Raw genomic sequence first — 52,859 nt, 5'->3', positions numbered from 1 at the left:
CTGTATGGCCAGCCTGGCGCTGGTCGCTTGCAGTGGCAATACCGCAACCGAAGCCCCGCAGGCGCTGGATGTCACGCCGGCCGCCTTCGATGCCGGCGAGCTGGCACAGACCCTGGCCGAGGCGATCCGCTTCCGCACCATCTCCGCTCCCGGTTTCGAGGATGAGACCGCGGCCGATTTCGACGCCTTCCGCGAATTTCTCGCCGAGCGATTCCCGCTGGTCCACGCCCGGCTGGAGCGTGCCGAGCTGGGCGGTCATTCGGTCATCTTCACCTGGCGCGGCAGCGATGCCGAACTCGCTCCGGTCATTTTTCTCGCCCACCAGGATGTCGTGCCGGTCGAACCGGGCACGGAAGAGCGCTGGGCCTATCCGGCCTTCGACGGCGTCATCGCCGACGGCCAGGTCTGGGGCCGCGGCACGATGGACATGAAAGGCCACCTGATCACCCTGCTCAGCGCTGTCGAGCGCCATCTCGCCGAAGGCACCGAGCCGGCGCGCACGGTCTATCTCGTGCTCGGCGCCGATGAGGAAGTCGGCGGCGCCGGAGCTCGCGCCGCGGCGGACTACATTGCCCAGACCGGTCAGCGCGCCTGGTTCACCCTCGATGAGGGCGGTTTCACGATCATGGAAAACCCGGTCTCCGGCACGCCCGCGGCCATGATCGCTGTGGCGGAAAAGGGCTATATGACCGTCGAGATCACCGCCCGCGCCCGCGGTGGCCATTCCTCGACGCCGCCGGAACACACCTCTGTCGGGCTGCTGGCCCGGGCCCTGGTGCAGATCGAGGACGCCCCCTTCGATCACGGGCTCGATGGCGGCCCGACGCGCGCCATGATCGCCGCGCTTGCACCACAGGCGAGCGGGATGGCCGGCTTCGCCATGAGCCATTCCGGCCTGTTCGGCCCGCTCCTCACCCAGCGCTTCATGGCCGATGATGCCAGCCGTGCCCTGCTCGGCACGACGATTGCGCCGACCATCGTGCAAGGCGGGATCAAGGATAATGTCCTGCCGCAGGAATCTCGTGCCCTGGTCAATCTGCGCCTGCACCCCCGCGATACGATCGACAGTGCCCTGGCCCATCTGCGCGCCAGCGTCGCGGACCTCGACGGCGTCACGATCGAGCCCTGGGGCGCGATCAATAATGCACCGCCGGTGGCGGCAACCGAGGGGCCGGCCTGGGATCTGATCGCCGGCGCCGCCCTCACCTTCGCGCCAGAGGGCGCGCCCGCGGTGCCGATGATGCTGACGGCGACCACCGATGCGCGCGCCTTCGCGGATGTGTCGGAAAACCTCTACCGCTATGCGCCGGTCCGGGCCGGCATGGACGATGTTGCGCGCATCCATGGCGATGACGAGCGTATCGCCGTCGAGGATCTTGCACGCATGGCGGCTTATTTCCACGCCGTGATCGGGGCCGCCGTGCGCGCTGACGCAGACCAGTAGTCAGCAAACGGGCCGCGCCTCAGCCGCCCGTGTCCGGCGTCAGTTTGGCCGGCCGCGATTGCACCGAGGCGACCAGCACGAAGCTGATGATCATCAGGAGATACCAGGAGCCGAGCTTGGCCAGGGAGACCATGTGCCAGCCGGCCTCCTGGCCCGGATAGGCCCAGGCGCGAGCGAAGGTGCCGAGGTTTTCAGCGAACCAGATAAAGAGCGCCACCAGCAGGAAGCCGACCACAAGCGGCATCGGCCGGTGGGCCGCATCGGGGCGGAACCAGACGACGCATCGGCCATAGACAATCCCCGTGGCGAGGAAGAGGAATATCCGGAAATCGGGGCCGTAGTGATGGGCGAAGAAGTTGGCGTAAACCGCGACGGCCAAAGCGATTTGCCAATGCATCTTCGGAAACCGGTCGAAGCGGAAATCGAAGATGCGCCAGACCCGCGCGATATAGGATCCGACCGCCGCATACATGAAGCCGGAGAAGAGCGGCACGCCGGCAATGCGCAGCAGGCTGGCCTCGGGATATTCCCAGCTGCCGGCATAGGTCTTGAAGATTTCCATCACCGTGCCGACGACATGGAAGGCGGCGATCACCTTCGCCTCCTCCCAGGTCTCCAACCGAGTGGCGATCAGCATGATCTGGATCGAGAGCGCCGCCAGGGTCAGGAAATCAAACCGCGCCAGGGCCCAGCCGGCCGGATACCAGAGATAGGTCCCCAGCAGCAGGGCCAGCATCAATCCGCCGAACAGGCAGGCCCAGGCCTGTTTGATGCCGAAGGCGACGAACTCGAACACGCCCTGGGTCCAGGGTCCGCGCACGAACCAGGCCCGCAACGCCTCACGGCGCGCATGCAGGAATGCGCGCGGATCCGGGATCCGGAACACTGAGCCTCGCAGCCCTATTCAGCCCAGCTCGGCTTGCGGCGCTCGAGGAAGGCGGCGAGGCCTTCGCGGCCCTCTTCGGAGACGCGGCGTTTGGCGATTGCCTTGGCGGTATGGACAGCGAGGCCGTGATCGATCTCGCGGCCGGTGACCTCATCGACCAATTGCTTGGCATCGGCGACGGCGCCCGGCGCCGTTTCAAAGGCCAGCTTGGCGAGGTGTTCCTCCATCGCCGTCATCTCTTCCATATTGGCGACGACGTATTGGGCGAGGCCCATATGGTAGGCGAAATTGCCGTCAAAGCTCTCGCCCGAGGCAAACAGGGCGCGGGTCCATTTCGGGCCGATGGCGCGGATCACATAGGGCGCGATCGTGGCCGGCGTCAGGCCGAGTCTCACTTCGGAGAAGCGGATCTTGGCATCGGCCATCACCACGCCGACATCACAGGCCGCCAGCAGGCCGGCACCGCCGCCCATGGCAGCGCCCTGCACCATCGCAACGGTCATCTGTGGCAGGTCGTAGAGGCGCTTGAGCATGGTGGCGAGGGCCAGGGCATCCTGCTCATTATCGGTCTCGTCGAAATGGGCTGCCGACTGCATCCATTCCAGATCGGCCCCGGCGGAGAAGCTCGGCCCGGCACCGCGCAGCAGGACCATGCGGACATTGCCCGGATTGGCGCGCAGGGTCTCAAAGGTCTCGGACAGCGCCGCAATGACCTCGGCGTTGAAGGCATTGTGCTTTTCGGGCCGGTTGATCGTGACCACGGCCACACCGGCAGGGCTGACATCAAGCAGGACAGGCGCGTCGCTCATCGGATTTCCTCATTGTGAAACTTCTGATCCAGACTTAGCCCCGCGACGCAGCCGGGCCAAGGGGCGGATTGCCGCTGGCTGGAGATTGCAGACAAGACAAGGGCCGCCGGCACGAATGCCGGCGGCCCCAATTCAATCCGTCATGACCGTCACGGCATCAGTCGCCGCGGAAGATCAGACCCTTGAGGATGGACAGCACAATGATGCCGACAAAATAGCCGACAGCCAGCGCGCCAAGATACAGCAGATGATTCTGCGTGACGAAATCGGCCATGAAGGCGTTCATGTCGAAGCCAGCGCCACCGCTGCCACGCACCATCGGCATCACGACATCGACGATGCGATGAATGATCACACCGACGACGGTGAAGATGATGATCCCGCCGATTTCGCGCATCAGCAGCGCCAGAACCAGGGCGATCACGCCGAGCTGAATGCCCAATGGCATCCAGTTGATGGTCGATACGCCATCGCCTGCATAGGCGACGAGCCCCGGCCTGAAGAAATCAAGCCCCTGATTAAAAATGCCGATAACCGGCTCCAAAAATTCCATACTAAAATCCCCTCCCGCCATTAATGACGACGCTTACCTTACCCCAAGACGCGCCCATTAGGCTAACGATGTTTCGTATTGCCAAGTTTGGAAAGCCTGTTCTCCTCTCAGGCGAATTTTATTAAAGATTTGTTACAAACCGTTTTGCTGTGGAGAGAAATGGATCCGGTGCGTCCGGATGGCAAATCACAGCCAGGCCGGGGCCGCCGGGAGGCGATGGACAGGGCGCGCGCCCTAGATCGCCTTTCGCCCCAGCGTCGTCACCCGCTCGAGCATCCGCGCCCGCCCCTTGGCGCCGGCGGCCTCCACCAGACCCAGAATCGTGTGCCGCACCGGGTTGAAGCCGACCATGCGGAAAATATTCTGTTCGACGGCTTTCACGCTGTGCGCCCCGAACACTACCTTGTAGAGCAGGCCGGGCATTCCCATCGTCACGATCAAGCGCACCGACTTGCCCTTCATGCGCCGCACCAGCGCCTTGCCGTCTCCGCCCGATGCATCAATCAGGAAATCGCCGCGACCGATCTGTTCCAGAAATGCCTTGTCGATGGCGGGCATCGACCCCATCCACAAGGGATAGATCATCGCGACATGGTCGGCCGCAGCGATCTTGGCGCGTTCGGCGATGATCGCCTCGCCCGGCGGCTGCTCGAACTCCGCCTGGTTGCGCAGGAACTCGACCGGCAGTTTGGCGACATCGATCCGGCTGACCGTGTGATCGCCCTCACCGGCACCATGGGCATAGGCATCGGCCAGGGCCTCGACGAAATGTCCCTGGGCCGGATCCGGATGGCCATTGATGACACAGACATTTTTCGACATGGACGCATCTCCTTGCCAGCAGTCTAGCAAGGCCGGTCCATTTCTCCGGCGCGGCACGGAGCCGCAGCCAGCATCACCTACATCCGGAACAGGCCGAAGACCGTCTTCTCGATCGGGGCATTGAGCGCCGCCGAAAGCGCCAGACCCAGCACGCGGCGCGTGTCGGACGGGGCGATGATACCGTCATCCCACATCCGGGCGGTGGAGTAATAGGGATTGCCCTCCGCCTCATAGCTTTCGCGAATCGGGGCCTTGAAGGCTGCCTCATCCTCGAGCGGCCACTCCTCGCCGCGATGCTCCATGGCATCGCGCTTGACCGTCGCCAGCACGGCAGCGGCCTGTTCGCCGCCCATCACCGAAATACGGGCATTGGGCCACATGAAGAGGAAGCGCGGACCGAAGGCGCGGCCACACATGCCGTAATTGCCGGCGCCATAGGAGCCGCCAATGATGATGGTGAATTTCGGTCCCTTGAAGGTCGACACGGCGGTGACCAGCTTGGCGCCATCCTTGGCGATACCGCCATGCTCGGCCTTCGAGCCGACCATGAAACCGGTGATATTCTGCAGGAAGACCAGCGGAATGCCGCGCTGGGCGCACAGCTCGATGAAGTGGGCCCCCTTCTGCGCGCTCTCCGAGAACAGGATGCCGTTATTGGCGATAATGCCGACGGGCATGCCGTAGAGCCGGGCAAAGCCTGTCACCAGGGTCTCGCCATAGAGCTTCTTGAATTCGTCGAACACCGAACCATCGACCAGGCGGGCAATCACTTCGCGCACATCATAGGGCGCGCGGATATCAGCCGGCACGACACCGTCGAGCTCGGCCGGGTCCAGCGCCGGCTCGCACGGTTCGGCGAGATCCAGGTCGACTGTCTTGACCGAATTGAGATTGGCGATGATGCGACGGCAGATATGCAACGCATGCTCGTCATTGGCGGCATAGTGGTCGGCAACGCCCGACGTGCGGCAATGGACATCGGCGCCGCCGAGATCTTCTGCCGAAATGACTTCACCCGTCGCGGCCTTCACCAGCGGTGGCCCGGCCAGGAAGATCGTGCCCTGCTCGCGCACAATGATGCTCTCGTCCGACATCGCCGGCACATAGGCACCGCCTGCCGTACACGAGCCCATCACGACCGCGATCTGGGGAATACCCATGGCCGACATATTGGCCTGGTTGTAGAAAATCCGTCCGAAATGCTCGCGATCGGGAAAGACATCGGCCTGGTGCGGCAGGTTGGCGCCGCCGCTATCGACCAGATAGACGCAGGGCAGACGGTTCTGCATCGCGATTTCCTGGGCGCGCAGATGCTTTTTCACCGTCATCGGATAGTAGGCGCCGCCCTTGATGGTCGGGTCATTGCAGACAATCATCACTTCGCGGCCCGAGACACGGCCAATGCCGGCGATCATGCCGGCGCCGTGCACATTGCCCTCATACATGCCATTGGCCGCCAGGGCGCCGATCTCCAGGAGGGGCGAGCCGGGATCAAGCAGACGTTCGACACGTTCGCGAGGCAGCAATTTGCCGCGCGCGACGTGCTTTTCGCGCGAGCGCTCCGAGCCGCCGACGGCAGCTTCGGCCGTCTTCGCCCGCAACTGTTCCAGCAGGCCCTGCATGGCGTCGGCATTGTCGCGATAGGCCTGGGAGCCGGTATCGATGGCGGTCGTCAACTGGGTCATGAAGAGCCTCGGAATGGGGCGGATGGGTGAGGCTGCTTACCTCGCCTGACGCCCTCAAGGCAATCACCCGTGCATCCAAACCACCCCTCCCGGGCATCAAGGATGCGGACAATGTCGAGAGGGGACCAATCCGATGCTCCGCAGAACCGCATTCCTTTTCCTGGCGCTCGCCATGAGTTCCGCTGCCCTGGCGCAGACAGCACCGTCGCAAACGCCGCAGGTCATGATCCTTGGCAGCTTCCACTTCACCGGCGGCGGCAGCGACTATGTCAACGCCGCGGTTGCCGACTATCTCAGCCCGGAACGGCAAGCCGAGATCGCCGACGTCCTCGACCGGCTCGAGGCCTTCGCACCGACACGCATTCTGGTCGAGCTGGAACCGGACGGGGAGATGGCCTTCAACCAGGCCTATGACCAATACCGCGCCGGTGAGCGCGCCCTGACGGTGAATGAACGCCAGCAGCTGGGCATGGCGCTGGCTGCACGGCTGGGCCATGAACGGCTTTACGCCGTCGACTACTCAAACGGGATGGATTTCGACGCCATGCTGGGCGCCGCCCAAGCGGCCGGGCAGACAGACCTGCTCGCCCGATTCGAAGCCTTCATCGCCCCGATCCAGACTCAGATGGCGTCCCCGGAAGAGGCCGCCCTGCCGGTGCTAGACCGGATGATCGCGATAAACAGTGCCGAACAGGTCGCTTATCACGACCTGTATCTCCTGCTGGCCCAGATGGGTTCGGCTGAAAATCCGGCCGGTGCCGAGCAGATGGAACTCTGGTGGGGCCGAAATCTGCACATCTTCGCCAATATCGCGCGCACCACCGGGCCCGGCGACCGTGTGCTGGTGATCTATGGCGGCGGTCACAAATACCTGCTCGACCAGTTTGTCGATTCGGCCCCCAATCTCGAACGGGTCGATCCCCTCGCCTATCTGCAGTGAGCCACAGTCCCTGTTGCCGGTCCCTCCCCAGCGGCCGGCCACAGCGTCCGGCCCTTGCACGCCTTGGCAAGGGCCGGACATGAATATGATAATCATACGGCCTTCCAAGATCAGCCTTGGAGCGCGGGCGAATTCGTCATAGTCTGACAACCATAAGGCGGATTGAAACCGTCAGCCGTGCCGCATTAACTTCTGATTCAGAGGTCGGGCGCAGGCTTTGGTAAGAGGGGCTCCGGTTCACCGGATCGACACAGGGAGGTGTCCATGCGTTCGCGTTTTGCTTTGGCCGCCATCATGTCCGCCCTGGTCTCGCCTGCCGTTTGCGCGCAGGCACTCCAGGACGCACAATCCTGGACGACACGGATCGGCGAACCCGGTGATTCCACCCTGTTGCGCTGGCACTTCTCCAGCGAAGAAGCCGCTCCGGCGGTCGGAGTGATCTCCGGAGAATCAAGCCTCGAGACCGATGTCACCGCCCTCACCGGCCAGGTCGACTTCTTCCCGTTTGGCGATGAATTCTACCTCTCGGCCGGTGCGGTACGCCCGCTGTTCGGCCAGACAACACCGGTCTGGGCCCAACAGCCCAACAATCCCGCCTGGGCCGGCTTTCCCCACGCCGAATTGTCGGAAGACCTGCGCGAAAGCGGGCTGGAAAGACTCACCAGCTATCTCGGTGCCGGCATTACCGTGCGCAATATGGATCAGTGGAGCCTGACCGTTGAAGGCGGGGCCTATTTCCAGGATCGCGGCCGTGACCGCCTGCAGATTCTCGACCAGGACACCGGCGAGACCATGACCCTGCTCGACGATCTCGACACCATGGACAGCCAGGCCGTTGGCGAAACCCAGGCGCGCTCATTCCGTCCGGTCGCCCATCTCGTGATCCGCCGCCGCTTCTGAACCCTTGCCGGCATGAGCGACAAGATCGCGCTTTGCGCTTCGCCCCGGTCCGTGGTTTCCTCCGAATCATCCATTGAGTCAGCCTCCCGGCTGGCCTGAAGATTCGCCCGACGCTCCATGGCACTCAATCTCTCCTTTCTGCCCTTTCTGAAACGAGTCGAGAAATCCGCCCTCAACGCGGTCGAGGCCGAGGTTGAATGGTTCTGCCTGCCCGCCGGACAAGTCCTGTTCCGCGAGGGCGATCCGGCGGATGCCTTCTATCTCGTGCGCTCCGGCGCCCTGGCTGCCTTCCGAGAAGGCGCCCTCGGCCGTCCCGACCTGATCGGCTATATCCGCGCCGGCGAGCCGGTTGGCGAAATGTCACTGCTCGACGAGAGTCCGCACAGCGCCAGCGTCTACGCCCTGCGTGATACGGAACTTGTGCGGCTGCCCAAGGCCAGTTTCGACAAGCTGACCCGCAAACATGCCAGCCTGATGCGCGAACTCGCGCGCATGATGTTGGCGCGGCTGCGCGGCACTGAACGCAATGTCAGCGCCGAGCCGAAAGTGTTTGCGCTGATCGGCACCTCCCCGACCATCGACCTCGCCTTCCGCGCCGATGCGCTCAAGGAGGCCCTCGGCCGTCTGGGCAAGACCTGCGCAATCTGTGACGAGAGCTACGCCGAATGGAGCGGGCGCCAGCTCGATGCGTTCGAGGAGAAGCACGATATCGTCCTGCTTATCGCCCGGCTCGGCGATCCCGTCTGGGCCCGGCGCGCCATGGGCCGCGCCGATCGCATGTGGCTGCTGGCGCGCTCCGATGCCCGGCCCTCAACCCCACTATTGCCCGATGATCCCTCGCCGGCTGCCAAGCTCAAGCTGATCGACGTGGTCATGCTGCATTTCGGCGGCATCACACCGGCCTCGCGGCCACAGGAGTGGGCCAGCGCCGCCGAGGCATCGCGCGTCTTCCACTGGCGCCAGGAGCATAGCCGCGTCGATGCCGACCGGCTGGCCCGGACACTGACGGGCCGCTCGGTGGGCCTGATCGTGTCCGGCGGCGGTGCGCGGGCCTATGCCCATATCGGGGCGATCCGGGCCCTGCGTGAGGCGGGCATGAAATTCGACTTCGTCGGCGGCGCCTCGATGGGCGGCATCATTGCCGCCGGTATCGGGCTCGACTGGAGCGATGACGAGCTGGAAGACCGGATCCGCCGCGCCTTTGTCGATTCCAATCCGCTTGATGACTGGACCCTGCCGGTGATCTCGCTGGCCAAGGGTCGCAAGGTCGATGCGCGTCTGAAGGAGCATTTCGGCGAAGCCGAGATCGCCGATATGGTGCGCCCCTTCTTCTGCCTCTCCTCCAACCTCGCGACCGGGCGCGCCTTCGTGCATCGCAGCGGCCTGGTGCGCGAGGCGCTGCGCGCGACGGTCGCGATTCCCGGCCTGTTGCCACCGGTCGTCCGCGACGGTCAGATCCTGGTCGATGGCGCCGTATTCACCAATTTCCCGGCCCGCGAAATGCGCGCCTTCCATCGCGGCTCCGTCGTCGGCGTTGATGTCAGCCGTGCCCAGGGCCTCGATCCCGATGATTTCATCGATCCACCCAGCTTCTTCGGCTGGGTGCGCCAGCACGGCTTCAAATCCCTGCCACCGATCGCGTCCCTGCTGATGCGCGCCGCCACGGTCGGCGTCGCCGATGACCGCGATACCGGGCGCGAGGCCGCCGACCTGCTGATCCTGCCGGAAACCAGCGTCGATCTGCGGGACTGGGATCGTTATGACGAATCGCTGGAAGCCGGCTTCGAGGCCGCCCAGGGCATGCTCGCAGGATTGAGCGATGACATGCGCGCACGGCTCGGCCTGCCACCCCGCTAGCGGTGGCCGGGTCAGCCTGGCTGATCAATCCAGTCGAGCAGACGCAGGGTGCGCTTGGCCGCGTAATCCATCATGCAACCCGCCTGCACCAGCGGCTGCATGGAACCGCCCTCATAGGCCGAGGCGGCGAAGGCACAATCGGCATCGCGCAACGTCATCCAGGCCCGCTGCGCATCGCGCAGCCGGTCCGTGCGCGGTGTATCCAGCCGCTGCATCAGAGCATCATAGGCGGTGTTGAGACGGGCATCCCAGGCATCGTATTCCTCGACCGTGCAGCGGATCATGCCGGAATTGGTTTCGCCGTCGGGGGTCAGGTTCATGCAGGCGGCGCTGTACTGGCCGACACATTCCGCTTCGCGCGCCGCGATGTCGTGATGGCGCCCAAGGCAGACATCGATCGTGTTGGCGGCCGAGAGCATCGGCATGCGCTGCTCCGATGCCTCACCGGATTTCTGCGCTGCACCGCAGGCGGAAATCCCCAGGGACAGGGTGGCGGCGATCATCAGGATACGCATGGCAAAACTCCGGCGGTGGCGAGGCCCACACCCTAGCGCCCCCGTCCGGGCGGCGTCCAGCGACGCTGCCGTCAGGCGCTTTCGTTGAACAATTCGCGCCCGATCAGCCAGCGGCGGATTTCCGAGGTGCCGGCGCCGATCTCGTAGAGCTTGGCATCGCGCAGCAGACGGCCGGTGGAATACTCATTGATATAGCCATTGCCGCCCAGCAGCTGGATCGCATCCAGCGCCATCCGGGTCGCCGCTTCGGCAGCATAGAGGATGGCACCGGCGGCATCCTTGCGCGTCGTCTGGCCACGATCACAGGCCTTGGCGACGGCATAGACATAGGAGCGCGCGGCATTCATGCCGACATACATGTCGGCCAGCTTGCCCTGGACGAGCTGGAAGGAGCCGATCGAATCGCCGAACTGCTTGCGCTCGCGCACATAGGGCATCACGACATCCATACAGGCCTGCATGATACCGATCGGACCGGCCGAGAGCACGGCGCGCTCGTAATCGAGACCGGACATCAGGATCTTGGCACCGCCATTGAGCGGGCCCATCACATTCTCGGCCGGGATTTCGCAATCCTCGAACACCAGCTCACCGGTTTCCGAGCCGCGCATCCCCAGCTTGTCGAGCTTCTGGGCAACAGAGAAGCCCTTGAAGCCGCGCTCGACCAGGAAGGCGGAGATCCCGCGCGAGCCGGCATTGAGATCGGTCTTGGCATAGACGACCAGCGTATCGGCAGCCGGCGCATTGGTGATCCACATCTTGGTGCCGTTGAGCACATAGCGGTCGCCGCGCTTTTCCGCCTTCAGCCGCATCGAGACAACGTCCGACCCGGCACCCGGTTCCGACATCGCCAGCGCACCGACATGCTGTCCGGAGATCAGCTTGGGCAGATAGCGGGCTTTCTGTTCGGGATTGCCCCAGCGGCGCAGCTGGTTGACGCAGAGATTGGAGTGGGCGCCATAGCTCAGTCCGACCGAAGCCGAGGCGCGGCTGATCTCTTCCATCGCCACGACATGTTCGAGATAGCCCAGACCAGTGCCGCCATCCTCTTCAGGCACCGTCATGCCAAGCAGGCCGAGGGCGCCCATTTTCTCCCACAGATCAGCAGGAAACACGTCGGAGCGATCGATTTCCGCCGCGCGCGGCGCAATCTCGTCAGACGCAAAGGAACGGACGGTGTCGCGGATCATGTCCGCAGTTTCACCGAGGTCGAAGTCGAGGGAAGGATATTGATTGGAGCTCATGCCCAGCGACATATCACTCAGGCCGGAGCGGTCAAGATCGATCCGTGCCATCACGGGCCGGAGTGAGCCAGGCCTAGCCTGCCCGGCGGCGGCGTTTGGCCGCGAGAACCGATGACAGCATCCAGCCGGCCGTGATGACGAGGAAACCGCCGGCAACAACCGCCAGCACACCCCAGGTCGGATCACGTTCAACCCAGACACGCGGCCAGTCGCCATAGACATCGAGCACACCGGCCGCAGTCACGACCACGCCGGCAATCAAGGTCGCCAGGAAGCCCCAGCCATCCTCGTCACCGGCAGCCGTGGCCGGCTTGGCCTCGACGAACATGTCGGCACTACCCACCAGGTCGCTCGGGGAGAAGCTCTCCTCGTCTTCGGTATCATCGGCGATCGCGGCATCTGTGCCGGCCAGCTCGTCATGATGTGCGATCTCATCGCCATCGGACACGCCAGCACCGCCCTCACCGGAAATATCGCCAACAGCCCCCTCGCTGGGCGCCGGGGTCTCGGCGGGATGTGGCGGCGGTGTCCGCTCACCGGAGACGGCCAGGGTCCGCTCCACGATTGCGGCGGCCTCAATGGCGGCATCCGGCTCGACGTCCGCTTCGGCTTCGGCTTCGGCTTCAGCTTCGGCTTCGGCTTCGGCTTCGGCTTCGGCTTCAACCGATTCATTCTCGGCCGGCACAGGCCCGGACGAATCCGGTTCAAGCATGGCTGTGGGATCGATCTCGGGCACCACGGCCTGGACATCCTCGATCTGGGCGTCGAACTCATCAACCGGCTCGATTGGCGCGGCAGCTTCAGCTTCCGGCGCAGCCGGCTCGACCAGGTCTTCCGGATCGAAGCGCGCCGACATCGCGCCGGTGAACACATAGCCCAGGCTGACATCACCCGGCAGTGCGTCATCGCCGACAGGCGTCAGGCGCACGTTTTCCTGCCGGCCGACGACAGCGGTCTGGACCCGGGCGATTTCCCGCGACATGCGGGCAATCACCTGGGCGGAGGCCGGTATGGCGGCGGCGGCCGGTTCCGGGCTTGCTGGCGCCGAATTGTCATCGGCGACAGGTTCGAGCTCGACCTCAGCCTCAACTTCGGCCTCAGCCTCAACTTCAGTTTCAGCCTCAACCTCGGTCTCGGCTTCCGGCTCCACTTCGGTTGTGTCCGAAGCCGCAGCCTCGATTTCCGTTTCAGCATTGACCGGGGCGGCGGCTGCCGCCGTTTCCGGCATCGCGTCTTCAGTCACCGGAGCGGGCATATCGGCCTGTGTTTCCACGTCCGGCGCCGGCTCTTCAACCACATCCACGGTCTCGACCGGGTCCGACTCAACCGGCTCTGGCTCTACCGATTCAGGCTCAACCGGTTCAATGACGGCTTCGCCGACAGGTTCCGTGACCGGCTCGGCCGCTGTTGCGGCGTCGATCTCCGGCTCAGCCGGAGGCGTGTCAGCGTCCTGCGGCATTGCGCCGACCGTGGCGAGAATACGGGCAATTTCACGTTCTGCCTCACGGCGCGCCGCGTTTTGCGCGCTCATCACCGGCGGCGGTGGCGGCATGAGGGAATCCGGCAAGGCCGGACGGACCGGCGCAGCAGCAGCCGGCTCCTGAGCATCGGCAGGATGCTCAACCTTGATCACCACATCGACCATGGCCGGCTTGCGGACGGCAGCGGTTCCGGCCGGGGTCAGACCGGTCAGGATCATCGCGGCTTCGGCTTCACGGCGGGCGGCATCGCCCTCGCCATAACCGGCCAGCGCTTCGGCAGCGGCCTCGACCCGGCCTTCAAACATGTAGCGCGCGACGTCGGAGGTCCGGAAGGCGGCGGCGCCGATGTCATGGACAAAGGATGTCAGCGCATCGCGCTGCGCGTCAGGCAGGCGGTCCGGAAATAACTCGTCGACCACCGCTTCAGCCTGCATCACATCATAGAGCAGCAGGAGCGATGCATCATCGCGCGAAACCCGCACCCCCTCACGCGCCGCAGCCCGGTGACCGAAGCCGACGCGCCAGCGCCCGTCGCTGCCCTGGGCGGCGAGTTCGCGATAAGGCTCGAACCGCTGAATGAGCTCGCGAGCCGCCGGAGAAGATTTCAATTGCGGTTTCATCGTGTTCTGTTTCGAGACCCGTCACTGCATCAGGTCACAGCCACTGCAAGCCCGATGCCGGACGGTTCAGCTCGCCTCGTCGACGAAGACGTCAGTCGCGTCCATCGCGGTGAAGGGCGCGAAAAATCCGCCGCCGCTACCGCCGCCGATCAGATAGATACCGCCCTCAAGCACGGCTGCATCCGCCGCAGTGCGCGGGGTCGGCAGATCGGGCTCAGTGCGCCACGCCGCTTCGCCCGGCTGCCAGGAGGCATGGCGCCGCAGCGTCAGGCGTTGTTCGCCATCGCTGCCCGTGCCGCCGAGAACATGGATACGGCCATGATGCACCACCGCCGCGATCCCCGTGCTGGCTCCCGGCAATTCGGGGCCGGTCGCCCAGGCATCGCCTTCCACGTCATAGATATCGACCTGTGCCGAGAGTTCACCGCCCAGGGAGCCACCAATCACGTACAGCCGCCCCTCGGACGCCACGATGGCAGCGCCGCGCCGGGTTATGTCGTCGGGAATCTCGATGGTTTCCCAGTTACGGGCCTCGGGATCGAATACATAGATGCTGTTATCGTCGCGTGTGCCGCCAATCGCGTACAGGTGCTCACCATAAGCGAGCATCGAGAAATCCGCCTTGGGTCCGGGCATGGCCGCTTCGCTCTGCCAGACCCCGCCCTCGGGCGACCAGGACCACATCGAGGCCGTCGGCTCGACACCCAGTTCACCAGGCGCATAGCCGCCAGCGGCATAGATGCGGCCATTGATCGCCGCCATGCCAAAACGCTCCAGCCCGCGCGGCAGTGCCGTTTCGGGCATCCAGCGATTGAGTTCTGGATCAAAGACCTCGAATTCGGCCCGCGGCGAGGTCAGCCCCGCACCGCCGGCGGCATAGAGGCGTCCGTCGAGCACGGCCACGGCCAGCCCGGCACGGGCAACATCAAGACGGGCCGCCGATTCCCAGCGTCCCTGGGCCTGGGCCGGGACAGCCGGAGCCGCCAACAACACCGCTGCTACAAGCCATTTGATCAAACGCACCATTACTCCACCACTACTCCGCCCGGCACCCGGTGCAATATCATCACAACAAGACCATTGTCGCCAGCCCCAGAAACGCGAGGAAGCCGACCACATCGGTCACCGTCGTGACAAAGACCGACGATGCCACGGCCGGGTCGGCGCCGGCGCGGACCAGGCCGAGCGGGATCAAAATGCCCGACAGGCCTGCCAGGGAAAGATTGACGATCATGGCAATGCCGATCACGGCCGCGATTTCCCAGTCGCGGAACCACAGCAGGGTCACCGTCGAGATCAGGACCGCGAAAATCACGCCATTGATCGTGCCGGTCGCCAGCTCGCGCCAGATCACCCGCATCGAGTTGGCCGCGGTCAGATCGCGTTCGGCGATCGCCCGCACCGCAACGGCCAGCGATTGTGTACCCGCATTGCCGCCCATCGATGCCACGATCGGCATCAACACGGCGAGCGCCACCACCCGCTCCAGGGCGCCCTCGAACATCGCGATCACGCCGGAGGCGAGGATCGCGGTGCCCAGATTGACCAGCAGCCAGGGCGCACGCGAGCGCACCGAACTGAGCACGGTATCGGCCAGACCGGCCTCGTTGACGCCGGCCAGGGCGAGCATGTCTTCCTTGTTCTCGTCCTGGATGACGTCGACCATGTCTTCCAGGGTCAGCATCCCGGTCAGACGGCCGGCGCTGTCGACAACGGGCGCGGAAACCAGATGGTATTTCTGGAACAGGTAGGCGACCTCTTCCTGGTCGGTCTCCGGCTTCACCAGGATACGCGGCGGCTCCATGATGTCGGTGAGATGGACATCGCGCTGGGCGCTCAGCAGGCGGCAGACCGGGATCTCCCCGACAGGGCGAAATCCGGTATCGACGACAAACAGGTCGTGGAACTTGTCCGGCAGGTCGTCGGCCGATTCGCGCATGTGATCGATCGCATGGCCGATGGTCCAGAAATCCGGAGCCGCAACGAATTCGCGCTGCATCAGGCGGCCGGCGGTCTCGTCATCGAAGGCGAGACTTGATTCGACCGCCTCGCGGTTGATGTCGGAAATCTCTGCCAGCACGGCGGCGCGGCGCTCCGGCTCGAGCTCCTCGACCACTTCGGTGGCGTCATCGCTGTCGAGTTCGGCAATCGCGGCGGCCAGATGCGAAGGATGGAGATAATCCATCACGACTTCGCGCGTGCCCGGATCCATTTCGGCCAGCACTTCGCCGGAGAAGATGTCCGGCGTCAGTTCAGCGAGAATACCCTGCTGGCCGGCCGAGAGCTGTTCCAGCACATCGGCGATATCGGCCGCATGCAGTGGTGCGAGCAGACGCCGGATCAGCTCCGAATCAAGGTCGGAGATCGCCTGGCGCAGTTCGGCAACGAATTCGGGATCGGTATCGGCACGGGCCGAACTCTCTCGATGGAGGTCTTCTTCAAAAGCGATGTCGCTCATGGGGGCCTCCCTGTGCTGGCTGATTCAGCGGCACACTAGGACGCAAGCGCCGCAAAGGCGAGAGAGCCCGGGTTTGCGACGCCAAATATTTGCAGGCCATTTCGAGAAAGTATGGTGCGGTCGAGAAGACTCGAACTTCCACGGGTTTTACCCCACAGCGACCTCAACGCTGCGCGTCTACCAATTCCGCCACGACCGCACGTGGAAGAGGCGCGGAGATAGCAACATCCCCTCCCCTTGTGAAGTGCCAAATACTGCGTGAAGTGCCTAATACCGCAGTTTAAGCAGCTGCGAAGAATTCATTGGCATCTGCGACCCCGGTAATCGTGATCGAGATACGATCACCCTGCAAAACCACGTCACCGCGAGCAATGGGGTGATTGTTCGCCAGGATCCACACCTGATCGTCTTCGCCGCTGTCGAGCGGGATGACAGCACCGCGTCCCATCCGCAGAAATTGCTGGATGGGCATTTTCGAGCGCCCAAGCAGGACGGATATCTCGATCTGGACGGCGCCGAGCTGGCTCAACTGCATACTCCCGGACTTGCGATCTCTCGCTGGAATGGTGATGTTTGACCGAACCGGTTTCTGCAGGGTTAAGACGCATGGAGAATACAGTATCGCCCGTCGACTGGGCCGTTTCCGCGCAGCCGGTCGACTATGAGGAGGCCGTTGCGTTCATGGAGGCGCGCGTCGCCGCCATCGCCGGCGGCGAGGCCAATGAGCTGGTCTGGCTGCTCGAGCACCCGCCGCTCTACACCGCCGGGACCTCCGCCAAGCCGGGCGACCTGCTCTCGCCGGACCGGTTTCCGGTCTACACCACGGGGCGCGGCGGCGAATATACCTATCACGGGCCGGGCCAGCGCGTGGCTTATGTCATGCTCGATCTGACCAGGCGCGGCCGCGATGCGCGCAAATTCGTCTGCAATCTGGAACGCTGGCTGATCGAGACCGCCGCCAGCTTCGGCGTCGCTGCCGGCACGCGCGAGGGCCGGGTCGGGGTCTGGGTCGAACGCGGTGATGGCCGCGAGGACAAGATTGCCGCCATCGGCGTGCGTCTGCGCCGCTGGGTGTCCTTCCACGGCATCGCCTTCAATGTCGCGCCCGATCTGACCCATTTCGGCGGCATCACGCCCTGCGGCATCTCAAACCCGCTCTATGGCGTCACCAGCCTGGCCGAGCTGGGTCGGGATGTGTCGATGGCGGATTTCGATTCGGCGCTGCATCTCGCCTTCAACACGATTTTCGGCCCGGCGCGCCAGGTTTCAGCGCCCGGGCTGACCGCCGGCCCCGCGGCCTGATCGTCAGGCCGAGGCCGGCGCTTGCGGCCGGCGCATGCGGGCGAACCAGATCGCGAACAGGGCGATCACCAGCCAGAAACCCAACCAGGATGGCCAGGCCATGCCGGCGACCAGGGTGTCGAGCATTTCCGGTCGCGCCTGGAATTCCGCCTGGAAGGCTTCCTGGAAGCCGGGCTGGTTGATCGCATCCGCGAAGGCCTGCTGGTCGGTCGTATCGACGCCATTGCGTTCGGCAAAATCCGTCATCGCTGCGAACATGCCGGGGAAAAACCCGACCAGGGCGCCAACGCCCTTGCCCAGGATCGCGGCCAGGACAGGCAGAACCGCGAGAACGGGATCCTGGCCGGCATGACGTCGACGGTTGGCATGCAGGCTGAAAACAAAGAACCAGATTGCTGGTAGCGCCAACCAGGACGGAATCACGATCAGGCCAAACTGCATCCGCATCGCATCCAGCAGGGCCAGCGCGACAAGGCCGAGCAGATAGGCCGTCACCGAGGCACGATAGACGGGCAGAAACAGGACGAGCGGATTCATGGGCAGCGCCACCTCTCAGCTGAACACGCGCCACCATTCAGGTTGAACGCGCGTCGCGTCAACCGGAATGGGGCATGGCGGACTGCGGCCGAGACGCCGCGGGCCTGGAATCAGACCAGGGCAGGCTTGAGCTTGAACATGTAATAGCCGACCGCAGCGTTCGCGAGCACGCTGGTGATCATGTTCTTGACCATCAGGCCGGTACCCATCGCCTTCAGGCTGTCCATATCGGTAAAGTCGACACCGCCGAAGACTGGGGACAGGATCGCGCTGATCACAACCGACACCACAATGACCGCCACGATTGCCGCAATCGTCATCCAGCCCGACTGGCCGGCATCATGAAAGCGCTTGGAAAAGATACAGACCCAGGCAAAGGCCAGCACGAGACCGACGACCAGGCCGATCAGGCCGCCGATCACCGGAACCAGCGAAATAATGTTGAGGATCAACGAGACCGCGACGATCGCCACCAGTCCCTTGGCAAAATCCATCGGGCCGAGCTTGCCGCTGGCGCCGAACAGGACGCGTTGGGCGTCCTTGGGATCGAGAATAAAGTCCTGAGCGTTCATGTGGTTCTCCCCGTATGAAGCCCGAAGACTACCCTAAAACGCGAATTTGTGAAGGCAAATTCAGGGATGAGTTGAATCCGCCCCCTCCAGCGCCCTATTCGAACTCGATCATCAGCTCGTCAGCGGCAACGGAGGCCCCCGGCTCGACATTGACGGCCTTGATCACCCCGTCCTTTTCGGCGCGGATGACGTTTTCCATCTTCATCGCCTCCACCACGAGCAGGACCTCGCCGCCCTTGACCGCCTGGCCGGCTTCGACCGCGATCGAGACGACCAGACCCGGCATCGGGCTGAGGACGAGGCGCGAGGTGTCGGCCTTTTCCTTTTCCGGCAGCAGGGTGTGCAATTCAGCCGACCGCGCCGAGCACACCAGCGCCACGGCGGTATAGCCACGATGGCGCATGTGATAGCCCTCGGTACGATCCGAGAATTCCAGTGCGAAAGCCTTGCCGTCGAGCGCGCCCTCGAACATGTGTGCGCCGGGCTGCCAGCTTGTGGTGAGCGCGATCTGCTTTTCCGCCAGCGAAGGCGCCCAGACGCGCGCTTCGCCGGCCTCGCCCAGCTCGATCTCGACCGGGAATCGGCGGCCATCCATCAGCACGACCCATTCGCGCGGCCCCGGTGCCGGTGGCGGCGTGATGCGGCCCTCGATCTGCGCAGCCCGGCGCACGAAGGTCTCGTGCACGAAGGCGGCGGCGCAGACCATCCAGGTCAGCTGGTCCTCGCGCGGCGCGGTGCCGTGGAAACCGTCAGGGAAATGCTGGTCGATATAGCCGGTATGGATACGCCCGGCACGGAAATCCGCCTCGTCGAGCACAGCCGAGAGGAAGGGCGCATTCGATTGCAGCCCCTCGACATGCAGCCGGTCGAGGGCAGCGGCCAGCGTATCGATGGCGATCTCGCGGGTTTTGCCATAGCCGATCACCTTGGCGATCATCGGATCATAGAAGAGCGAGATCTCGTCGCCTTCCCTCACGCCGGCGTCGATACGCAATTCGCCCTCGCCAAGCGGACCGGATTTCGGTTCGATGAAACGTTTGAGCCGCCCGATCGAGGGCAGGAAGCCACGATAGGGATCCTCGGCATAGAGCCGCGCCTCGACGGCCCAGCCCTTGATCTTGACGTCGCGCTGGGTCAGCTCGAGCGGCAGGCCGGCGGCGGAGCGGATCATCTGCTCGACCAGATCGAGCTGCACCGTCATCTCGGTCACCGGATGCTCGACCTGCAGCCGGGTGTTCATTTCGAGGAAGTAGAAATTGCGGTCCTTGTCGACAATGAACTCGACCGTGCCGGCGCTGTCATAATCGACCGCAGCCGAGAGCGCGACGGCCTGCTCGCCCATGGCGGCGCGGGTCTTGGCGTCGAGGAAGGGCGATGGCGCCTCTTCGAGGACTTTCTGGTTGCGGCGCTGGACGGAGCATTCGCGCTCATTGAGATGGATCACATGGCCATGCTTGTCGCCAAGCACCTGGATCTCGATATGGCGCGGTTCCTCGATGAATTTCTCGATCAGGATGCGCTCATCGCCAAAGGCGGTCCTGGCCTCATTGCGCGCGGCCACAAAGCCCTCGCGCGTCTCCTGTTCATTACGGGCAATGCGCATGCCCTTGCCACCACCGCCGGCCGAGGCCTTGAGCATCACCGGATAGCCGATCGCATTGGCGGCCGCGACGGCGGTGTCGGCATCGGCGATCTCGCCATCGGCGCCGGGAATCGTGGAAACACCGGCCTTGGCGGCCAATTGCTTGGAGCGGATCTTGTCGCCCATCGCCTCGATGGCGTGCACATTCGGCCCGATCCAGGCGACACCGATCTTCTCGAGCGCGATCGGAAAAGCGGCATTTTCCGACAGGAAACCGAAACCGGGATGCACGGCATCGGCACCGGTCTGCTTGATCACTTCAAGGATTTTCTCGAGCCGCAAATAGCTCTCGCCCGGCGCCGGCGGGCCGATGAAGACCGCCTCATCAGCCATTTCCACGGCGAGGCTGTCGGCATCGGCTTCCGAATAGACGGCGACAGTGGCAATGCCCAGACGCTTGCAGGTCTTGATGACTCGCACGGCGATCTCGCCGCGATTGGCAATCAGGATTTTCTTGAACATTGCGGCCCCAGGCAAAGCGGGCAGAACGCCCGGACGGTCACCCGGTTTAGCGTGGCTCGCGCCTCTGCGGCAAGCCGGGTTGTGTAACCGGTCAGTCGCCGTCGAGATGATGGTCGAGCCAATCGAACTCGATCGCGCGCAATCGCCCGATCACCGAAACCAGGAATGCCGTCGACCAGCCGATCAGCAGGAAGCCGTTGAAGCCCTCGATCGCGCCGACCAGCCGCCACTTCTCGCCGAGCAGGACATCGCCATAGCCCAGTGTCGTGAAGGTCGAGGTGGCGAAATAGAGCGCCCCCTCAAAGGTCGAGAACTCGCCGAGCATCAGATACAGCAGGGCGTAACTCCATATTTCGACCGCATGAATCGCGAACAGGCCGAACACGACCAGCATGATGAAACCGGTCTGGCGCAAGACATTGTCCTGCGGCCGGATCCGCCCCGAGCGCGCCCGCATGAAGGCCATCAGCAGGACCAGCCCGATCATGTGCATCACCACCGTGACCGAGCAGATCAGAAAGGACACGAACAGGGCGGCAAGCATGAAACCTCATCCATCAGCGATGGTGGCGGGCTGCCACTAGAGGCGGATACCGCATAAATCACAAGACACTTCTACTCCCGCCGCCCGATCTGGGCCATCATCCCCCCTCAGGATTCGCCGGAGCCAGCCATGACCAAGCCGATCTACAGACTCTCCTCGATCGCCCGCCCGCTCGAGCCGCAATACCCGACCAATCGCGCAGTGCTGATCCTGCTGCCGCTGATCGCGCTGGGCACGGGCGGCATCGCCTTCCTCCTGCGCGATGCCGGCCTTGCCGGCGCCGTTTCGGCCGGACTGCAGGGCATGCTGGCCGCCTTCCTCGCCTGGGCGCTGGGCCGCGAGGTCGATCCGGATCGCAACGAGGCGGCCTTCATCGCCATGGCTCTGACCGTGGCTGCGGTCGCCCTGGGTCATGCCCCGGCCCTGTGGGTGCTGGCGCTGGCGCTGATGGGGACACGCGTTGTCGTGCGCACGGTCGGACAGGCCGCCAAGCTGAACGATCTCGCCCTCGTCACCATCCTGGCCGGCCTCGCCGTCTTCGTTGACGGTTACTGGGCGATGGGTCTCGTCGCCGGCTTCGCCATGGCGGTGGACCTGTTCTATGACCACAAGCGGACGCTCAATCTCGTCTTCGCCGCCTTCGCGACCGGCTTTTCGATGTTTGCCCTCGTCCAGAGCGGCGGCGATATCGCGGCGGTGACGCTGCAGCCGCTCGGCCTGGTCGAGCCGGGCTGGAGCCTGGCCGTGCTGGCGCTCACCGCCCTCACCGGCTTTTTCATCCTCACCTGCCCCGCTGTCACCAGCCTGTGCGATGCCAGTGGCGAACCGCTGGAGCGGCGCCGGGTGCGCGGCGGCGGCGTGATTGTGCTCCTGTTCGCCACCGCTGCGATGTTTGAAGGCCAGGCCGGACTGCTGGCGGCGCTGCCCCTCTGGGCCGTGCTGGCAGGACTGGCGGCCGGGCGGCTGGTGCCCAAGCGCAAGCGCGCCTAGCGCTCGACCACGGCCAGCGCGGCCGCCCGGCCCGAGCGCAGGGCGCCATGCACCGTGCCCGGCGCATTGGTCGAGGTCGCCTCGCCGGCGAAGAACACCCGGCCATCGATGGCATCGAGCAGGCGGATCCGGCTGTCGCTGCGGGTCTCGACCGTCGGGAAGGAAATACTGCCGAACGCCTGCTCGTCACTGCCCCAGCGCGTCACCTGCACCCCCGAGGGCTCGGGAAAGCCCGTACCGAACATCGAGCGCAGCGCCTCGAGCGCGAGCTGACCGGTCTGCACATCGCCGACACCCTCCAGCTCACGCGCAAACGTGCCGGCATTGAAGCCCGTGATCATCGGGCCCTGGCCGCTGGCGGCGTGATTGACGAACGCGCTCCATTCACCGCGCTCATCGGCGAGGCGATGGAAGAACTCAATATTGCGCGGCCAGCTGACGGCATCGAATTTGAGCACGCATTTATTGAGCAGGCCCGAGCCAAGCGCGGCAATCGCCGCCGTCTTGGCCGGCGGCAGGCCCGGCTCGAAACGGATATGTCCGGCCTGCAACACGCCCAGCGGCACAGTGACGACGACGACATCGGCCTGCTCGCTGCCACCCGCCGTCGTCACGGAGACACCGCTGCCGTGATAGCTGATCTGTTCGACGCGTTGCCCGAGCCGGATATCGAGCCCGGCGGCGAGTGATTGCGCCAGCCGGTCAAACCCGCCCACCACCAGCGCATCGCCGCCGGGCAAATCCTCGCCCTCGGTCCAGAAACAGCGCGAAAGCTGTTCGAAATCGGTGCCATATTCGTGTTCGACGAGAGAATTGATCGCGAACTGGCGGCGCTGCCGCTTGCTCGCCCCTGTCGCCTCGAGGCCGACCAGGCGCGCCAGCCGGTTGGCCAGCGTGCCGCGCGGGCGAGTGCGGCAGGCGCGCTCGAGCGCGTCGCCGGGCGCATGGGCGGCATAGTCCTGCAGCCTGTTCTCAAGCGTCTCCAGCCGCTCCAGGGCCAGATCCCCGAGCACGCCTTCACCGGCCTCATAGACGGCACGATTGTCATAATCGACGGGATGCAACTCCAGCCCGGCAGCGCGCGCGGCGATCGCCGCCGGATTGCCGCCAACACCATGGATCCAGGACGCGCCCAGCTCGACCGGCAGATCGCCCCATTGCCGGCTCGTGTCGAGACGGCCGCCAATGCGTGTCCGGGCCTCAAGCACGACCACGTCCAGCCCGGCCCGGACCATGTCATGGGCACAGGCCAGACCGGCCGCACCGGCTCCGATGACGATCGCACGGCCTGAACGCCTTTGCGCGGGTGACGGCGATGACATGAGCGCCGTCGCGGTGAGCCCTGCGAGCAGGCGACGCCGATCCACAAACTCAAACGCCATCAATCCATCCCTCGAGAGCGGGTATAATCAGCTTGTTTCAAAAACTTGTCACCCGGCTTTGCGGTCGCATGCGCCGCATCACTGGCTCGGCGGAGAGTCTCTGGCCCCGGATCGCAATCCGGGCAATACTCGCTGTGGAGGATTTCCCATGAGTTCGAGCCTGTCCGATTGCCTGTCGCGCGAGGAATTGCGTGAACTGTCGCGAGCGACCGACTGGCAGGGCGGATTGATGCTGGCCGGGGATTTCGCCCTCGTCATCGCCGCCTATGCGCTGGCCATCACCTGGACCAATCCACTCACAATACTTGTCGCCATCGCCCTGCTGGGCGGGCGTCAGCTGAGCTTTGCCATCGTCATGCATGACTGCGCCCATCGCGCCCTCTTCCACACCCGCGCGCTCAATGAATTCGCCGGCAAGTGGATTGGCGGCGCCGCCATTGATGCGCCCTTCCTCGCCTATCGCAGCTATCATCTCGACCATCACAGATATGCCGGCACCGAAAAGGATCCCGACAAGGGCCTGGTCAAGGACTATCCCGTCACGCCCGCCAGCCTGCGGCGCAAATTCACCCGCGACCTGACCGGCCGGACCGGAATGCGCGAGCTGGCCGGCTCCTGGCAGAACCCGGTACTGGAGGAGAAACTCCCCTTCCTGGTCTTCCAGCTGGTGATGATGACGGCCCTGTACGCCGCCGGAGCCCTGTGGGCGATCCTGTTATGGTGGGCGGCGCGGATCTTCATCTTCCCGGCCGTGATGCGCCTGCGCCATATCGGCGAGCACGGCGTCGCCATCAACCGCCTCGACACCGAACCGCGCAACAATACCCACACCACCCATGCCAACTGGCTCGAGCGCGCCCTGGTGGCGCCGAATTACGTCAACTACCACCTCGAACACCACCTCTTCGCGGCGGTGCCGCCCTATAATCTGCCCCGGCTGCATCGCCTGCTCAGCGCGCGGGGCTATTTCGAGGGTTTCGAGGGATCGAGTGCACCCAGCTATCGGGCGATGCTGAAGAAGGCCGTGCGAACAACCCCGGCACAGCCTGACGCCTGACCCTGGCCGGGCCTAGGAATCGCTGTCCGCGTCGGAACCGGTGAGATGGCGCTGCTCGACCCAGCCGCTCCGGCAAGGACCGGTATAGCCGCGAAGCGTGCGTGGGACAGGATCCAGCCGGCAATATTCGCGCGTGCCACCATAAACGATCCCGGCCCAGACACCTGTCCGGTCCTCGCGTTGCTCACACACCATCACCGCTTCGGCCGGCTGCATCGTGTCGATCGCGACATCAAGGCCGCCCGGCTCGGGATGGACCAGGATGAGGGGCGGGGCATCATGATCGGTGGTCGAATACTTGCCGGGAAAATCGATCTGCCCAGCCAGACAGGACCGGGACGCGCCGTAGGTTACAGGCACGACTTTGACCGTACCCACATTGGTAGCCGGCGGGCGGGTTCGCGGCCCCGCTGTCAGCCATTCACCAAGTGTAAGCACTGAAATCGCAGCCGCGGGTCCAAGGACCAACGCCGCCATCACCCTGAACGCCCCCATATTTCCCCCGGCTTCAGGCTGTCAGATAAAGAGAGGAGTGCGTGCGCGTGCAAGACTCAAAAATATTTACCCCCGCGAGTGGTGCCAATTCGCAACAGTCCGAAAGATGAGGATGACGGCCGCGAGGGGCGCAGAGGGATGTGTACCTCTGGTCCGCGTCCCACGGGAAGAGTGAGTCCGCCCCGGGACAGGCACCAGGGGTGCCAGTCCCTCGACATCGCCCGTCTATCCCCGCCCTCTGCCCATAAATCCCCGTCACCCTGACGAAGGTCAGGGCCCAGTTCACAGAGCGGCAAGGCACGGAAAACTGGTGCCAATTCAATTCACGTCGCGTTTGAAACCGGGTCCTGACCTTCGTCAGGATGACGTTTTTTGGGCGATGTTATCCCCGCCCCCTCAAGCCGCGAGTATGCTCACAGCGTTCCGGTTGCACGGGAGGCGTGAGCTCAGTCACTTGCGGCGGTCGGGAGCGTGGAGCCCATCCGCACGACGGCGTGACAGCCCGAGTTCCGGTGGGGCCATGATCGGGGAAGTGAGGCATTAGGGCTCGACCAATCTTCCACGGTCATTTCGAGGCAGGGCCCGCGAGGGACCTGAGTAAATCTCCACGTGCGGGACGTCTCGAATGTCTCAACTATTTATTGCGCTAACCGGCATTCGCCGGCGTCCCGCACACCTCCCAATCCGGGGAGGACACAGCAAACCTCCAGCGGCGAGCCGCGTGGAGATTTTGGTGCAACCCCCTAAAGCGGAATATTATCGTGCTTTTTCCAGGGATTTTCCGCCTTCTTGTTCTTCAGTGTCCGCAGCGCCGCGATCAGGCGTTTGCGGGTGGAGTGCGGAGAGATCACATCATCGATATAGCCGCGTCCCGCGGCGATGAACGGGTTGGCGAACCGGTCCTCGTATTCCTTGACGTGGCCGGCCATCTTCTCGGCATCATCCAGATCAGCGCGGTGGATGATCTCGGCGGCGCCCTTGGCGCCCATCACGGCGATCTGGGCGGTGGGCCAGGCGTAGTTGACGTCGCCGCGCAGATGCTTCGAACTCATCACGTCATAGGCACCGCCATAGGCCTTGCGGGTGATGACGGTGAGCTTGGGCACCGTCGCCTCGGCATAGGCGAAGAGGAGCTTGGCACCGTGTTTGATCAGGCCGCCATATTCCTGCTTGGTGCCGGGCAGGAAGCCGGGCACGTCGACGAAGGTGATGAGCGGAATGCCGAAGGCATCGCAAAAGCGCACGAAACGGCCGGCCTTGCGGGAGGCATCGCTGTCGAGCACCCCGGCCAGGCTCATCGGCTGATTGGCGACGAAGCCGACCGGCTGGCCGTCGAGGCGGCCGAAACCGGTGACGATATTGGCGGCATAATCCGGCGCGATCTCGAAGAAATCGCCCTCATCGGCAACCTTGTGGATCAATTCCTTGATGTCATAGGGCTTGTTCGGATTGGCCGGCACCAGCGTGTCGAGGCTGGCATCAATACGGCCGGGATCATCGAAGCTCGGGCGGACCGGCGGCTTCTCGCGATTGGACAGCGGCAGAAAATCGATCAGGCGGCGCAATTGCACCAGGGCCTCGAGATCATTCTCGAACGCCCCATCGGCAACACCGGACTTCTTGGCATGGATCGAGGCGCCGCCGAGCTCTTCATGGGTGACGGTCTCGTTGGTCACGGTTTTGACCACGTCCGGCCCGGTGACATACATGTAGGAGGTGTCCTTCACCATGAAGATGAAGTCGGTAATGGCCGGCGAATAAACATCGCCGCCGGCGCAAGGCCCCATGATCATGGAGATTTGCGGCACGACGCCGGAGGCCAGCGTGTTCTGCAGGAAGATATCGGCATAGCCGGCGAGCGAGGCAACGCCCTCCTGGATGCGCGCACCACCGGCATCGAAAATGCCGATGATCGGGGCACCGTTCTGGATTGCGGCCTTCTGGATCTTGACGATTTTCTGGGCATGGGTCTCGGACAGGGATCCGCCGAACACCGTGAAATCCTTGGAGAAGATATAGACCAGGCGGCCATTGATCGTGCCATGGCCCGTGACCACGCCATCGCCGGGAATCTTCTTCTCGGCCATGCCGAAATCGACGCAGCGATGTTCGACGAACATGTCCCATTCCTCGAACGAGCCATCATCGAGCAGCATTTCGACCCGCTCACGGGCGCTCAGCTTGCCCTTGGCATGCTGGGCCGCGACCCGCTTGGGGCCGCCGCCGGCCCAGGCGCCGGCGCGCTTTTCGACGAGTTGTTCGAGCACATCCTTCATGGACGCCAATCCTCCTGCATCAATCAGTTGGGGGATCGATAGCAGACGTCGCGGCGCAAGGGCAATCAATCGAGGATGCTGGCACCGTCATCCGCCCGGCTCCGGCATGGTGCGCTTCTTGCATTTTTCCGGTCTGGACAAGGGAGCATGGCCTTCATGGCGAACCGAGCCATCACGACTCAACTGGTGCCGATCGCGGATCTGGACCGGTCACAACGCGCCAGCTGGCGCGGTTTGCGTGCCGGCAATCCTGCGCTCGCCTCACCCTATTTCTCGCTCGAATTCGCCGACCTGATCTCCGACCGCCGCAACGATACCCAGGCACTTGTCCTGTCACGCAAGGGCTGCACGGTCGGCATACTACCCATGCAGCTCTCGCGCCTCGGCGTCGCCCGCCCGCTCGGCGGGCCGCTCGGCGACCATCACGGCCTCATCAGCGATGATGACAGTCTCGACATCGCGTCAGCCCTGGAGCACAGCCCGATCTCGGTCTTCTGCTTCCACGGTGCCCTGGCCCGGCAAACCGGCTTTGCCGGCCAGGCGTCGCATATTGAACCATCCTGGTCGGTCGATTTGAGCCAGGGCTGCGATGCCTGGCTCGAGGAACGCCGCCGCGCCGACGCGAAAGCGATGCGCAATATCCGCGCCCGGCAGCGCAAACTCACCGAATCGGGCCTCGATATCGTCTACCGGCTCGATGATCGCCGCCCCGAAATGCTGGCACAGACTTTCGCCTGCAAGCGCGAGCAATACCGGCGCACCCATGCCTTCGACGTCTTCATCGCCCGCTGGGCCCGCGAGCTGATCGGCGACCTGTTCGAGCACCAGACCCAGCAATTGCGCGGCTGTCTGTCGACGCTGGAAATCAATGGCCAGCTGGCCGCCGCCCATTTCGGCATGCGTTCGGAAAACGTGCTGCACTACTGGTTCCCGGTCTACTGGCCGGAACACGCCCAGTTCGGTCCGGGCCTGCAGCTGTTCATGGAGATGGCGCGTGCGATGGCCGATGACGGGATCGACACGATTCACCTGGGTCCCGGCGATGCCGAGTTCAAGCAGAAACTGGCCAACGCATCCTTCGATGTCGCCGCCGGCCGTATCGAGCAGCCCTCAATGGCCGCCAGCCTGATGGCCGCGGGCGCGGGCATGGATGCCTTTGCCCGCCGCCTGCCCCTGGGCCGTGTCGCGCGCTGGCCCGGCAAGGCGCTGCACCGCCTCGATACCCTGGCTGCAGCCTACGGCATCTAGTTTCGCGTTCTGATGGAGGACCATTATGGGATTCTTGTCACCTGATGGTGAGATTGGTGCCCCGCTCCAGGCCGCCGGTTTTCTGGCCATGCTGCTCGTTGGCGCCCTCGTCCTCGCCTGCCCGCTCATCTCCCGCGCCCGCCGGGCCGGCCCCGCGGGCCTGACCTCATGCCTGTGGCGATTCGACATCGCGCTCGCGGTCAGCCTCGCGGGCCTGGCCGTGCTCAATCTCGTCGATCACGCCATCACGCCGCTGGCCGGCGTCTATCGCCCTGAGGTCGGTGATGGCGGTCTGGTCGAGAATCTGACCGTGACGCTGATGCTCTTCCCGGTCGCGATCTTTCTCGGCACGCGCCTGACCGGTTCAGGCCAGACCCGGCATTTCGGTCCGGCCTGCATGACCCTGGTGAGCCTGGTGCTGATTGCCGCGTTCGGTGAGGAAGTGAGCTGGGGACAACACTGGTTCGGCCTCGCGGTCCCCGAGGCGATTGCCAGCACCAATCTGCAGTCAGAGATCAATCTGCACAATTATATCCGCCCGGGCGTGATGGAGGCGATCTATTTCGCCGCCGGGCTGGTGCTGATCGTGCTCGCGGCCAATCTGCGGCACGTGCTGCAACCAGCCCCGCAGGCGCCAGGTTTTGTGGCGCTCAAGGCCCTGCTGGTGCTGGCGGCGATCCTGCTCTGCCATCACGTGTTTCAGGAACTCGGCGAGCTGGCCGTCATGGCTGCGGCCTTCCTGGTCTGGAACCGGATCGATGATGGCCGTCTGACGCTGAAGCCACGCTGGCTCCACACACTGACCGGCTACTGAAACGGGTTCAGCTTCTTGAGGAAGTATTGCAGCCCGCCGCGGTTTTCCTTGCGGTCGAGCTCTTCCTGCGACGTCAGGAACGTCGTCTGCACGACATAGCGCTCGCCCTCAAACGGCAGATGGCCGTGCCAGGACTCGTCCGAACGCAGGAATGCGAAGACATAGCCGGCCAGCGGCGGCACTTCCTCGGTGAAGTCCTCGAAATCCTTGGGCCCGTTGAGGACACGGATACAGCCCGCCCCGGTGCCGTCCCACTCGGCATTGAGATAGGTCAGCATGGTGAGGATCTTCGACTTGGAATCGTTATGGATCGGACCGTCGGAGAGCTGCGAGATCTTGCGCACGGTGATCATGCGCGGCTTGTCGGTGAAATCGACGCCGAACTTCTCGGTCATCACCTGCGCCAGTTCCGGCGAATTGAGATCGGCCATCAACTGGTCGAACGTGCCATGGGCCTCGAGCTTGGAGAGCGGCAGATAGCCCGGCTTGTTGATCTCGGGATAGTCCTTGCGGATCTCGGCCGCCTCGGCCTCGCTCAGCGTGCCGGGCGCGACGAAATACTTGTAGGGCTCGGTGCGCAATTGTGCCGCGCGCAGGGCGCCGAAATCGAGAATCCCGCCGGGCCCCGTCTTGCCTGTTGTCGTCGCACTGGTCTCGGCCATGTCGATCTCTTCCGCTTTGCCTTCATCCCACATTAGCGCGGCGTGAGCCGCCATCAAGCCGTCAGGACGCGTCCAATGCACGCAGCAGGCGCTCGGCCGCGATAAGCTCGGCCTTCAAGAGGTCGAGCCGCTGGGCGGCCTCCTCGTCATGACCCCACTGGGCAATCTGATAGGCTTCGTCGATGATGGAGAGCGCAAACACCGCTTCACCGCCACGTTCGCCCTCGAGCAGGGCAAGGCCAAGCACAGCCGAGCTGCACACCGCCGTCGCATGCGCCAGCGCGGTCAGGCGCCAGACATCCAGTGCGGCAGCGCGGGCGTGCACGGCCTGCAGTGCCGCCGCATCCTGTTCGATCGGCAGAATGCCGGTGCCGGAGCGCAATTCAACGCCGAGCTCGCGCCGGGCCCAGTCGAGCATGGGATCCCAGGCCGTGGCCTGCGCCGCGACGAGATCGGCCGGGTCCGGAGCGCGAAAGCACAGCTGGTCATTGGCGGCATAGCGCGTCACCTCCGCGACCGTGGCGCCATGGGCATCGCCCATCAGATCGATGGCGACAAAGCTGAGCCGGTTGGCCGGCATCAAGGGTGCGTCGATACGCTCGCCCTGGGCGTCCCACTCGGCGGCGAGCAATTCAGCCAGCGCTTTGGTCGGGACCTGCAACAGCTTCTTGGCCGGCGTCTTGACCGAACGGCCGTCGAGCAGGACCTGCCAGCCGCCCTCGCCCTCTGCCACGCTGACATCGGTGTAGAAGCGCTTGGGCCGGTTATCTTCCGGCTTGGGCATGCGCACGCCCGGCTTGGTTTCATAGGTCAAGGGTCTGGCCAGTGCTCTCTGTGACGGTCCCGGAACAGGGACACGACGTGCCACTGCCTTGCCGCGCTGTATAGCGCTCCATGGCTCGTGGATCATTTTCGAACTGCAGTCGCCGAATGGCCCGGCCGGGCCGGCTCAGCGCAAACGCACAAGCAGGCCCGTCACCACATCCTCGGGGAGCGCGAACAGGATAAGCGCGGCCCCGGCGATGAGGCCGGTGATCAGGGAAAGCAGGAGCAGGACCCAGAGCGGGAAGGGTTTCGGCCGGCCCGGGCCATCCTTTGCCGAGGCCGGCTCCGCATTGATCTCGGCCGCCAGGGCGGTCACCACATCCTTGCATTCACGATGCTGCGGGATCTGCATCCGCCAGCGGGTGAAGATCAGCTCGGCATAGTCATCGGCCGCCGGCTGGCACCGCTCCAGAATGACGTAATGATGCAGCCGGGCATCATGGAAATTGGCGATGCATTCGGCGGCCAGCCGTTCGAGCGATTTGGGGAGTTGCTCGGAGGCCTTGTAAAAGACCATGCGCTCGATCGCGTAGGGCCCGTTCTGCTTGTGGGCATAACGTTTGCGCACCGCTTCAAGGGCGAGAGGCTCCCGTCGGCGCTGTGGCACCGCCTTGTCGCCCGTGAGCTTTTCCAGCCGCGCGATCTCGCGCCTGAATTCGACGCCGCGCCAATAGTCCAGATCACCCTGCCAGGAGACAGCGAGGAAATCCGGGTGCGCCTCCAGAACGGCCTTGCGGTCCGGATTGTCCTCGGGCGCCCCGGACTGGCCGTCCTTGCTCGCGGCGGGCTTCTTGTTCGGGTAGCAACGAGCCTCCAGGGCCTTTTTCAGGTCAACGAAACTGACTGACTCTGACACTGGCTCGCCCCCGAAACCCCGATTCACCTTGAGCCTAATACACCATCGGTTGATTCTGCGACTGAATTCGCCCTCACCGCGAGTTCAACCCGACACCGGCTGCGCCGGCAACGGGCCTCAACCCCTGGCGGCAAAGGCGTCGAGGGCTGCGCCGAGTGTATCGAAGTCATGGTGCAGCTCGTGGGCACCGCCTTCAGTGATCTCGTCAGGGGTGTGAAAGCCCCAGGAGACGCCGAGCGTATGCACGCCGGCATTTCGGCCCATCGCCATGTCGAAACCGGTATCCCCGATCATCACAGCGCGATGCGCCTCGGCACCGGTCTCCTTCATGGCGTCGAGCACCATGCGTGGATGCGGCTTGCCGGGACCGTGGTCGACGGTCTGGAAGGTATCGAAATAGCGATGCAGGCCATGATGCTCGAACACGCTGTCGAGCCCGCGCCGCGGCTTGCCGGTGGCGACGCCGAGCAACCAGCCCTCATCACGCAGCTTCTCCAGCATCTCCCGGGCACCATCATAGAGCGGCTCGGAAAAGTCCGGCTCGGTACGCATCTCGATGAAGGCCTGTTTGTAGAATGTCGCCAGTTCCGGCATGCGCTCGGCCGGGTAGTCCGCTGGCGCCAGACGCGATACCGCCTCGGTCAGTTCCAGCCCGACAATCGTGCGGGTGCGCTCATAGCTGATCTCGCCCAGCCCGGCGCGCCGGAAGGCGCGCTCCATGGCCTGCTGGATGACGACACGGCTATCGACGAGCGTGCCGTCGATATCCCAGATGGCGAGTTTCAGATCCGGCATCAGGCCAGCTGCGCCTCGATATCGGCCTCGTCGATCTCATGCGGATTGAAGCCGAGCGCGTTGAAGACCTTCGCCAGCGGTTTGGGCAGATCGGCCTCGATGACCAGGGGCGGGCCATTATCGCGCGGGATTTCCAGCCGGCGGGCGTGCAGGCACAACCGCTGGCCGAGATCTTCCGGGGCCGGACGGTGGCAGGTGTATTTGCGGTCACCGAGAATGGCGGTGCCCATGGCAGCGAGGTGGACACGCAGCTGGTGGGTACGGCCGGTGACGGGACGCAGGGCAACCCAGCTGGCCTTCTGGCCAGCATCGGCGACAACCGTGTAGCGGGTCAACGCGTGATGCGAGCCGGGATCGCCGTGCGATGCCCCGACCATCAATTCACGGTCCGGATCACCGCCAGCGCCGGCCGCCTTCTTGAGGAAGCCCTTGATCTCGCCCATGCGCGGCTTGGGCACGCCGATGGCAATCGCCCAATAGGTCTTCTTGGTGCGATGCTGCTGGAAGGCCTTGGCGAGGCGGGCCGCCGCCTTGGGCGTACGGCCGACGACGAGAACGCCCGACGTGTCCTTGTCGAGACGGTGCACCAGGCGCGGCCGCGACATGCCCTCGCCGAAGGCATCGAGCAGGCGGTCGAGATGCTTGGTGGTCTTCGAACCGCCCTGCACGGCGAGGCCGGAGGGCTTGTTGAAGGCGATCAGCTCGTCATCCTCATAGATGACCAGATCACGCACATAGTGAATCTCTTCCGGCGTCAGGACGTCGATCTTCTCGACCTCGCCCGGCTCCGGCAAAGGCGGGACGCGGATTTCCATCCCCATCTCGACGCGCAGATCGGTCTTGGCGCGGCGGCCATCGACGCGGATATCGCCCTTGCGGCAGAGCTTCTGGATCAGGCCCTGGCCGATATGCGGGAAACGGCGCTTGAACCAGCGATCCAGCCGCGAGCCGTCCTCGCCCTGGTCGACCGTCAGTTTTTGAACGCCACTCATGGATAAACTTTCCGCATGATCATCATGCCAATCATCAGCGCCGCCAGCGCCAGAATTACAGAACCCGCCGCATAGGCGAAGGCGTTGAGCCAAGCCTTGCGTTCGATCATCAGGGCGATATCGAGGGAATAGGCCGAGAATGTGGTGAAGCCACCGAGAAAGCCCACCGCCCCGAAGGTTCTCAGCATATGGTGATCACCGCGATCGGTCGCCACCAGCCATCCAACCAGCAGGCCCATCAGCAATGCGCCCGCGATATTGACCGCGAACGTGCCCCAGGGCTGATCCGGGCCGAGCCATTTCAACGCTGCCCGGCCGACCAGATGCCGCGAGATGGCACCCAGTGCCCCGCCCGTGCCAATGAGAAGAATGTTTTGCATCGCGGCTCGATAGGCTGTGCGGGCCGTATTGGCAAGGCCGGGCGGCGTCAGCGCCGGTGCGGCCGCCTATCCCCGCCCGGCTGCGGAGCGGTATAATCGGTCCCGGCACACAGTCCGCGCAGGCCCACTCCCTCACCCGCGCTGGGCGACCTCGCCGGCGCCCGCTTCCAGCTTTCTTCCGGCATCCCCGCTCCCGTCCCGAACGCTTGGCGGATCACCATTGCCGACCCGTAATTTCATGAATAACATGTTAACGTCTGCATTTTTGCATAGCGGCTTTGGCGGAATGACGGTTGTGAAACGTGGCTAACAGCCTATTTACCCCCGTGTGAACCGGGAGGGCCCGGCCTCACCAAGAACAATTGGATTACGACTATGACCCGCATCTCAAATACCCTCAACGCCATCATCAACGTCCTCTTCATCGCCGGCGTCTTCGGCGGCATGGCTGTCGCTCTCGGCGGCACGATCGCTTAGAACGCGCCCCCTATCGGACCGCCTCTGCGGCCCCCGGGACAGATGATCATGCAGACAAAAAGCGGGACCAGGCTCCAACCTGATCCCGCTTTTGTTTTGTCTGCACATAGCGTCTGCCAGCCTTGGCAGAGCGATTTTTCGCCCTACACTGAACCGGTCATCCCTACGCGAGGTTCCGTGCCATGCTCTGCCTGATCGCCGCCACTCTTCTCCTCCAGACGGCCCAGACCGGACCGGCGGAAGATGCCGCACCGGCACCGGCCGATGCCATCGCCGAAACCCCCGCACCACCGCCCACCGATGCCACTACACTGATCGCCCGCTTCGATGAGCAATACGAGGCCTGGGGCGATCTGGTCGCCGAGCTGGCGGGGCGCAAGGCGCGCGAGCGTTATCTCGCCGAATTGCTGTTGCCCGTGATCACCCGCTCCGATCTCGATGACGGCGCGAGCGGCGAGATCCTGCGCGAGACGCGGGACACGATCTCCGATGTCGAGGCGGCCAATACACAATGGGCCCTGGCCCAGCTCGAGCCGGAGCGCTTCGCAGCCTTCGAACTTGAACAGCCCCGCCTCGCCGCTGATCTCCTGCGCTGGGCCGAGCGCGACGAAGCTGGCCACGCCCGCATCGTCGCCGCCCTCGAACCGGTCGCAATGGCTGGCCGCTATGACGCGCAGGCCTTTGCACGAATGGCGGACGCCCTCGCCATGAGCCAGAATGAGCGACAGCTCTACGGCACGGTTACGGCCTGCGTGGACGGCCGGCGCCAACCGGCACGCATTCGCAGACCGGTCGACCTCGCTGCCCGCCGGGCAGCCCTTGGCCTCGCGCCGATGGAGGATGCCTGGGCGGCGTTGATCGCCGCGCAAGGCGAGAGTTGCGAAGCGCCTAGTCCTTCGCCCGAATAACCAGCAGCAGCATCAGCAGAGCCGACAGCATCACGGCAACGCCGCCCAGACCGATGAAGACGCTGACGCTCGCCGGCTCGCCCATGCTGCCATAGAGCATGTAGAGCGCAACAACCATGCACACGCTGCCGAGATGGTGTGCCAGCGTCTGAATCCCCGCGATCAGCCTGGCCGGCAGGTTCAGCACGCGATAGAGCAATCCCCAGGCCAGCGACAACACCCCGCCAACCAGCATGATGTGGGCATGGGTCGGCAATTGGCCGTGATCACCGCTCTCGCCCATGATCTGGCCCAGCGTCATGCCAATCAGCAGCCAGACCAGGCCCAGCACCAGATGGATTCTATAGAGTTTCATGATGTCCTCCCCAGGATGAATGCGCGACGCTAGTCCTGGGAAGTGCAAACTGGCAAGCCGCAATCGTTACGGGCTCGATGGCCCCTTGCCGCGCCGCAGGGCCCGCCAGCGTTGCAGACGCTCGCCAATCGCCGCCTCACGGCCGGCGCCCTTCGGCTCGTAGAAGACGGGCCGTTCGCGCATCTCCTCGGGGAAATAGTCCTGCCCCGACACACCGCCCTCGACGTCGTGATCATATTGATAGCCGGCGCCATAGCCCTGATCCTTCATCATCGAGGTCGGGGCGTTGAGGATATGGGGCGGCGGCATCAGCGAGCCGGTTTCGCGAGCGCTCTTCTGGGCCCGTTTCCAGGCGGTATAGACGGCATTGGATTTGGGCGAACAGGCCAGATGCACCACGGCCTGCGCCAGGGCGAGATCGCCTTCCGGGGAGCCGAGGAATTGATAGGTGTCCTTGGCGGCCAGGGCCGCATGGATGGCGGCACTGTCGGCCAGGCCGATATCCTCGATCGCCATGCGCACAATGCGGCGCGCCAGATAGAGCGGATCCTCGCCGCCCTCGATCATGCGGGCCAGCCAGTAGAGCGCCGCATCGGGGTCGGAGCCGCGCACCGATTTGTGCAGGGCGGAAATGAGATTGAAATGCTCGTCGCGCGACTTGTCATAGACCGGCGCGCGCTTGTTGAGCAGACGCCCGAGCTCGATCCGGTCAATCGGGGTCTCGCGCTCGAAAGTGAAGACTTCCTCGACCAGGTTGAGCAGATAGCGCCCATCGCCATCGGCCATGGTGGCGAGCGCATGGCGGGCATCATCGTCGAGCGGCAGCGGGCGGCCCATTTCCTCCTCGGCGCGGGCGATCAGATCGTCCAGCGCCGCATCATCCAGGCGTTTGAGAACCAGGACCTGGCAGCGCGACAACAGGGCCGCGTTGAGCTCGAAGGACGGGTTTTCCGTCGTCGCCCCGACGAGGGTGACCACCCCCTCCTCTACCACAGGCAGGAAACCGTCCTGCTGGGCGCGGTTGAAACGATGGATCTCGTCGACAAACAGCAAGGTGCCGCGGCCGGCGGCGCGGCGGGCGCGCGCCCGTTCGAAGACTTTCTTGAGATCGGCCACGCCCGAGAAGACCGCCGAGAGCGGCTCGAACTCGAGGCCGCTATCCTCGGCCAGCAGACGCGCGATCGTCGTCTTGCCGACACCGGGCGGTCCCCACAGGACCAGAGAGGCCAGCCGCCCCTGAGCACGCATGCGGGCAATCGGACCATCGCCCCTGAGCAGATGGTCCTGGCCCACGACCTCGTCGAGCACGCGCGGACGCAAACGGTCCGCCAGCGGGCGCGGCGCTTCGGTCTCGAGACCGGCAGCTTCAAACAGACTCGACATGGGTCTAGGCTAGAGCCAGCCAACGCTGTTGCAAGGGGAAGACACGGTATGAGCGAGACCAGAACAGCCATTGCGCCCTATCTGAGCGTCCGGCGCGGCATCGACGCGATCGCCTTCTACAAGGTCGCCTTCGCCGCCGAAGAGCTGGAGCGCTACGAGTATCAGGACAAGATCGGCCACGCGACGCTGCGGATCAATGGCGGCACCATCAATCTGGCCGACGAATTTCCCGAGCATGAGAAGGAGATCGGCACCATTTCACCCGACTCGGTGGCCGGACGCACCACCGTCACGCTGATGCTCTATGTCGATGATGCCGATGCCTGGTTCGACCGCGCCATCGCTGCAGGAGCGGCTGTGGTGCGCCCCTGCAGCGATGAATTCTATGGCCGCCACGGCAGGGTGCGCGACCCGTTCGGGCATGTCTGGGGCCTGGTGACGCTCAAGGCGCCGGCTGCGGCCTAATAGAGCCGCAGGGTCGGCTCATAGCGCTGGCCGCGGCGATCGATCACGATCGGCCATTGGCGTTCACCATCGAAGCGGGACATGATCTCGGCGGCATCCTCCACGGAGGAAACCGGCTGGCCCATCAGCGCGATCAAACGGTCCCCGGGGCGGAAGCCATAGCGCGCTGCCACGGAGCGGCGCTGGACATTCATCACCACGACGCCGTCGAGGAAGGGATCGAGCCCCACGGTCTCGTTGAAGGCCGGCGAAAGTTCGACCAGGCGGACGCCGGAAAGCGGATTGCGCCCTTCAACGGTCAGAGGAGCCGGCTCGGCTGAGCCCGGCGCCGGGCTGACCGGAATATCAAGCTCGATCTGCTCGCCATCCCGCAGGACCTGGAAGCGGGCATTCTCGCCCGCAGCGCGGATCGCCAGGCGGAAACGGGCACCGGCATCATTGCTGATTTCGTGGCCATCCACCGCCAACACGATATCGCCCTGGCGCAACCCGCCCGCATCGCCGGCGGCATCGGGATAGATCTCGCTGACCAAGGCACCTTGCGGCCGGTCCAGATCGAAGGTCGAGGCGATATCACTGGTGACCGGCTGCAGGCGTGCGCCCAGCCAGGGTCGAATCAGCTCGCCTTCGCTCAGGGCCGTATCGACCACGCGCCGCACCATCTCGACCGGGATGGCAAAACCGATCCCGTTCGATCCACCCGAACGCGAGAAGATCATCGAATTGATGCCGATCAGCTGGCCGCGCATATCCACCAGCGCACCGCCGGAATTGCCCGGATTGATCGCCGCATCGGTCTGGATAAAGGACGCAAAATCGGTCTGGCCGACATCCGTGCGAGCGAGGGCCGAGACGATACCGCTGGTGACGGTCTGGCCGACACCGAAGGGATTGCCGATCGCCAGCACGAGATCGCCGACTTCCGGATCATCGGTCATGTTGAAGGGCAGGCTCGGCAGCGGCTCGTCGGTCTCGATCCTGAGCACGGCGAGATCGGTTGCTTCATCGGTCAACAGCACTGTGGCCTCGAACTCGCGGCGGTCAGCGAGCACGACGCGCAATTCGGTGGCGCCGGCGACGACATGGTTATTGGTCACGATGACGCCGGAATGGTCGACTATGACGCCGGAACCCAGCGAGTTCTGTTCACGCGGTTGCGAGCGGAACATGCGCGAGAACACCGGATCATTGGCGAACGGGTTCTGGTTGTTCACGACCCGGCGCGAATACACATTCACCACCGCCGGTGCCACATCGCGCACGATCGGCGCGAAGGAGAGCTGCATCTCCACACGGCTGTCGGGGACAATCCGGTCCTGATTGACCGGGAGCTCGGTTTCCTGGGCCGCAGCGGGAGCCGCGAGCAGGACGATAGCAAGAAACAGGTGTCTGATCATGGCGCACATATTATCCTGATTTTCGGCATGAAAAAGGCGGCTAGCCTGAGCTAACCGCCTTGATCTGATATTTTGATGACGACAAGCTTACTCGTCAGTCATGTCGCTGGCCGCTGCGGCGCGCGCACGGTCGACGGCACCCTTCGCAGCAGTGTCGCGGTCAACCAGCTCGATAACGGCCATTGGCGCGTTGTCGCCATGGCGGAAACCGGCCTTGAGCACGCGGGTGTAACCACCATTGCGCTCGGTGTAACGACCGCCGAGCGTGTCGAACAGCTTCTTGACCTGTTCCTCGTTGCGAACCTTGGACATCGCCTGACGGCGGCCATGGATATCGCCACGTTTCGCCAGGGAGATGAGCTTGTCCATGAACGGAGCCAGCTCCTTCGCCTTGGGAAGGGTCGTGATGATTTGCTCGTGCTCGATCAGCGATGCAGCCATATTGGCGAACAAGGCTTTGCGATGCGAGTGCGTGCGGTTGAGCTTGCGGTGTGCGATGCCGTGACGCATGGCTTGATCTCCTCAGGTCCAGTCGGGAGCCTCTCGGCTGCCTGCTAGACGTGGTCCTCGAAACGTTTGGCGAGATCTTCGATGTTCTCCGGCGGCCAGTTCGGCGCTTCCATGCCAAGATGCAGACCCATCTGGGCGAGAACTTCCTTGATCTCATTAAGCGACTTGCGGCCGAAATTCGGGGTACGGAGCATTTCCGCCTCGGATTTCTGGATCAGGTCGCCGATGTAGACGATGTTGTCGTTCTTCAGGCAGTTCGCCGAACGCACCGACAATTCAAGCTCATCGACCTTGCGCAGCAGCGCCGGGTTGAAGTCGAGCTCAGGCTTGTCGTCTTCCGCCGGACGCGCTTCCACAGCTTCTTCAAAGTTGATGAAGATCTGGAACTGGTCCTGCAGGATGCGCGCCGAGTAGGCGACAGCATCTTCCGGTGACACGGTGCCATCGGTTTCGACTTCAAGAATCAGCTTGTCATAGTCGAGCACCTGGCCTTCACGCGTATTTTCGACGCGATAGGACACCCGCTTGACCGGGCTGAACAGGGCGTCGACGCCGATCAGGCCGATGGGCGCATCTTCCGGACGATTGCGATCGGAAGGCACATAGCCCTTGCCGGTATTGACGGTGAATTCCATGCGGATTTCAGCGCCAACATCGAGCGTGCACAGGACGAGGTCCTTGTTGACGATCTCGATATCAGCCGTCTCTTCGATATCGCCAGCCGTCACCACGCCAGGGCCGGTCTTGCGCAGAACAACGCGCTTCGGGCCCTCGCCATGCATGTGCAAGGCGATTTGCTTGATGTTGAGCACGATATCGGTGACGTCTTCACGCACACCATCGATCGACGAAAACTCGTGCACCACGCCATCGATATGGACGTTGGTGACCGCTGCGCCCTGAAGCGAAGACAGCAGCACACGACGCAGCGAATTGCCCAGCGTCATGCCAAAGCCGCGTTCCAGCGGTTCGGCAATGATCTTGGCATGTCGGGACGGGTTATGACCCGGCTCGATTTCCGGCTTCATCGGGCGGATGAGTTCTTGCCAGTTCTTTTCGATCACGTTCTTACTGCCCCTTCATCAGCCGCGCGGGAGACCCCGACGGCGCGTTCAATATCCGAATTGCACAAACACGTACTAGACGCGGCGGCGTTTCGGCGGACGGCAGCCATTGTGTGGAATCGGCGTGACGTCCTGGATGGTCGTGATGGTGAAACCCACCGACTGCAAGGCACGCAGCGCAGACTCGCGACCCGACCCAGGACCCGAGACTTTCACCTCGATGGTCTTCATGCCGTGTTCCATGGCCTTCTTGCCAGCATCTTCAGCCGCCATCTGAGCCGCATAGGGAGTCGATTTACGCGACCCCTTGAAGCCCATGTGACCAGCCGACGACCAGGAAATAGCATTTCCCTGCGCATCGGTGATGGTCACCATGGTGTTGTTGAAGCTCGCGCTCACATGGGCAACGCCCGATGTGATGTTCTTGCGTTCGCGCCGCTTAACGCGGCCTTGTTCCTTAGCCATAATCTAGGCCCTATTTCTTCTTGCCAGCGATAGGCTTGGCGGGACCCTTGCGCGTACGCGCATTGGTGTGGGTGCGTTGACCACGAACCGGAAGGCCACGACGGTGGCGCAAGCCACGGTAGTTCCCCAGGTCCATGAGACGCTTGATATTCACAGCAACCTCACGGCGCAGGTCCCCCTCCACTTGGTGATCACGATCGATCACTTCGCGGATTTGCAGGACTTCTGCATCCGTCAGCTGATTGACGCGGCGGTCAGACGCAATGGAAACCTGCTCGCAGATCTCCTTCGCCTTGGCCGGGCCAATGCCGTGGATATAGCTCAGCGCGATTTCCACGCGCTTATTCGTCGGAATATTGACGCCGGCAATACGGGCCACAATCCATCTCCCAAAATCAGAACGCCGTGCGCGAGCGAACCAATGGACAACCTTTCGGTCGCCACATGAGCTCGCCCGTCTCGCGAAGGGCGCTATCTACAGTCAGCATTGCCCCCCCGTCAATGGGGTTGCAACAGGGTTGGTTCAGTTCTCTGACAAAGCAGCAGCAATTCCTGCCGCTACCTCATCCACAGGACCCATTCCCGGCACTTCCCGCATCTTGCCTTGATCGGCATAAAACGGAATGAGTTGCGCTGTTTGGTCCTGGTAATTTTTGAGGCGCACTTTAAACGCCTCGATATTGTCGTCTGCACGTCCTTCTTCGGCTGCACGCTTTTGCATGCGAGCCACAAGTTCCTTGTCATCCACCTTCAGGCGGATCACGCAATCCACCTTGCTGCCGCGGCGGGCGAGCGCTGCATCGAGCGCCTCTGCCTGGGCCACGGTGCGTGGAAAGCCGTCAAAGATTGCACCACCGGCGGCTTCCGCCTCGGGCAGTCTCTCCTCGATCAATTCAATCACGATCTCGTCGGACACCAGATCTCCGGCATCCATGATCGCGGCGACGCGTTGACCCAGTTCGGTTCCGGCAGCCTTGGCAGCGCGAAGCATGTCACCGGTCGACAGCTGTACCCAGCCGCGTTCCGCGACGAGCCGCTTGGACTGTGTGCCCTTGCCGCAGCCTGGTGGTCCGAACAGGATAATATTCATCGTTTGCGGCCCCGCAGCTTGGACTTCTTGATGAGGCCCTCATACTGGTGCGCCAGCAAGTGTGACTGGATCTGCGAAATCGTGTCCATCGACACCGAGACCAGGATCAGGATGGACGTACCGCCAAGAGCGGCGCCCCCTCCTCCCGGGCTCAACATCATCGGCACCAGACAGATGAGGGTGAGATAGAGCGCACCAATCAATGTCAGGCGCGAAAGGACGTAGTCGAGATATTCCGTGGTGCGCTGACCAGGACGAATCCCTGGCAGGAAGCCGCCATACTTGCGCAGATTGTCGGCCGTCTCTTCCGGATTGAACACCACTGAGGTGTAGAAGAAACAGAAGAAGATGATCAGCGCGGCATACAGGCTCAGGAAGAGCGGCGTACCGGCCCCGAGATAGGCGACGGCAGTCTGCAGCCATTCCGGACCCGATTGCGACTGGAAGCCTGCAGCGGTCGCCGGCAGCAATAGCAGTGACGAGGCGAAAATCGGCGGAATCACGCCCGCGGTATTCAGTTTCAGCGGCAGGAAGGACGAATCACCTCCGACCATACGGTTGCCCTGCTGACGCTTGGGGTACTGGACCAGCAGGCGGCGCTGGGAGCGCTCGATGAACACCACCAGCACGAGGCCGGCGATGATCAGCAGGAAGCCGCCAAAGAACGTACCCATGCCCATGCCGCCACTGGCGCTCAGGCTCAGCGCACTGCCCAGCATGCCGGGAATGGCCGAGACAATACCGGCGAAAATGATCAGCGAGACGCCGTTGCCGACACCGCGCGAGGTAATCTGCTCGCCCAGCCAGAGCAGCAACATCGTGCCGCCTACCAGGGTAATGACAGTCGAGACGATGAAGAATGGTCCCGGATTGAGCGCCATGCTCAGCCCGTCAGCATTGACCGCATTCATGCCCATCGCAATCGCCAGGGCCTGGCCGGTAGCCAGAACGACGGTCAGGTAGCGCGAATACTGGTTGATCTGCTTGCGGCCGGCCTCGCCACCTTCCTTTTTCAGCTTTTCAAGGCTGGGAATGGTGGCCGACATCAGCTGCATGATGATCGATGCCGAGATGTAGGGCATCACATTCAACGCAAAGATCGCCATGCGCTCGACGGCACCGCCGCCCAGCACATTGAACATGCTCAGGATACCCTGCGAGTTCTGTTCGAACACGCGGGCGTACTGAACCGGGTCAATGCCCGGGATCGGAACCCAGGTTCCGACGCGATACACGATCAGGATGATGACCGTGAACAGAATGCGCTGCTGCAGCTCCTTCGCCTTCGCGAAGGAGCTGAAATTCATGTTTGCAGCAAGCTGTTCGGCAGCTGAAGCCATTAGCTATTCCCCTCGCGGCCGGCGCTAGACCGCTTATTCCGCGGACGCTGCCGCGGGCAGATTCACTTTACCGCCAGCTTTTTCGACAGCCTCGATGGCTGGCTTGGAAGCGCCGGCAACGGTGATCTCAACTTTGGTCTTCAGTTCGCCCTTTGCAAGGAGGCGGATGCCATCAAGCTCACGACGAACCAGGCCGGCGCCGCGCAGGACGTCGGCATCGATCGGCTTCTTGGCGTCGATCTGTCCGGCATCAATAGCCTTCTGGATCCGGCCAAGATTGATTTCGGCCCAGGCCTTGCGGTTCGGCTTGTTGAAGCCGCGCTTTGGCAGACGCATGTGGAGTGGCATCTGGCCACCCTCAAAGCCCTTGATGGCCACGCCGGAGCGTGACTTCTGGCCTTTTACGCCGCGGCCGCCGGTCTTGCCCTTGCCAGAGCCGATACCGCGACCAACCCGAAAACGGTTCTTGGTCGAGCCATCATTGTCGCGCAATTCATTGAGACGCATGTCATTCTCCATTCGAAAGAGCGGTATCCCGCAAGGGACCTACTCTTCGACGATTTCCACCATATGGCTGACCTTGGCGATCATGCCACGGACAGACGGTGTATCTTCCAGGACGCGCTCGCGGCCGATCTTGTTGAGACCGAGGCCGACCAGGGTCGCGCGTTGATCAGCCGGACGACGGATAGGGCTCCGGGTCTGGCGTACTTTGAGGGTCTTCTTGGCCATGACAGCGATCCTTACGCTTCGATCGCTTCGGGTGAGGACGCGCCATCATCGCGGCGGTTCACCACATCACCAACCTTCAGGCCACGCTTGGCCGCAACCGAGCGTGGGCTCGCCTGCGATTTCAGCGCGTCGAAAGTGGCGCGGATCATGTTGTACGGGTTGGAGGTGCCGACCGACTTGGCGACAACATCGTGGATCCCGAGGGTTTCGAGCACAGCGCGCATCGGGCCACCGGCGATGACGCCGGTACCTGGAGGCGCAGCACGCAGAACCACCTTGCCGGCACCGTGACGGCCCTTGCCGTCATGATGCAGGGTGCGGCCTTCGCGCAGCGGCACGCGGATCAAGCTCTTCTTGGCTTCGTCCGTAGCCTTGCGAATGGCTTCAGGAACTTCGCGGGCCTTGCCCTGACCGAAGCCGACACGGCCCTTCTTGTCACCGACGACGACAAGCGCGGCGAACTGGAAGTTCCGGCCGCCCTTGACCGTCTTGGCAACGCGATTGATGTGAACGAGCTTGTCGACGAATTCGTCTTCACGCTCTTGGTCACGACCACGACCGCGTCCGCGACCCCGATCACCACGATCTCCGCGATCGCGCTGTTGCTCGTTTGGATGAGCCATGCGTCCGCTCCCTTAAAAGCTCAGGCCGCCCTCGCGGGCCGCCTCTGCAAGCGCTTTGACACGCCCGTGAAACATATTGCCGCCGCGATCGAAGACGACCTCTTTCACGCCAGCCTTGACGGCGCGTTCGGCGATCATCTTGCCGACGATACCCGCTGCCGTGACATCGCCCCCCTTCGGGTGCTCCTTCTTGGCAGCTTCCTCGAGCGAGCACGCGGAGGCGACAGTGACGCCATTCGTGTCGTCGATGATCTGGGCATAGATGTTCTTCGAAGAACGGAAGACGGACAGGCGCAGGCGCCCATTGGCGAATTTCCGCAGACGGGTCCGGGTGCGCTGGGCGCGCCGGACTGATTTTTCGCGTTGGTTTTTCATCGCTCGCCCTACTTCTTCTTGCCTTCTTTGCGGCGAATGTATTCGCCAGCATATTTGATACCCTTGCCCTTGTAAGGCTCAGGCGGACGGAAGCGGCGGATTTCGGCGGCAACCTGGCCAACCTTCTGCTTGTCCGCACCTTCGATCTTGATCTCGGTGGGCTTCGTAGATGAAATCGTGACGCCTGCAGGCGGCTCATAGACAACGTCGTGCGACAGGCCGAGGGCCAGCTTCACGGCATTGCCCTGCATGGCAGCGCGATAACCGACGCCGACAAGCTCGAGGTTCTTCTCGTAACCCGCTGTGACACCCTGGACCAGATTGGCCACCAGTGCGCGCTGCAAGCCCCACATGGAACGTGCGCGCTTCGTCATGTCGCGAGGCGTGACCTTGAAGCCGTCCTCTTCCTGGGTGACAGACACCTCAGGAACGAACACCATGGACAATTCGCCCTTGGGTCCTTTGACGGTCAGGCCGGTCTCGGTCAGCGTCGTGGTGACATTGGCCGGAATCGCGACTGGGAGTTTACCGATACGTGACATAGGTGCGCCCCCTTAGCTTACGTGGCAGAGAATTTCCCCGCCCACATTGGCTTCACGGGCACTCGTATCCGACATCACACCCTGAGGGGTGGACAGGATAGCGATGCCGAGGCCGTTCTGGACGAGGGCGATATCTTTAACGCCGGAATAGACGCGGCGACCTGGCTTCGAGATCCGTTTGATATTCTGGATCACCGAGTCACCTTCGTAGTATTTCAGCTCGATTTCGAGTTCTTTCATGCCCGTCGAGTGTTCGACTTCCGCATAGTCGCGGATATAGCCTTCACTCTTCAGAACTTCGAGAACGCGACGGCGCAGGGCCGAGGCTGGCGTGCTGACAGTCCGCTTGTTGCGCATCAGCGCATTACGGATACGGGTCAACATATCGCCGAGAGGATCATTCACCATGTTCGCGCTCCCTTACCAGCTCGACTTGACCATGCCGGGCACCAAGCCCTGGCTGGCCAGATCACGCATCGCGATACGCGACATGCGGAACTTGCGATAGAAAGCACGCGGCCGGCCCGAGACCAGGCAACGGTTGCGCACGCGCGATACCGCGGAATTCCGCGGCAGGCTTGCCAGCTTGAGCTGAGCGGCAAAGCGCTCCTCAACCGGCAGGTCCTTATTACGCGCAATCGACTTCAGCTGCTCGCGCTTGGTCGCATAACGCTTGACCAAGAGCTCGCGCTTGCGATTGCGCTCCACTGCAGATTTTTTCGCCATTTAGTCTCTCCTGCGTGCAGGGCCCGATCGGCCCGCGCCCTTGTTGCGTTAGTTCGAAAACGGAAAATCGAACTCGGCCAACAAAGCCTTCGCTTCTTCATCCGAATTTGCGGTGGTGCACACCACAATGTCCATGCCCCGGATCTTCTCGACCTTGTCATAGTCGATCTCAGGGAAAACGATATGTTCTTTCAAGCCCATCGCGTAATTGCCGCGACCATCGAAGCTCTTGCCGTTCAGGCCACGGAAATCCCGGACCCGCGGAAGCGCGATCGTGATCAGCCTGTCGAGGAACTCGTACATGCGATCCTGGCGCAGGGTTACTTTGGCCCCGATCACCTGTTCTTCGCGCAGCTTGAAGCCAGCGATCGAATTCTTCGCGACGGTCTGGACCGGCTTCTGGCCGGAGATCGCCTGGAGGTCTTCGAGCGCGCCCTTGATCTTCTTGGAATCCTGGGCTGCTTCACCAACACCCATATTGATCACGACCTTGTCCAGGCGCGGGATCTGCATGACGTTGGCGTAGCCGAACTTTTCCTTCAGCTTATCGCGGATTTCCTCGCGATATTTCGTGCGAAGGCGTGGCGTGTATGAATCAGACATCGATCACCTCACCCGAACTTTTGGCGAAACGAACCTTGCGGCCGTCATCAAGCGTCTTGAAACCGACACGGGTCGGCTCACCAGTTTTCGGATCGACCAGAGCCACATTGGATTTGTGGATCGTGGCTTCTTTTTCCTTGATCCCGCCTGGATCGGCTTGCGTTGCGCGTGTGTGGCGTTTCACCACGTTCACGCCGGCAACGATCATCCGGTCCTCGGCTGGAATCACTTTCATGACTTCGCCGGTCTTGCCCTTGTCACGGCCAGCGAGAATGACGACCTTGTCGCCCTTCTTGATCTTGGCAGCCATTACAGCACCTCCGGAGCCAGCGAGATGATCTTCATGTGGTTCTTGGCGCGAAGTTCGCGCGGAACCGGTCCGAAGATACGCGTGCCGAGCGGCTCGTTATTATTGTTGATCAGGACAGCCGAATTGGAATCAAAGCGAATGACGGTACCGTCCTTGCGCTTGATGTCCTTACGGACGCGAACGACGACCGCTTTGCGGACATCACCCTTTTTCACGCGGCCGCGTGGAATGGCTTCCTTGACGGAAACGACAATAATGTCGCCGACGTGGGCATAACGGCGCTTGGCGCCGCCGAGCACCTTAATGCACTGCACACGGCGTGCGCCGGAATTGTCGGCCACGTCCAGATTTGTCTGCATCTGGATCATCGCAGATCCTCCTTATGAGATGGCGTTTTCCAGTTCAAGCCTAGGCTTGACCCGGAACTACCTCCCACCGCTTAAGTTTCGACTTGGGTGCACATTCCTGGATCTGGATCATATCACCGACCTTGAATGCGGATTGCTCGTCATGCGCGTGATAACGCTTGGTACGGCGAACCGTCTTGCGAAGCAGGGGGTGCAGGAATGTCCGCTCCACCCGAACCACAACGGTTTTGGTACCTTTATCGCTCACCACGACGCCTTGCAGGATACGCCTCGGCATCGCTTAACTCCCTTGCTCTTGCTGCGACTTGCGCTCGCTTTGAATGGTCCGGAGACGCGCGATGTCGCGGCGAACCTGGGTAAAACGAGCCGTGTTTTCCAGCTGGCCTGTAGCCGCCTGGAAGCGCAGATTGAACTGCTCCTTTTTCAGCTTGAGGATATTATCCTTCAGCTGATCTTCGGTCATGGCGCGAACGTCAACGGGTTTCATCGTTCCGCTCTCCCTTACTCGCCCAACCGGGCGACGATTTTTGTCTTGATCGGCAGCTTTGCAGCGCCGAGCGACAGGGCCTCACGTGCGACATCGTCCGGAACACCGTCGATTTCGAACATGATCCGGCCCGGTTTCACACGACACGCCCAGAATTCTGGCGTGCCCTTACCTTTACCCATCCGGACTTCAGTCGGTTTCTTGGAAACCGGCACGTCCGGGAAGATACGGATCCACACGCGCCCTGCCCGTTTCATATGACGGGTAATGGCGCGGCGGGTCGCTTCAATCTGACGCGCGGTAACGCGTTCAGGCTCAAGCGCCTTAAGACCGTAAGATCCGAAGTTCAGCGTGAAGCCGCCTTTGGCAACACCCTTGATCCGACCCTTATGGGCTTTGCGGAATTTTGTACGTTTCGGTTGCAGCATGACCCGATTTCCTTACGCAGCCTGGCGGCCCGAACGGGCGCGCTGCTCACCCGACTCCTGGAGCCGGCGCTCCTGGGCCATCGGGTCGTGTTCCATGATCTCGCCCTTGTTGATCCAGACCTTGATCCCGATGATACCCATCGCGGTCTTGGCGGAGGCGGTCCCATAATCGATATCCGCACGCAGCGTGTGGAGCGGCACGGAGCCTTCATTATACTGTTCGGTCCGGGCGATTTCGGCACCGCCGAGACGGCCACCGCAGACGACCTTGCAGCCCTTGGCACCCATACGCATCGCCGACTGCAGTGAACGCTTCATCGCGCGGCGGAAAGCCACACGGCGCTCGAGCTGCTGAGCGATCGATTCCGCGACGAGCGTGGCATCGATCTCAGGCTTGCGAACTTCAACCAGGTTCAGGAAGACTTCGCCATCGACCATTTTCGAGAGTTCGCGGCGCAGGACTTCGATATCGGAGCCCTTCTTGCCGATCACCACACCCGGACGCGCCGTGTGAACGGTGACCCGGCACTTCTTGTGCGGACGCTCGATCACGATCTTGGAAATGCTGGCGGCCTTGAGGCGCTCTTTCAGCACTTTGCGGATCGCGAGGTCTTCGTGCAGCAGCTTGGCGTATTCGCCAGCCGATGCATACCAGCGGGAATCCCAGGTACGGTTGATACCGAGGCGCAGACCGATCGGATTAACTTTCTGACCCATCAGGCGGCCTCCTCAATTTCGCGAACCACGATGGTGAGCTCGGAAAACGGTTTCAGGATCTTGGCACCGCGGCCACGGGCACGGGCCCGGAAACGCTTCATCACCAGGTTCTTGCCCACGAATGCTTCGGCAACGATCAGTGAATCGATGTCGAGGCCGTGATTGTTTTCGGCGTTCGCGATCGCAGACTCGAGGGTCTTCTTCACATCAAGCGAAATACGCTTGCGGGAGAATTCCAGATCGGCGAGAGCCCGCTCGACCTTCTTGCCGCGGATCAGTGCGGCAACCAGGTTGAGCTTCTGGCCACTCGTGCGGATCGTCCGCAGCTTGGCGCGCGCTTCATTATCGGCGACGCGGCGAGGATTGGCTGATTTTCCCATCTCTTATCTCCGCTTCGCTTTTTTATCGGCCGCGTGACCGTAATAGGTCCGGGTCGGTGAAAACTCACCAAGCTTGTGACCGACCATGTCTTCCGACACGAGCACAGGCACGAACTTGTTGCCGTTGTGAACCTGGAAAGTCAGGCCCACGAATTGCGGCATAATGGTTGAACGGCGCGACCAGGTCTTGATCGCTTGTTTACGGCCACCTTCGTGCGACTTCTCCGCTTTTTTCAGCAGATAGCCGTCGACGAACGGACCTTTCCAGACAGAACGAGGCATCGTCGGCTCCCTATCGCTTCTTGCGTTCGTGACGCGAGCGGATGATGAACTTGTCCGTAGACTTGTTCTTGCGTGTTTTGGCACCCTTGGTCGGCTTGCCCCATGGCGTCACCGGATGGCGACCACCGGAGGTGCGGCCTTCGCCGCCGCCGTGCGGGTGATCAACCGGGTTCATGACAACACCGCGGACCGACGGACGCTTGCCCATGTGGCGCTTGCGACCGGCCTTGCCGAGATTGATGTTCGAGTGGTCCGGATTAGAGACCGCACCGACCGTTGCCATGCACTTGTCAGACACCATGCGAAGCTCGCCGGAGGCCAGACGGATCTGGGCATAGCCATTATCGCGGCCAACCAGCTGAACATAAGCACCGGCAGAGCGGGCAATCTGGCCACCCTTCTCAGGCTTGAGTTCGACATTGTGCAGGATCGTGCCAACCGGAACCGATTTGAGCGGCATCGCATTACCCGGTTTCACATCGACCTTGGCCGAAGCGATGATGACATCGCCTTCCGCCAGGCGTTGTGGCGCCAGGATATAGGACTTCTCGCCATCTTCGTACTGGATCAGCGCGATGAAAGCGGTCCGGTTCGGATCGTATTCCAGACGCTCGACCGTAGCCGGCATGTCCCACTTGCGACGCTTGAAGTCGACAAGACGGTACAGACGCTTGGCACCGCCACCGATACGGCGGGCAGTGATGCGTCCCGTATTGTTGCGGCCGCCGTGTTTCGACAGACCCTCAACAAGGGATTTTTCCGGACGGCCCTTGTGCAGTGCGGAGCGATCCACAAGCACGAGAGCGCGACGGCCCGGAGACGTTGGTTTGAATGTTCTCAAAGCCATCTTAGAGCCCCGTCGTCACATCGATCGAGTGACCCTCGGCGAGGGTCACGACCGCTTTTTTCTGGTCACTACGACGACCGCTGATACCGCGGAAGCGCTTTGTTTTACCGTGAATCCTGATCGTGTTCACGGCCGTCACTTTCACCTTGAAGAGCTCTTCGACCGCCTCGGCGATCTCCTTCTTGTTGGCGCTCAGCGGCACAAAGAAGACAACCTTGCCGTCTTCCGACAGCAGGGTGGACTTTTCCGTGATCACTGGACCCAGGATGGTGTCGTAATGGCGCGCAGCAGCTGACATGTTCAAGCCTCCTTCGCGCTAAGACGTTCGTGGATCTTCGCCACGGCCGACTTGGTCAAAACCAGCGTATCGCGACGCAGCACGTCATAAACATTCAGGCCCTGGACGGGCAGAACGTCGACGCACGGCAGGTTGCGAGCCGCGAGTGCAAAATTCTCATTGACGGCCTCGCCATCGATGATCAGCACATTCGAAACACCGAGACCGGCGAATGAATTGCGCAATTCCTTCGTCTTGGGCGCGCTCAGCGTCGCATCATCAAGAATGATGAGCGATTGCGAACCGGCCTTGGACGACAGCGCATGGCACAGGGCCAGCGAGCGCAGCTTCTTCGTCAAATCGTGGGCGTGGCTGCGGACGCGAGGACCGTGTGCCTTGCCACCACCGACGAATTGCGGAGCAGAGCGAGCGCCATGACGTGCAGTACCGCCGCCCTTTTGCTTGCCAAACCGCTTCTTGGTGCGGGCGATTTCGGAACGGCCCTTGGTCTTGTGCGTTCCTTGCTGCCGAGCGGCGAGCTGCCACTTGACGACACGCTGCAAAAGGTCGGCGCGAACTTCATCGATACCGAAAACGGCATCGTCAAGCTCGATGGCACCGGCATTTTTCGCCGCGAGGGTCTTTACCTCGAACTTCATGCTTCCGTTCCTTCTTCGCCATCAACGGCCACCGGAGCCGGATCGGCCGCCGGAGCGTTGATTGCGTCGAGCGTACGGAACTTGCCAGGAAGGGGCAGATCGGCAGCGCCGTGACCCTTGATGGCATCCCGCAACTCAACCCAGCCACCGGCGGAACCGGGGACTGCACCTTTGACAAGCACCAGGCCGCGATCGGTATCGACACGAACAACCTCGATATTCTGGGTTGTCACGCGCACGGCACCCATATGGCCGGCCATCTTCTTGCCTTTGAACACCTTGCCCGGATCCTGACACTGACCGGTAGAACCGTGCGAGCGGTGCGAAATCGACACGCCGTGGGTGGCCCGAAGACCGCCGAAGCCGTGACGCTTCATCGCGCCTGCAAAACCCTTACCAATCGATGTCCCGGCCACGTCAACTTTCTGACCTGGTACGAAGTGGTCGGCAGTCAGCTCGGCGCCGACTTCGATCACTGCGGTTTCCGGAACCCGGAATTCCACAAGCTTGCGCTTGGGAGCAACTTTGGCTTTCGCGAAATGCCCGCGCATCGCCTTTGGCGTGCGCTTGGCTTTCGCCGTGCCGGAACCCAGCTGCAGCGCCAGGTAACCGTCGGTTTCGACGGTCTTGTGGGCCACAACCTGGCAACCTTCAAGATGGAGCACCGTGCAGGGCACGTGCGATCCGTCTTCAGCAAAAACGCGGGTCATGCCGAGCTTGCGGGCAACCACGCCGGTTCTACGATCTTCCTGGTGCATGGTCCTAGGCTCCCAGCTTGATCTCGACGTCCACGCCGGCGGACAGGTCGAGCTTCATCAGCGCGTCTACCGTTTGTGGGGTCGGGTCGACAATATCGAGAAGGCGCTTGTGGGTCCGGATCTCGAACTGCTCACGCGACTTCTTGTCGATGTGCGGCGAACGCAGCACGGTGAATTTCTCAATGCGCGTCGGCAGCGGAATCGGCCCGCGCACGTTCGCGCCAGTGCGCTTTGCCGTAGAGACGA

65 protein-coding genes and 1 tRNA gene (1 of these 66 running past the window's edge) are annotated in these 52,859 nt (G+C 63.1%); 11 read left to right on the top strand and 55 right to left on the bottom strand.

Annotated elements, in window-relative coordinates; all coding sequences use genetic code 11:
• A protein-coding gene (locus tag ACN0YF_RS05625) for a M20/M25/M40 family metallo-hydrolase (RefSeq protein WP_417493639.1) crosses the window boundary here: on the top strand, positions 1-1,444 show its 3' portion. The gene continues 20 nt to the left of window position 1, outside the view; the window shows 1,444 of its 1,464 coding nt (coding positions 21-1,464); the start codon falls outside the window, past its left edge; the stop codon is at positions 1,442-1,444.
• Positions 1,445-1,463: 19 nt separating this feature from the next.
• Here ACN0YF_RS05625 and ACN0YF_RS05620 read toward each other — a convergent pair whose 3' ends face one another.
• From ACN0YF_RS05620 to ACN0YF_RS05600, 5 genes are all read right to left on the bottom strand, one after another.
• A complete protein-coding gene (locus tag ACN0YF_RS05620) occupies positions 1,464-2,264 on the bottom strand; it encodes a DUF817 domain-containing protein (RefSeq protein ID WP_417482141.1) in 801 nt (266 codons plus the stop codon).
• Positions 2,265-2,344: 80 nt separating this feature from the next.
• Entirely contained in the window at positions 2,345-3,139 is a 795-nt protein-coding gene (locus ACN0YF_RS05615; protein WP_417482022.1) for an enoyl-CoA hydratase-related protein, read from the bottom strand.
• Between the two features lie 157 nt (positions 3,140-3,296).
• Positions 3,297-3,692, bottom strand: a complete 396-nt coding sequence (locus ACN0YF_RS05610) for a hypothetical protein (protein ID WP_417493638.1) — start codon at positions 3,690-3,692, stop codon at positions 3,297-3,299.
• A 234-nt stretch (positions 3,693-3,926) separates the two neighbouring features.
• Complete coding sequence (locus tag ACN0YF_RS05605) at positions 3,927-4,514, bottom strand: NAD(P)H-dependent oxidoreductase (protein ID WP_417493637.1); 588 nt, start codon at positions 4,512-4,514, stop codon at positions 3,927-3,929.
• 77 nt (positions 4,515-4,591) lie between these two features.
• On the bottom strand, positions 4,592-6,199 hold the full coding sequence (locus tag ACN0YF_RS05600) for a carboxyl transferase domain-containing protein (protein WP_417482019.1): 1,608 nt from the start codon (positions 6,197-6,199) through the stop codon (positions 4,592-4,594).
• Positions 6,200-6,371: 172 nt separating this feature from the next.
• Between ACN0YF_RS05600 and ACN0YF_RS05595 the strand changes: the two genes are divergently transcribed.
• The 3 genes from ACN0YF_RS05595 to ACN0YF_RS05585 all read left to right on the top strand — a co-directional run bounded on the left by ACN0YF_RS05595 (position 6,372) and on the right by ACN0YF_RS05585 (position 9,896).
• Positions 6,372-7,139 (top strand): DUF5694 domain-containing protein, encoded by a 768-nt coding sequence (locus ACN0YF_RS05595; RefSeq protein WP_417493636.1) that lies wholly within the window; start codon positions 6,372-6,374, stop codon positions 7,137-7,139.
• A 264-nt stretch (positions 7,140-7,403) separates the two neighbouring features.
• Positions 7,404-8,039: a hypothetical protein gene (locus tag ACN0YF_RS05590; RefSeq protein WP_417493635.1), complete on the top strand. Its 636-nt coding sequence runs from the start codon at positions 7,404-7,406 to the stop codon at positions 8,037-8,039.
• 117 nt (positions 8,040-8,156) lie between these two features.
• A complete protein-coding gene (locus tag ACN0YF_RS05585; protein WP_417493634.1) occupies positions 8,157-9,896 on the top strand; it encodes a patatin-like phospholipase family protein in 1,740 nt (579 codons plus the stop codon).
• Between the two features lie 11 nt (positions 9,897-9,907).
• Here ACN0YF_RS05585 and ACN0YF_RS05580 read toward each other — a convergent pair whose 3' ends face one another.
• From ACN0YF_RS05580 to ACN0YF_RS05550, 7 genes are all read right to left on the bottom strand, one after another.
• Complete coding sequence (locus ACN0YF_RS05580; RefSeq protein WP_417493633.1) at positions 9,908-10,411, bottom strand: lysozyme inhibitor LprI family protein; 504 nt, start codon at positions 10,409-10,411, stop codon at positions 9,908-9,910.
• A 71-nt stretch (positions 10,412-10,482) separates the two neighbouring features.
• On the bottom strand, positions 10,483-11,655 hold the full coding sequence (locus ACN0YF_RS05575) for an isovaleryl-CoA dehydrogenase (RefSeq protein ID WP_417482014.1): 1,173 nt from the start codon (positions 11,653-11,655) through the stop codon (positions 10,483-10,485).
• 73 nt (positions 11,656-11,728) lie between these two features.
• Positions 11,729-13,756: a glycoside hydrolase family protein gene (locus ACN0YF_RS05570; protein WP_417493632.1), complete on the bottom strand. Its 2,028-nt coding sequence runs from the start codon at positions 13,754-13,756 to the stop codon at positions 11,729-11,731.
• A gap of 66 nt (positions 13,757-13,822) precedes the next feature.
• Positions 13,823-14,782, bottom strand: a complete 960-nt coding sequence (locus ACN0YF_RS05565) for a Kelch repeat-containing protein (protein ID WP_417482012.1) — start codon at positions 14,780-14,782, stop codon at positions 13,823-13,825.
• A gap of 40 nt (positions 14,783-14,822) precedes the next feature.
• A complete protein-coding gene (mgtE, locus tag ACN0YF_RS05560) occupies positions 14,823-16,214 on the bottom strand; it encodes a magnesium transporter (protein WP_417482011.1) in 1,392 nt (463 codons plus the stop codon).
• A gap of 112 nt (positions 16,215-16,326) precedes the next feature.
• Positions 16,327-16,413 (bottom strand) — tRNA-Leu (locus ACN0YF_RS05555).
• An 81-nt stretch (positions 16,414-16,494) separates the two neighbouring features.
• Positions 16,495-16,743, bottom strand: a complete 249-nt coding sequence (locus tag ACN0YF_RS05550) for a FliM/FliN family flagellar motor switch protein (protein WP_417470333.1) — start codon at positions 16,741-16,743, stop codon at positions 16,495-16,497.
• Positions 16,744-16,820: 77 nt separating this feature from the next.
• On the opposite strand from ACN0YF_RS05550, the gene lipB reads away from it, so the two are divergent.
• Entirely contained in the window at positions 16,821-17,516 is a 696-nt protein-coding gene (gene lipB, locus ACN0YF_RS05545) for a lipoyl(octanoyl) transferase LipB (RefSeq protein WP_417493631.1), read from the top strand.
• A 3-nt stretch (positions 17,517-17,519) separates the two neighbouring features.
• On the opposite strand, the gene ACN0YF_RS05540 is transcribed toward lipB, so the two are convergent.
• From ACN0YF_RS05540 to ACN0YF_RS05525, 4 genes are all read right to left on the bottom strand, one after another.
• On the bottom strand, positions 17,520-18,053 hold the full coding sequence (locus tag ACN0YF_RS05540; protein WP_417493630.1) for a hypothetical protein: 534 nt from the start codon (positions 18,051-18,053) through the stop codon (positions 17,520-17,522).
• Positions 18,054-18,163: 110 nt separating this feature from the next.
• Positions 18,164-18,625 carry a hypothetical protein gene (locus tag ACN0YF_RS05535; protein WP_417493629.1) on the bottom strand — a complete coding sequence of 154 codons (462 nt, stop codon included), beginning with the start codon at positions 18,623-18,625 and terminating at the stop codon, positions 18,164-18,166.
• Positions 18,626-18,719: 94 nt separating this feature from the next.
• Positions 18,720-20,729: an acetyl-CoA carboxylase biotin carboxylase subunit gene (locus ACN0YF_RS05530; protein ID WP_417493628.1), complete on the bottom strand. Its 2,010-nt coding sequence runs from the start codon at positions 20,727-20,729 to the stop codon at positions 18,720-18,722.
• Positions 20,730-20,820: 91 nt separating this feature from the next.
• A complete protein-coding gene (locus ACN0YF_RS05525; RefSeq protein WP_417482006.1) occupies positions 20,821-21,273 on the bottom strand; it encodes a potassium channel family protein in 453 nt (150 codons plus the stop codon).
• A 129-nt stretch (positions 21,274-21,402) separates the two neighbouring features.
• Between ACN0YF_RS05525 and ACN0YF_RS05520 the strand changes: the two genes are divergently transcribed.
• On the top strand, positions 21,403-22,263 hold the full coding sequence (locus ACN0YF_RS05520; protein ID WP_417493627.1) for a hypothetical protein: 861 nt from the start codon (positions 21,403-21,405) through the stop codon (positions 22,261-22,263).
• On the opposite strand, the gene ACN0YF_RS05515 is transcribed toward ACN0YF_RS05520, so the two are convergent.
• The gene (locus tag ACN0YF_RS05515) at positions 22,260-23,645 is read right to left on the bottom strand and encodes an FAD-dependent oxidoreductase (protein ID WP_417493626.1); all 1,386 of its coding nucleotides are present in this window, start codon (positions 23,643-23,645) and stop codon (positions 22,260-22,262) included. The two genes, ACN0YF_RS05520 and ACN0YF_RS05515, sit on opposite strands and share 4 nt — an antisense overlap.
• A 148-nt stretch (positions 23,646-23,793) precedes the next feature.
• Between ACN0YF_RS05515 and ACN0YF_RS05510 the strand changes: the two genes are divergently transcribed.
• Positions 23,794-24,702, top strand: a complete 909-nt coding sequence (locus ACN0YF_RS05510; RefSeq protein WP_417493625.1) for a fatty acid desaturase family protein — start codon at positions 23,794-23,796, stop codon at positions 24,700-24,702.
• 12 nt (positions 24,703-24,714) lie between these two features.
• On the opposite strand, the gene ACN0YF_RS05505 is transcribed toward ACN0YF_RS05510, so the two are convergent.
• Positions 24,715-25,062 (bottom strand): hypothetical protein, encoded by a 348-nt coding sequence (locus ACN0YF_RS05505; RefSeq protein WP_417493624.1) that lies wholly within the window; start codon positions 25,060-25,062, stop codon positions 24,715-24,717.
• An 878-nt stretch (positions 25,063-25,940) separates the two neighbouring features.
• On the bottom strand, positions 25,941-27,473 hold the full coding sequence (locus ACN0YF_RS05500) for an acyl-CoA carboxylase subunit beta (protein ID WP_417493623.1): 1,533 nt from the start codon (positions 27,471-27,473) through the stop codon (positions 25,941-25,943).
• Between the two features lie 156 nt (positions 27,474-27,629).
• Between ACN0YF_RS05500 and ACN0YF_RS05495 the strand changes: the two genes are divergently transcribed.
• Positions 27,630-28,721, top strand: a complete 1,092-nt coding sequence (locus ACN0YF_RS05495; protein WP_417493622.1) for a GNAT family N-acetyltransferase — start codon at positions 27,630-27,632, stop codon at positions 28,719-28,721.
• A 25-nt stretch (positions 28,722-28,746) separates the two neighbouring features.
• Positions 28,747-29,535, top strand: coding sequence for a hypothetical protein (locus ACN0YF_RS05490; protein WP_417493621.1), 789 nt, complete (start codon positions 28,747-28,749; stop codon positions 29,533-29,535).
• On the opposite strand, the gene ACN0YF_RS05485 is transcribed toward ACN0YF_RS05490, so the two are convergent.
• The 6 genes from ACN0YF_RS05485 to crcB all read right to left on the bottom strand — a co-directional run bounded on the left by ACN0YF_RS05485 (position 29,529) and on the right by crcB (position 34,045).
• Entirely contained in the window at positions 29,529-30,251 is a 723-nt protein-coding gene (locus ACN0YF_RS05485) for a 2OG-Fe(II) oxygenase (RefSeq protein WP_417493620.1), read from the bottom strand. The genes ACN0YF_RS05490 and ACN0YF_RS05485 overlap by 7 nt on opposite strands.
• Before the next feature lie 7 nt (positions 30,252-30,258).
• Positions 30,259-31,011 (bottom strand): ATP12 family chaperone protein, encoded by a 753-nt coding sequence (locus tag ACN0YF_RS05480; RefSeq protein WP_417483034.1) that lies wholly within the window; start codon positions 31,009-31,011, stop codon positions 30,259-30,261.
• A gap of 135 nt (positions 31,012-31,146) precedes the next feature.
• The gene (locus ACN0YF_RS05475; protein ID WP_417493619.1) at positions 31,147-31,878 is read right to left on the bottom strand and encodes a hypothetical protein; all 732 of its coding nucleotides are present in this window, start codon (positions 31,876-31,878) and stop codon (positions 31,147-31,149) included.
• 117 nt (positions 31,879-31,995) lie between these two features.
• Positions 31,996-32,673: an HAD-IA family hydrolase gene (locus ACN0YF_RS05470; RefSeq protein WP_417493618.1), complete on the bottom strand. Its 678-nt coding sequence runs from the start codon at positions 32,671-32,673 to the stop codon at positions 31,996-31,998.
• Positions 32,673-33,665, bottom strand: a complete 993-nt coding sequence (locus ACN0YF_RS05465) for an RluA family pseudouridine synthase (RefSeq protein ID WP_417493617.1) — start codon at positions 33,663-33,665, stop codon at positions 32,673-32,675. The genes ACN0YF_RS05470 and ACN0YF_RS05465 overlap by 1 nt, the downstream gene beginning before the upstream one ends.
• Positions 33,662-34,045 (bottom strand): fluoride efflux transporter CrcB, encoded by a 384-nt coding sequence (gene crcB, locus ACN0YF_RS05460; RefSeq protein ID WP_417483038.1) that lies wholly within the window; start codon positions 34,043-34,045, stop codon positions 33,662-33,664. The genes ACN0YF_RS05465 and crcB overlap by 4 nt, the downstream gene beginning before the upstream one ends.
• Positions 34,046-34,704: 659 nt before the next feature.
• Here crcB and ACN0YF_RS05455 point away from each other — a divergent pair.
• On the top strand, positions 34,705-35,430 hold the full coding sequence (locus ACN0YF_RS05455; RefSeq protein WP_417493616.1) for a hypothetical protein: 726 nt from the start codon (positions 34,705-34,707) through the stop codon (positions 35,428-35,430).
• Here the strand turns inward: ACN0YF_RS05455 and ACN0YF_RS05450 are convergent.
• Entirely contained in the window at positions 35,411-35,785 is a 375-nt protein-coding gene (locus ACN0YF_RS05450) for a TonB-dependent receptor (RefSeq protein WP_417493615.1), read from the bottom strand. The two genes, ACN0YF_RS05455 and ACN0YF_RS05450, sit on opposite strands and share 20 nt — an antisense overlap.
• Positions 35,786-35,851: 66 nt before the next feature.
• Complete coding sequence (locus ACN0YF_RS05445) at positions 35,852-37,168, bottom strand: replication-associated recombination protein A (protein WP_417493614.1); 1,317 nt, start codon at positions 37,166-37,168, stop codon at positions 35,852-35,854.
• 48 nt (positions 37,169-37,216) lie between these two features.
• Between ACN0YF_RS05445 and ACN0YF_RS05440 the strand changes: the two genes are divergently transcribed.
• Positions 37,217-37,633: a VOC family protein gene (locus tag ACN0YF_RS05440; RefSeq protein WP_417493613.1), complete on the top strand. Its 417-nt coding sequence runs from the start codon at positions 37,217-37,219 to the stop codon at positions 37,631-37,633.
• Here the strand turns inward: ACN0YF_RS05440 and ACN0YF_RS05435 are convergent.
• The 28 genes from ACN0YF_RS05435 to rpsJ form a co-directional block, all read right to left on the bottom strand.
• Positions 37,630-39,030: a Do family serine endopeptidase gene (locus tag ACN0YF_RS05435; RefSeq protein WP_417483043.1), complete on the bottom strand. Its 1,401-nt coding sequence runs from the start codon at positions 39,028-39,030 to the stop codon at positions 37,630-37,632. The genes ACN0YF_RS05440 and ACN0YF_RS05435 overlap by 4 nt on opposite strands.
• An 87-nt stretch (positions 39,031-39,117) precedes the next feature.
• Positions 39,118-39,540 (bottom strand): 50S ribosomal protein L17, encoded by a 423-nt coding sequence (gene rplQ, locus ACN0YF_RS05430; protein ID WP_417483044.1) that lies wholly within the window; start codon positions 39,538-39,540, stop codon positions 39,118-39,120.
• Positions 39,541-39,584: 44 nt separating this feature from the next.
• A complete protein-coding gene (locus ACN0YF_RS05425; RefSeq protein ID WP_417493612.1) occupies positions 39,585-40,604 on the bottom strand; it encodes a DNA-directed RNA polymerase subunit alpha in 1,020 nt (339 codons plus the stop codon).
• A gap of 75 nt (positions 40,605-40,679) precedes the next feature.
• Positions 40,680-41,069 carry a 30S ribosomal protein S11 gene (gene rpsK, locus ACN0YF_RS05420; protein WP_091770259.1) on the bottom strand — a complete coding sequence of 130 codons (390 nt, stop codon included), beginning with the start codon at positions 41,067-41,069 and terminating at the stop codon, positions 40,680-40,682.
• 10 nt (positions 41,070-41,079) lie between these two features.
• On the bottom strand, positions 41,080-41,448 hold the full coding sequence (gene rpsM, locus ACN0YF_RS05415; protein ID WP_417493611.1) for a 30S ribosomal protein S13: 369 nt from the start codon (positions 41,446-41,448) through the stop codon (positions 41,080-41,082).
• A gap of 144 nt (positions 41,449-41,592) precedes the next feature.
• Positions 41,593-42,159 carry an adenylate kinase gene (locus tag ACN0YF_RS05410; protein ID WP_417493610.1) on the bottom strand — a complete coding sequence of 189 codons (567 nt, stop codon included), beginning with the start codon at positions 42,157-42,159 and terminating at the stop codon, positions 41,593-41,595.
• A complete protein-coding gene (secY, locus tag ACN0YF_RS05405; protein ID WP_417493609.1) occupies positions 42,156-43,499 on the bottom strand; it encodes a preprotein translocase subunit SecY in 1,344 nt (447 codons plus the stop codon). Before secY ends, ACN0YF_RS05410 begins: the two co-directional genes overlap by 4 nt.
• A gap of 33 nt (positions 43,500-43,532) precedes the next feature.
• On the bottom strand, positions 43,533-44,006 hold the full coding sequence (rplO, locus tag ACN0YF_RS05400; protein WP_417470279.1) for a 50S ribosomal protein L15: 474 nt from the start codon (positions 44,004-44,006) through the stop codon (positions 43,533-43,535).
• 39 nt (positions 44,007-44,045) lie between these two features.
• Positions 44,046-44,231: a 50S ribosomal protein L30 gene (gene rpmD / locus ACN0YF_RS05395; RefSeq protein ID WP_339740735.1), complete on the bottom strand. Its 186-nt coding sequence runs from the start codon at positions 44,229-44,231 to the stop codon at positions 44,046-44,048.
• Between the two features lie 11 nt (positions 44,232-44,242).
• Positions 44,243-44,854 carry a 30S ribosomal protein S5 gene (gene rpsE / locus ACN0YF_RS05390; RefSeq protein ID WP_417493608.1) on the bottom strand — a complete coding sequence of 204 codons (612 nt, stop codon included), beginning with the start codon at positions 44,852-44,854 and terminating at the stop codon, positions 44,243-44,245.
• A 12-nt stretch (positions 44,855-44,866) separates the two neighbouring features.
• Positions 44,867-45,229 carry a 50S ribosomal protein L18 gene (gene rplR / locus ACN0YF_RS05385; RefSeq protein WP_417493607.1) on the bottom strand — a complete coding sequence of 121 codons (363 nt, stop codon included), beginning with the start codon at positions 45,227-45,229 and terminating at the stop codon, positions 44,867-44,869.
• A gap of 8 nt (positions 45,230-45,237) precedes the next feature.
• Positions 45,238-45,771 (bottom strand): 50S ribosomal protein L6, encoded by a 534-nt coding sequence (gene rplF / locus ACN0YF_RS05380; RefSeq protein WP_417493606.1) that lies wholly within the window; start codon positions 45,769-45,771, stop codon positions 45,238-45,240.
• Positions 45,772-45,783: 12 nt separating this feature from the next.
• Positions 45,784-46,179 (bottom strand): 30S ribosomal protein S8, encoded by a 396-nt coding sequence (gene rpsH, locus ACN0YF_RS05375; RefSeq protein WP_417470272.1) that lies wholly within the window; start codon positions 46,177-46,179, stop codon positions 45,784-45,786.
• A 12-nt stretch (positions 46,180-46,191) separates the two neighbouring features.
• Positions 46,192-46,497: a 30S ribosomal protein S14 gene (rpsN, locus tag ACN0YF_RS05370; RefSeq protein ID WP_417493605.1), complete on the bottom strand. Its 306-nt coding sequence runs from the start codon at positions 46,495-46,497 to the stop codon at positions 46,192-46,194.
• Positions 46,498-46,545: 48 nt separating this feature from the next.
• A complete protein-coding gene (rplE, locus tag ACN0YF_RS05365; protein WP_417493604.1) occupies positions 46,546-47,100 on the bottom strand; it encodes a 50S ribosomal protein L5 in 555 nt (184 codons plus the stop codon).
• Entirely contained in the window at positions 47,093-47,410 is a 318-nt protein-coding gene (gene rplX, locus ACN0YF_RS05360; RefSeq protein ID WP_417470268.1) for a 50S ribosomal protein L24, read from the bottom strand. Before rplX ends, rplE begins: the two co-directional genes overlap by 8 nt.
• Complete coding sequence (rplN, locus tag ACN0YF_RS05355) at positions 47,410-47,778, bottom strand: 50S ribosomal protein L14 (RefSeq protein ID WP_339740751.1); 369 nt, start codon at positions 47,776-47,778, stop codon at positions 47,410-47,412. The genes rplX and rplN overlap by 1 nt, the downstream gene beginning before the upstream one ends.
• Positions 47,779-47,818: 40 nt before the next feature.
• Positions 47,819-48,055: a 30S ribosomal protein S17 gene (gene rpsQ / locus ACN0YF_RS05350; protein WP_417493603.1), complete on the bottom strand. Its 237-nt coding sequence runs from the start codon at positions 48,053-48,055 to the stop codon at positions 47,819-47,821.
• Between the two features lie 3 nt (positions 48,056-48,058).
• On the bottom strand, positions 48,059-48,265 hold the full coding sequence (rpmC, locus tag ACN0YF_RS05345) for a 50S ribosomal protein L29 (RefSeq protein ID WP_091770292.1): 207 nt from the start codon (positions 48,263-48,265) through the stop codon (positions 48,059-48,061).
• 14 nt (positions 48,266-48,279) lie between these two features.
• Positions 48,280-48,693 (bottom strand): 50S ribosomal protein L16, encoded by a 414-nt coding sequence (gene rplP, locus ACN0YF_RS05340; RefSeq protein WP_339740756.1) that lies wholly within the window; start codon positions 48,691-48,693, stop codon positions 48,280-48,282.
• Positions 48,694-48,705: 12 nt separating this feature from the next.
• Positions 48,706-49,410 carry a 30S ribosomal protein S3 gene (gene rpsC, locus ACN0YF_RS05335; protein ID WP_091770296.1) on the bottom strand — a complete coding sequence of 235 codons (705 nt, stop codon included), beginning with the start codon at positions 49,408-49,410 and terminating at the stop codon, positions 48,706-48,708.
• Positions 49,410-49,790 (bottom strand): 50S ribosomal protein L22, encoded by a 381-nt coding sequence (gene rplV / locus ACN0YF_RS05330; RefSeq protein ID WP_417493602.1) that lies wholly within the window; start codon positions 49,788-49,790, stop codon positions 49,410-49,412. The genes rpsC and rplV overlap by 1 nt, the downstream gene beginning before the upstream one ends.
• 3 nt (positions 49,791-49,793) lie before the next feature.
• Entirely contained in the window at positions 49,794-50,072 is a 279-nt protein-coding gene (rpsS, locus tag ACN0YF_RS05325) for a 30S ribosomal protein S19 (protein WP_091770301.1), read from the bottom strand.
• A 10-nt stretch (positions 50,073-50,082) separates the two neighbouring features.
• Positions 50,083-50,919, bottom strand: a complete 837-nt coding sequence (rplB, locus tag ACN0YF_RS05320) for a 50S ribosomal protein L2 (protein WP_417493601.1) — start codon at positions 50,917-50,919, stop codon at positions 50,083-50,085.
• Between the two features lies 1 nt (position 50,920).
• Positions 50,921-51,217, bottom strand: a complete 297-nt coding sequence (locus ACN0YF_RS05315) for a 50S ribosomal protein L23 (RefSeq protein ID WP_417493600.1) — start codon at positions 51,215-51,217, stop codon at positions 50,921-50,923.
• Positions 51,218-51,219: 2 nt separating this feature from the next.
• Positions 51,220-51,855, bottom strand: a complete 636-nt coding sequence (gene rplD, locus ACN0YF_RS05310; RefSeq protein WP_417493599.1) for a 50S ribosomal protein L4 — start codon at positions 51,853-51,855, stop codon at positions 51,220-51,222.
• Complete coding sequence (rplC, locus tag ACN0YF_RS05305; protein ID WP_417493598.1) at positions 51,852-52,613, bottom strand: 50S ribosomal protein L3; 762 nt, start codon at positions 52,611-52,613, stop codon at positions 51,852-51,854. The genes rplD and rplC overlap by 4 nt, the downstream gene beginning before the upstream one ends.
• A 4-nt stretch (positions 52,614-52,617) precedes the next feature.
• Positions 52,618-52,859: 30S ribosomal protein S10 (rpsJ, locus tag ACN0YF_RS05300; protein WP_417493597.1), on the bottom strand; the 242-nt coding region annotated here is incomplete at its 5' end.

Origin of the sequence: Maricaulis sp. (assembly GCF_048270265.1) — a bacterium.
Lineage (GTDB): Bacteria > Pseudomonadota > Alphaproteobacteria > Caulobacterales > Maricaulaceae > Maricaulis.
This window is presented reverse-complemented; position numbering and strand designations above follow the sequence as displayed.

What these genes read in the sequence shown, in the direction of transcription:
- ACN0YF_RS05615 (WP_417482022.1), bottom strand. Translation starts at nt 3,139, where the DNA reads ATGAGCGACGCGCCTGTCCTGCTTGATGTCAGCCCTGCCGGTGTGGCC.
- ACN0YF_RS05610 (WP_417493638.1), bottom strand. Translation starts at nt 3,692, where the DNA reads ATGGAATTTTTGGAGCCGGTTATCGGCATTTTTAATCAGGGGCTTGAT.
- ACN0YF_RS05605 (WP_417493637.1), bottom strand. Translation starts at nt 4,514, where the DNA reads ATGTCGAAAAATGTCTGTGTCATCAATGGCCATCCGGATCCGGCCCAG.
- ACN0YF_RS05600 (WP_417482019.1), bottom strand. Translation starts at nt 6,199, where the DNA reads ATGACCCAGTTGACGACCGCCATCGATACCGGCTCCCAGGCCTATCGC.
- ACN0YF_RS05595 (WP_417493636.1), top strand. Translation starts at nt 6,372, where the DNA reads ATGAGTTCCGCTGCCCTGGCGCAGACAGCACCGTCGCAAACGCCGCAG.
- ACN0YF_RS05590 (WP_417493635.1), top strand. Translation starts at nt 7,404, where the DNA reads ATGCGTTCGCGTTTTGCTTTGGCCGCCATCATGTCCGCCCTGGTCTCG.
- ACN0YF_RS05585 (WP_417493634.1), top strand. Translation starts at nt 8,157, where the DNA reads ATGGCACTCAATCTCTCCTTTCTGCCCTTTCTGAAACGAGTCGAGAAA.
- ACN0YF_RS05580 (WP_417493633.1), bottom strand. Translation starts at nt 10,411, where the DNA reads ATGCGTATCCTGATGATCGCCGCCACCCTGTCCCTGGGGATTTCCGCC.
- ACN0YF_RS05575 (WP_417482014.1), bottom strand. Translation starts at nt 11,655, where the DNA reads ATGAGCTCCAATCAATATCCTTCCCTCGACTTCGACCTCGGTGAAACT.
- ACN0YF_RS05570 (WP_417493632.1), bottom strand. Translation starts at nt 13,756, where the DNA reads ATGAAACCGCAATTGAAATCTTCTCCGGCGGCTCGCGAGCTCATTCAG.
- ACN0YF_RS05565 (WP_417482012.1), bottom strand. Translation starts at nt 14,782, where the DNA reads ATGGTGCGTTTGATCAAATGGCTTGTAGCAGCGGTGTTGTTGGCGGCT.
- mgtE (WP_417482011.1), bottom strand. Translation starts at nt 16,214, where the DNA reads ATGAGCGACATCGCTTTTGAAGAAGACCTCCATCGAGAGAGTTCGGCC.
- lipB (WP_417493631.1), top strand. Translation starts at nt 16,821, where the DNA reads ATGGAGAATACAGTATCGCCCGTCGACTGGGCCGTTTCCGCGCAGCCG.
- ACN0YF_RS05540 (WP_417493630.1), bottom strand. Translation starts at nt 18,053, where the DNA reads ATGAATCCGCTCGTCCTGTTTCTGCCCGTCTATCGTGCCTCGGTGACG.
- ACN0YF_RS05535 (WP_417493629.1), bottom strand. Translation starts at nt 18,625, where the DNA reads ATGAACGCTCAGGACTTTATTCTCGATCCCAAGGACGCCCAACGCGTC.
- ACN0YF_RS05530 (WP_417493628.1), bottom strand. Translation starts at nt 20,729, where the DNA reads ATGTTCAAGAAAATCCTGATTGCCAATCGCGGCGAGATCGCCGTGCGA.
- ACN0YF_RS05525 (WP_417482006.1), bottom strand. Translation starts at nt 21,273, where the DNA reads ATGCTTGCCGCCCTGTTCGTGTCCTTTCTGATCTGCTCGGTCACGGTG.
- ACN0YF_RS05520 (WP_417493627.1), top strand. Translation starts at nt 21,403, where the DNA reads ATGACCAAGCCGATCTACAGACTCTCCTCGATCGCCCGCCCGCTCGAG.
- ACN0YF_RS05515 (WP_417493626.1), bottom strand. Translation starts at nt 23,645, where the DNA reads ATGGCGTTTGAGTTTGTGGATCGGCGTCGCCTGCTCGCAGGGCTCACC.
- ACN0YF_RS05510 (WP_417493625.1), top strand. Translation starts at nt 23,794, where the DNA reads ATGAGTTCGAGCCTGTCCGATTGCCTGTCGCGCGAGGAATTGCGTGAA.
- ACN0YF_RS05500 (WP_417493623.1), bottom strand. Translation starts at nt 27,473, where the DNA reads ATGAAGGATGTGCTCGAACAACTCGTCGAAAAGCGCGCCGGCGCCTGG.
- ACN0YF_RS05495 (WP_417493622.1), top strand. Translation starts at nt 27,630, where the DNA reads ATGGCGAACCGAGCCATCACGACTCAACTGGTGCCGATCGCGGATCTG.
- ACN0YF_RS05490 (WP_417493621.1), top strand. Translation starts at nt 28,747, where the DNA reads ATGGGATTCTTGTCACCTGATGGTGAGATTGGTGCCCCGCTCCAGGCC.
- ACN0YF_RS05485 (WP_417493620.1), bottom strand. Translation starts at nt 30,251, where the DNA reads ATGGCGGCTCACGCCGCGCTAATGTGGGATGAAGGCAAAGCGGAAGAG.
- ACN0YF_RS05470 (WP_417493618.1), bottom strand. Translation starts at nt 32,673, where the DNA reads ATGCCGGATCTGAAACTCGCCATCTGGGATATCGACGGCACGCTCGTC.
- ACN0YF_RS05465 (WP_417493617.1), bottom strand. Translation starts at nt 33,665, where the DNA reads ATGAGTGGCGTTCAAAAACTGACGGTCGACCAGGGCGAGGACGGCTCG.
- crcB (WP_417483038.1), bottom strand. Translation starts at nt 34,045, where the DNA reads ATGCAAAACATTCTTCTCATTGGCACGGGCGGGGCACTGGGTGCCATC.
- ACN0YF_RS05455 (WP_417493616.1), top strand. Translation starts at nt 34,705, where the DNA reads ATGCTCTGCCTGATCGCCGCCACTCTTCTCCTCCAGACGGCCCAGACC.
- ACN0YF_RS05450 (WP_417493615.1), bottom strand. Translation starts at nt 35,785, where the DNA reads ATGAAACTCTATAGAATCCATCTGGTGCTGGGCCTGGTCTGGCTGCTG.
- ACN0YF_RS05445 (WP_417493614.1), bottom strand. Translation starts at nt 37,168, where the DNA reads ATGTCGAGTCTGTTTGAAGCTGCCGGTCTCGAGACCGAAGCGCCGCGC.
- ACN0YF_RS05440 (WP_417493613.1), top strand. Translation starts at nt 37,217, where the DNA reads ATGAGCGAGACCAGAACAGCCATTGCGCCCTATCTGAGCGTCCGGCGC.
- ACN0YF_RS05435 (WP_417483043.1), bottom strand. Translation starts at nt 39,030, where the DNA reads ATGATCAGACACCTGTTTCTTGCTATCGTCCTGCTCGCGGCTCCCGCT.
- rplQ (WP_417483044.1), bottom strand. Translation starts at nt 39,540, where the DNA reads ATGCGTCACGGCATCGCACACCGCAAGCTCAACCGCACGCACTCGCAT.
- rpsK (WP_091770259.1), bottom strand. Translation starts at nt 41,069, where the DNA reads ATGGCTAAGGAACAAGGCCGCGTTAAGCGGCGCGAACGCAAGAACATC.
- ACN0YF_RS05410 (WP_417493610.1), bottom strand. Translation starts at nt 42,159, where the DNA reads ATGAATATTATCCTGTTCGGACCACCAGGCTGCGGCAAGGGCACACAG.
- secY (WP_417493609.1), bottom strand. Translation starts at nt 43,499, where the DNA reads ATGGCTTCAGCTGCCGAACAGCTTGCTGCAAACATGAATTTCAGCTCC.
- rplO (WP_417470279.1), bottom strand. Translation starts at nt 44,006, where the DNA reads ATGCGTCTCAATGAATTGCGCGACAATGATGGCTCGACCAAGAACCGT.
- rpmD (WP_339740735.1), bottom strand. Translation starts at nt 44,231, where the DNA reads ATGGCCAAGAAGACCCTCAAAGTACGCCAGACCCGGAGCCCTATCCGT.
- rpsE (WP_417493608.1), bottom strand. Translation starts at nt 44,854, where the DNA reads ATGGCTCATCCAAACGAGCAACAGCGCGATCGCGGAGATCGTGGTGAT.
- rplR (WP_417493607.1), bottom strand. Translation starts at nt 45,229, where the DNA reads ATGAAAAACCAACGCGAAAAATCAGTCCGGCGCGCCCAGCGCACCCGG.
- rplF (WP_417493606.1), bottom strand. Translation starts at nt 45,771, where the DNA reads ATGTCACGTATCGGTAAACTCCCAGTCGCGATTCCGGCCAATGTCACC.
- rpsH (WP_417470272.1), bottom strand. Translation starts at nt 46,179, where the DNA reads ATGGTGAATGATCCTCTCGGCGATATGTTGACCCGTATCCGTAATGCG.
- rpsN (WP_417493605.1), bottom strand. Translation starts at nt 46,497, where the DNA reads ATGGCGAAAAAATCTGCAGTGGAGCGCAATCGCAAGCGCGAGCTCTTG.
- rplE (WP_417493604.1), bottom strand. Translation starts at nt 47,100, where the DNA reads ATGTCTGATTCATACACGCCACGCCTTCGCACGAAATATCGCGAGGAA.
- rplX (WP_417470268.1), bottom strand. Translation starts at nt 47,410, where the DNA reads ATGGCTGCCAAGATCAAGAAGGGCGACAAGGTCGTCATTCTCGCTGGC.
- rplN (WP_339740751.1), bottom strand. Translation starts at nt 47,778, where the DNA reads ATGATCCAGATGCAGACAAATCTGGACGTGGCCGACAATTCCGGCGCA.
- rpsQ (WP_417493603.1), bottom strand. Translation starts at nt 48,055, where the DNA reads ATGCCGAGGCGTATCCTGCAAGGCGTCGTGGTGAGCGATAAAGGTACC.
- rpmC (WP_091770292.1), bottom strand. Translation starts at nt 48,265, where the DNA reads ATGAAACCCGTTGACGTTCGCGCCATGACCGAAGATCAGCTGAAGGAT.
- rplP (WP_339740756.1), bottom strand. Translation starts at nt 48,693, where the DNA reads ATGCTGCAACCGAAACGTACAAAATTCCGCAAAGCCCATAAGGGTCGG.
- rpsC (WP_091770296.1), bottom strand. Translation starts at nt 49,410, where the DNA reads ATGGGTCAGAAAGTTAATCCGATCGGTCTGCGCCTCGGTATCAACCGT.
- rplV (WP_417493602.1), bottom strand. Translation starts at nt 49,790, where the DNA reads ATGGGAAAATCAGCCAATCCTCGCCGCGTCGCCGATAATGAAGCGCGC.
- rpsS (WP_091770301.1), bottom strand. Translation starts at nt 50,072, where the DNA reads ATGCCTCGTTCTGTCTGGAAAGGTCCGTTCGTCGACGGCTATCTGCTG.
- rplB (WP_417493601.1), bottom strand. Translation starts at nt 50,919, where the DNA reads ATGGCTTTGAGAACATTCAAACCAACGTCTCCGGGCCGTCGCGCTCTC.
- ACN0YF_RS05315 (WP_417493600.1), bottom strand. Translation starts at nt 51,217, where the DNA reads ATGTCAGCTGCTGCGCGCCATTACGACACCATCCTGGGTCCAGTGATC.
- rplD (WP_417493599.1), bottom strand. Translation starts at nt 51,855, where the DNA reads ATGAAGTTCGAGGTAAAGACCCTCGCGGCGAAAAATGCCGGTGCCATC.
- rplC (WP_417493598.1), bottom strand. Translation starts at nt 52,613, where the DNA reads ATGCACCAGGAAGATCGTAGAACCGGCGTGGTTGCCCGCAAGCTCGGC.